The 57,671-nt window shown below is 33.6% G+C and carries 49 protein-coding genes (1 of these 49 running past the window's edge); 34 read left to right on the top strand and 15 right to left on the bottom strand.

Annotation, left to right across the window (positions count from 1 at the left end; genetic code table 11):
- Positions 1-81, top strand: partial view of a hypothetical protein gene (locus MK851_RS00245; RefSeq protein ID WP_303505643.1) — the 3' end only. The gene continues 1,248 nt to the left of window position 1, outside the view; only the last 81 of its 1,329 coding nucleotides appear in the window; the start codon falls outside the window, past its left edge; it ends in the stop codon at positions 79-81.
- On the opposite strand, the gene MK851_RS00240 is transcribed toward MK851_RS00245, so the two are convergent.
- From MK851_RS00240 to MK851_RS00230, 3 genes are read right to left on the bottom strand one after another with little or no spacing between them, the layout of a single operon-like run.
- The gene (locus MK851_RS00240; RefSeq protein WP_303505640.1) at positions 78-1,178 is read right to left on the bottom strand and encodes a DUF3667 domain-containing protein; all 1,101 of its coding nucleotides are present in this window, start codon (positions 1,176-1,178) and stop codon (positions 78-80) included. The two genes, MK851_RS00245 and MK851_RS00240, sit on opposite strands and share 4 nt — an antisense overlap.
- Positions 1,178-1,564: a Co2+/Mg2+ efflux protein ApaG gene (gene apaG / locus MK851_RS00235; RefSeq protein WP_303505638.1), complete on the bottom strand. Its 387-nt coding sequence runs from the start codon at positions 1,562-1,564 to the stop codon at positions 1,178-1,180. Before apaG ends, MK851_RS00240 begins: the two co-directional genes overlap by 1 nt.
- Positions 1,565-1,615: 51 nt before the next feature.
- Positions 1,616-2,848 carry a DUF5103 domain-containing protein gene (locus MK851_RS00230; protein WP_320240478.1) on the bottom strand — a complete coding sequence of 411 codons (1,233 nt, stop codon included), beginning with the start codon at positions 2,846-2,848 and terminating at the stop codon, positions 1,616-1,618.
- Between the two features lie 161 nt (positions 2,849-3,009).
- Between MK851_RS00230 and MK851_RS00225 the strand changes: the two genes are divergently transcribed.
- From MK851_RS00225 to nqrF, 6 genes are all read left to right on the top strand, one after another.
- Entirely contained in the window at positions 3,010-4,362 is a 1,353-nt protein-coding gene (locus tag MK851_RS00225) for a Na(+)-translocating NADH-quinone reductase subunit A (RefSeq protein ID WP_320240476.1), read from the top strand.
- Between the two features lie 3 nt (positions 4,363-4,365).
- Positions 4,366-5,571 carry an NADH:ubiquinone reductase (Na(+)-transporting) subunit B gene (locus tag MK851_RS00220; RefSeq protein ID WP_303505632.1) on the top strand — a complete coding sequence of 402 codons (1,206 nt, stop codon included), beginning with the start codon at positions 4,366-4,368 and terminating at the stop codon, positions 5,569-5,571.
- Positions 5,572-5,573: 2 nt separating this feature from the next.
- Positions 5,574-6,314: a Na(+)-translocating NADH-quinone reductase subunit C gene (locus MK851_RS00215; protein WP_303505630.1), complete on the top strand. Its 741-nt coding sequence runs from the start codon at positions 5,574-5,576 to the stop codon at positions 6,312-6,314.
- Between the two features lie 2 nt (positions 6,315-6,316).
- Positions 6,317-6,961 (top strand): NADH:ubiquinone reductase (Na(+)-transporting) subunit D, encoded by a 645-nt coding sequence (locus MK851_RS00210; RefSeq protein ID WP_047788329.1) that lies wholly within the window; start codon positions 6,317-6,319, stop codon positions 6,959-6,961.
- Positions 6,962-7,050: 89 nt separating this feature from the next.
- Positions 7,051-7,800, top strand: a complete 750-nt coding sequence (gene nqrE, locus MK851_RS00205) for an NADH:ubiquinone reductase (Na(+)-transporting) subunit E (protein ID WP_303505621.1) — start codon at positions 7,051-7,053, stop codon at positions 7,798-7,800.
- A complete protein-coding gene (nqrF, locus tag MK851_RS00200) occupies positions 7,800-9,116 on the top strand; it encodes an NADH:ubiquinone reductase (Na(+)-transporting) subunit F (protein WP_320240467.1) in 1,317 nt (438 codons plus the stop codon). Before nqrE ends, nqrF begins: the two co-directional genes overlap by 1 nt.
- Before the next feature lie 101 nt (positions 9,117-9,217).
- On the opposite strand, the gene MK851_RS00195 is transcribed toward nqrF, so the two are convergent.
- Positions 9,218-9,679, bottom strand: coding sequence for a Na(+)-translocating NADH-quinone reductase subunit F (locus tag MK851_RS00195; protein WP_320240465.1), 462 nt, complete (start codon positions 9,677-9,679; stop codon positions 9,218-9,220).
- Between the two features lie 68 nt (positions 9,680-9,747).
- On the opposite strand from MK851_RS00195, the gene MK851_RS00190 reads away from it, so the two are divergent.
- The 7 genes from MK851_RS00190 to MK851_RS00160 all read left to right on the top strand — a co-directional run bounded on the left by MK851_RS00190 (position 9,748) and on the right by MK851_RS00160 (position 18,402).
- On the top strand, positions 9,748-11,103 hold the full coding sequence (locus tag MK851_RS00190) for a DEAD/DEAH box helicase (RefSeq protein WP_303505613.1): 1,356 nt from the start codon (positions 9,748-9,750) through the stop codon (positions 11,101-11,103).
- Positions 11,103-11,462 (top strand): Na(+)-translocating NADH-quinone reductase subunit F, encoded by a 360-nt coding sequence (locus tag MK851_RS00185; RefSeq protein WP_303505610.1) that lies wholly within the window; start codon positions 11,103-11,105, stop codon positions 11,460-11,462. The genes MK851_RS00190 and MK851_RS00185 overlap by 1 nt, the downstream gene beginning before the upstream one ends.
- 427 nt (positions 11,463-11,889) lie before the next feature.
- Entirely contained in the window at positions 11,890-12,453 is a 564-nt protein-coding gene (locus tag MK851_RS00180; RefSeq protein WP_303505608.1) for a uracil-DNA glycosylase family protein, read from the top strand.
- Positions 12,454-12,515: 62 nt separating this feature from the next.
- Positions 12,516-13,715, top strand: a complete 1,200-nt coding sequence (gene hflX / locus MK851_RS00175; protein ID WP_303505606.1) for a GTPase HflX — start codon at positions 12,516-12,518, stop codon at positions 13,713-13,715.
- A gap of 367 nt (positions 13,716-14,082) precedes the next feature.
- Entirely contained in the window at positions 14,083-14,787 is a 705-nt protein-coding gene (locus tag MK851_RS00170) for an energy transducer TonB (protein ID WP_320240461.1), read from the top strand.
- A 111-nt stretch (positions 14,788-14,898) separates the two neighbouring features.
- Positions 14,899-15,630 (top strand): energy transducer TonB, encoded by a 732-nt coding sequence (locus MK851_RS00165; protein WP_320240459.1) that lies wholly within the window; start codon positions 14,899-14,901, stop codon positions 15,628-15,630.
- Between the two features lie 45 nt (positions 15,631-15,675).
- Positions 15,676-18,402 carry a TonB-dependent receptor domain-containing protein gene (locus MK851_RS00160; protein ID WP_320240457.1) on the top strand — a complete coding sequence of 909 codons (2,727 nt, stop codon included), beginning with the start codon at positions 15,676-15,678 and terminating at the stop codon, positions 18,400-18,402.
- A gap of 81 nt (positions 18,403-18,483) precedes the next feature.
- Here MK851_RS00160 and MK851_RS00155 read toward each other — a convergent pair whose 3' ends face one another.
- The 6 genes from MK851_RS00155 to MK851_RS00130 form a co-directional block, all read right to left on the bottom strand.
- A complete protein-coding gene (locus tag MK851_RS00155; protein WP_303505597.1) occupies positions 18,484-19,557 on the bottom strand; it encodes a CNNM domain-containing protein in 1,074 nt (357 codons plus the stop codon).
- Between the two features lie 83 nt (positions 19,558-19,640).
- On the bottom strand, positions 19,641-20,480 hold the full coding sequence (locus MK851_RS00150) for a DUF3078 domain-containing protein (RefSeq protein ID WP_320240454.1): 840 nt from the start codon (positions 20,478-20,480) through the stop codon (positions 19,641-19,643).
- Between the two features lie 80 nt (positions 20,481-20,560).
- The gene (locus tag MK851_RS00145) at positions 20,561-21,511 is read right to left on the bottom strand and encodes a DUF3078 domain-containing protein (RefSeq protein WP_320240452.1); all 951 of its coding nucleotides are present in this window, start codon (positions 21,509-21,511) and stop codon (positions 20,561-20,563) included.
- A gap of 29 nt (positions 21,512-21,540) precedes the next feature.
- Positions 21,541-22,053 (bottom strand): DUF2480 family protein, encoded by a 513-nt coding sequence (locus tag MK851_RS00140; RefSeq protein ID WP_303505590.1) that lies wholly within the window; start codon positions 22,051-22,053, stop codon positions 21,541-21,543.
- Between the two features lie 60 nt (positions 22,054-22,113).
- Positions 22,114-22,434 (bottom strand): DUF59 domain-containing protein, encoded by a 321-nt coding sequence (locus MK851_RS00135; protein WP_115899355.1) that lies wholly within the window; start codon positions 22,432-22,434, stop codon positions 22,114-22,116.
- A gap of 13 nt (positions 22,435-22,447) precedes the next feature.
- Entirely contained in the window at positions 22,448-22,873 is a 426-nt protein-coding gene (locus MK851_RS00130) for a SufE family protein (RefSeq protein WP_320240446.1), read from the bottom strand.
- 193 nt (positions 22,874-23,066) lie between these two features.
- On the opposite strand from MK851_RS00130, the gene MK851_RS00125 reads away from it, so the two are divergent.
- Together MK851_RS00125 and MK851_RS00120 are read left to right on the top strand one after the other, a co-directional pair.
- Entirely contained in the window at positions 23,067-23,993 is a 927-nt protein-coding gene (locus tag MK851_RS00125; protein WP_303505584.1) for a PfkB family carbohydrate kinase, read from the top strand.
- An 80-nt stretch (positions 23,994-24,073) separates the two neighbouring features.
- On the top strand, positions 24,074-25,972 hold the full coding sequence (locus MK851_RS00120; RefSeq protein ID WP_320240443.1) for an amidophosphoribosyltransferase: 1,899 nt from the start codon (positions 24,074-24,076) through the stop codon (positions 25,970-25,972).
- Positions 25,973-26,050: 78 nt separating this feature from the next.
- Here the strand turns inward: MK851_RS00120 and MK851_RS00115 are convergent, their stop codons facing one another.
- On the bottom strand, positions 26,051-26,413 hold the full coding sequence (locus MK851_RS00115; protein ID WP_320240441.1) for an SPOR domain-containing protein: 363 nt from the start codon (positions 26,411-26,413) through the stop codon (positions 26,051-26,053).
- Positions 26,414-26,629: 216 nt separating this feature from the next.
- Here MK851_RS00115 and MK851_RS00110 point away from each other — a divergent pair, with 216 nt between their 5' ends.
- From MK851_RS00110 to MK851_RS00055, 12 genes are all read left to right on the top strand, one after another.
- Positions 26,630-27,922 (top strand): c-type cytochrome, encoded by a 1,293-nt coding sequence (locus MK851_RS00110; RefSeq protein WP_303505581.1) that lies wholly within the window; start codon positions 26,630-26,632, stop codon positions 27,920-27,922.
- Between the two features lie 32 nt (positions 27,923-27,954).
- Entirely contained in the window at positions 27,955-31,119 is a 3,165-nt protein-coding gene (locus MK851_RS00105) for a TAT-variant-translocated molybdopterin oxidoreductase (protein WP_320240439.1), read from the top strand.
- 27 nt (positions 31,120-31,146) lie between these two features.
- Complete coding sequence (nrfD, locus tag MK851_RS00100) at positions 31,147-32,547, top strand: NrfD/PsrC family molybdoenzyme membrane anchor subunit (RefSeq protein ID WP_320240437.1); 1,401 nt, start codon at positions 31,147-31,149, stop codon at positions 32,545-32,547.
- A complete protein-coding gene (locus MK851_RS00095; RefSeq protein ID WP_115899347.1) occupies positions 32,537-33,064 on the top strand; it encodes a DUF3341 domain-containing protein in 528 nt (175 codons plus the stop codon). The genes nrfD and MK851_RS00095 overlap by 11 nt, the downstream gene beginning before the upstream one ends.
- A gap of 9 nt (positions 33,065-33,073) precedes the next feature.
- Complete coding sequence (locus MK851_RS00090; RefSeq protein WP_303505578.1) at positions 33,074-33,622, top strand: c-type cytochrome; 549 nt, start codon at positions 33,074-33,076, stop codon at positions 33,620-33,622.
- A 22-nt stretch (positions 33,623-33,644) separates the two neighbouring features.
- Positions 33,645-35,255, top strand: coding sequence for a quinol:cytochrome C oxidoreductase (locus MK851_RS00085; RefSeq protein WP_320240432.1), 1,611 nt, complete (start codon positions 33,645-33,647; stop codon positions 35,253-35,255).
- A 34-nt stretch (positions 35,256-35,289) separates the two neighbouring features.
- Positions 35,290-36,297, top strand: a complete 1,008-nt coding sequence (locus tag MK851_RS00080; RefSeq protein ID WP_303505566.1) for a cytochrome c oxidase subunit II — start codon at positions 35,290-35,292, stop codon at positions 36,295-36,297.
- A gap of 33 nt (positions 36,298-36,330) precedes the next feature.
- Positions 36,331-38,100 carry a cbb3-type cytochrome c oxidase subunit I gene (locus MK851_RS00075; protein ID WP_303505564.1) on the top strand — a complete coding sequence of 590 codons (1,770 nt, stop codon included), beginning with the start codon at positions 36,331-36,333 and terminating at the stop codon, positions 38,098-38,100.
- Positions 38,101-38,258: 158 nt separating this feature from the next.
- Complete coding sequence (gene ruvB / locus MK851_RS00070; protein ID WP_303505561.1) at positions 38,259-39,281, top strand: Holliday junction branch migration DNA helicase RuvB; 1,023 nt, start codon at positions 38,259-38,261, stop codon at positions 39,279-39,281.
- A gap of 5 nt (positions 39,282-39,286) precedes the next feature.
- Positions 39,287-41,017: a solute carrier family 26 protein gene (locus MK851_RS00065; RefSeq protein WP_320240429.1), complete on the top strand. Its 1,731-nt coding sequence runs from the start codon at positions 39,287-39,289 to the stop codon at positions 41,015-41,017.
- An 11-nt stretch (positions 41,018-41,028) separates the two neighbouring features.
- Positions 41,029-42,438, top strand: coding sequence for an MBL fold metallo-hydrolase (locus MK851_RS00060; protein WP_320240427.1), 1,410 nt, complete (start codon positions 41,029-41,031; stop codon positions 42,436-42,438).
- Between the two features lie 5 nt (positions 42,439-42,443).
- Entirely contained in the window at positions 42,444-42,824 is a 381-nt protein-coding gene (locus MK851_RS00055) for a rhodanese-like domain-containing protein (RefSeq protein ID WP_320240425.1), read from the top strand.
- 283 nt (positions 42,825-43,107) lie between these two features.
- Here MK851_RS00055 and MK851_RS00050 read toward each other — a convergent pair whose 3' ends face one another.
- Both MK851_RS00050 and MK851_RS00045 read right to left on the bottom strand, forming a co-directional pair.
- The gene (locus tag MK851_RS00050) at positions 43,108-44,115 is read right to left on the bottom strand and encodes a leucine-rich repeat domain-containing protein (RefSeq protein WP_320240423.1); all 1,008 of its coding nucleotides are present in this window, start codon (positions 44,113-44,115) and stop codon (positions 43,108-43,110) included.
- Between the two features lie 173 nt (positions 44,116-44,288).
- The gene (locus MK851_RS00045; protein WP_320240421.1) at positions 44,289-46,634 is read right to left on the bottom strand and encodes a TonB-dependent receptor; all 2,346 of its coding nucleotides are present in this window, start codon (positions 46,632-46,634) and stop codon (positions 44,289-44,291) included.
- Between the two features lie 499 nt (positions 46,635-47,133).
- Here MK851_RS00045 and MK851_RS00040 point away from each other — a divergent pair, with 499 nt between their 5' ends.
- The 4 genes from MK851_RS00040 to MK851_RS00025 all read left to right on the top strand — a co-directional run bounded on the left by MK851_RS00040 (position 47,134) and on the right by MK851_RS00025 (position 52,093).
- Positions 47,134-47,619 (top strand): acetyl-CoA carboxylase biotin carboxyl carrier protein subunit, encoded by a 486-nt coding sequence (locus MK851_RS00040; protein ID WP_320240419.1) that lies wholly within the window; start codon positions 47,134-47,136, stop codon positions 47,617-47,619.
- A 1-nt stretch (position 47,620) separates the two neighbouring features.
- Positions 47,621-49,057, top strand: a complete 1,437-nt coding sequence (accC, locus tag MK851_RS00035) for an acetyl-CoA carboxylase biotin carboxylase subunit (protein WP_303505547.1) — start codon at positions 47,621-47,623, stop codon at positions 49,055-49,057.
- Between the two features lie 180 nt (positions 49,058-49,237).
- Positions 49,238-50,779: an acyl-CoA carboxylase subunit beta gene (locus tag MK851_RS00030; RefSeq protein WP_320240415.1), complete on the top strand. Its 1,542-nt coding sequence runs from the start codon at positions 49,238-49,240 to the stop codon at positions 50,777-50,779.
- 300 nt (positions 50,780-51,079) lie between these two features.
- Complete coding sequence (locus MK851_RS00025; RefSeq protein WP_320240413.1) at positions 51,080-52,093, top strand: hypothetical protein; 1,014 nt, start codon at positions 51,080-51,082, stop codon at positions 52,091-52,093.
- A 296-nt stretch (positions 52,094-52,389) separates the two neighbouring features.
- Here MK851_RS00025 and MK851_RS00020 read toward each other — a convergent pair whose 3' ends face one another.
- Entirely contained in the window at positions 52,390-53,361 is a 972-nt protein-coding gene (locus tag MK851_RS00020; protein ID WP_320240411.1) for a hypothetical protein, read from the bottom strand.
- 1,126 nt (positions 53,362-54,487) lie between these two features.
- Between MK851_RS00020 and MK851_RS00015 the strand changes: the two genes are divergently transcribed.
- Both MK851_RS00015 and MK851_RS00010 read left to right on the top strand, forming a co-directional pair.
- The gene (locus tag MK851_RS00015; RefSeq protein ID WP_274639438.1) at positions 54,488-55,180 is read left to right on the top strand and encodes a hypothetical protein; all 693 of its coding nucleotides are present in this window, start codon (positions 54,488-54,490) and stop codon (positions 55,178-55,180) included.
- 7 nt (positions 55,181-55,187) lie between these two features.
- On the top strand, positions 55,188-56,213 hold the full coding sequence (locus tag MK851_RS00010; RefSeq protein ID WP_320240408.1) for an MBL fold metallo-hydrolase: 1,026 nt from the start codon (positions 55,188-55,190) through the stop codon (positions 56,211-56,213).
- A 90-nt stretch (positions 56,214-56,303) separates the two neighbouring features.
- Here MK851_RS00010 and arfB read toward each other — a convergent pair whose 3' ends face one another.
- The gene (gene arfB / locus MK851_RS00005; protein ID WP_047790342.1) at positions 56,304-56,705 is read right to left on the bottom strand and encodes an alternative ribosome rescue aminoacyl-tRNA hydrolase ArfB; all 402 of its coding nucleotides are present in this window, start codon (positions 56,703-56,705) and stop codon (positions 56,304-56,306) included.
- Positions 56,706-57,671 lie beyond the last annotated feature (966 nt).

The raw sequence follows: 57,671 nt of genomic DNA, 5'->3' as shown, positions 1-57,671 counted from the left end.
GTAACTAATAACAACCAGTTAGAAGCAGCTGTAGAGTTTAAAAACACTTCAAAAAACTTTTTTTTACAAGTATTAAATTAATACAAAGCAAATGCAGCAAACGATATAGCAACAGATCCAAGCATAGCTAAGATAAAAAACATTGTATTGGCTAGTATGTACTTTATAAACGTCTTAAAATACCCCTGATTGTAAAATCTTTTCATGGCTATAAATAAATAAATCATAAAGAGAAGTAAGAAAACAGGTAAAAAGCTGTTAGAATGCTTAAAAAAGTCTATGATATAAAAAATAGAAAAGAGAAGGAAGAGTACGGTTTGTACATGAAATACAAAGACTAGGTGTTCTACATAAGTATACTTCTTTCTCATGTAAATAAATTTTAAAAATAAAGTAAATAAAGGGAGTAGTATAAAAAGTGCAATAGAAGAGTACGATAACACTTGACGAAAAAACTTCTTAGCTTCATCTCTATCTAAAAAAATTGAATTAAAAACTTTTGCGCGGGAATACCAAAAACGATTACTAAAATTTCTCTTTACTTGTAAGCTATCCAAAGCAGCATCAATAGAGACTTTAGGATGTCCTTTTTGAAATTTCATAAATTTTACGATGTCAAAAGAATTACCGAGATCAGATTTAACTGTTTCTAGTTCTGTGTTATATGAAACCTTGGTGGAGTCAGTTTTAGCTTTTGTTTGTTCAGCTTTAATAGGATCCTGTTCTTCAAGTTGTTTAAAAACAACATTTTGTATAGAGTCCAAATCTACTTGAATAGCCTCAGTATCGTTGTTGTTTAGTTTGATTTTTGACGATCTACCAATTCTTAATTCTTCGAATTTTTTATAACTATCGGTTAAGCTAATAATTAAGAAAAAAATAATAGAAGTAGCTAAATAGAATCGAAATGGATTCGTGTATTTAATTCTTTTTCCTTCAATATAATCTTTTGAGACTTTTCCTGGGCTTATTAGTAAAGGGATAAGAGTTCGCCAAAACTTAGTGTCTAAAGAGAAAAAACCAGCAAAAAGTTCTCGAAGAAAAATACTTAAAGTGATTTTTTTACCTCTGTTTTTTTGCCCACATTCAGGGCAAAAATTTTCATTATTAGTAAAAGGGCATCCACAGTTTAAACAGTTGGTATCTCTAACAACTGGAACTTTGTTTTTTTTAATCATTAGTTTAAAATAGAAGTGGTAGTTAATTGAAAAGTAGGAATAATTACTAGGAATTCTTCAAGTGTTTCTGTGTTAATCATTTTGTAATTGCCTCCCATAGCACCCGTAGTAGAAAGTAAAAAGCAATTAGATCTGTAATTATAAATGTCGTTAGGTTTTAAGATGGGGGTTTCGCCAACAACACCTTCTCCCTCTACGTATTCAGTACTGTTAAGAGCATCAAAAATAACCCAAAAACGCTCAAGTAATTTTACAGTTTCTTTCGAGCTATTTTCTATAGAAACATAATAACTATAAGCATAATACTGCCGATGTCCTCTGTAAACAGAGCCTTTAAAAGATGTTTTTACAGAGATTTTAATGCCTTTTGTAACTTGCTGAAACATATGATAAAGATAGTTCTTTTTCAGTTTTTAGTCAATGTTTCTATAGATACCTTACTTATTTTGGTTAAAAAAGCCATAACCTACACCAATTACTCTGTCGTAAATTTCACCAAAAGGTTTGTAGTAAACAATCACGGTGTATTCATTTTCAGTTTGGTAAAAAGAACCATCAATCTCATGTAAGTCAATATTTTTGCTGTTGTCTAAGGTAGTATAACTGTAGTTGTAAAACCCCTGTTTAAAAGGAAGTGTGGCTGTGTAAATTTTTTTAGAGGTGTTATAAGTCATTTTATTTTCTTCAGACAATTCGTAATTGTTAAAAGCACCATAAACAAAAATTTCTTTGTTCTCGTAAGGTTCAAAAGTATCTAAAGAAAAATGAACTAAAGAATAATCAGCTTCAGTATTGTCTCTATTGTCAATAACATCACGTTCAGTGGTTCTTACAACAAATTGTCCGTTAATATCAGGGTTGTAAGTATATGTTTTATCAACTCTAGGTTCGTCTGTGTAAAGGTAGCTGTGATACAGGTTTTTACGTTCTACTCTGGCAACATTTAAACTTGAGTTTCGTATAAATTTAGTGTCAAAATTTAAAAATTCATTTCCTCCCCAAAAATTAGTTTTAACTGTATGGTTGTATAACAATTGCTGAGGTTTGATAAAAACAGGCTGAAGATTGGTGAGAGCAGTGTTCCAATTGTGATTCTGAAATAACGTAACATTAATTTCTTGAGAAGGAGTGTTTATTTGTAAACCAGGGTGGTTTACAGAGAATTGAACTGTTTGTTGTTGGTTAGTTGTTGTAGCATTTCTACTTCTAAAAACGGCAACACCTACTGTGGTAATGTCTTCGTAAAATACACAACGCCTTGTAAAAACAACTTCGTAGTTTTCATCAATAACAGAAATTAAATAATTACCGCTTTTGGTGATAATTGTGTTTTGATTTGGGATTTCTACTGAATAATGAGTGTAGGGTTGTAGTGTGTTAAAAGAATTGGTAAAATTAATGATTTCATTTTGTTCAAAACCTTCAATGTATTGGTTGCTAGTTATTGAACTAGGTTTCCAATCATGAGTCATGTGTTCAACTTTGTATTGGTACTGTTTGCTATCAGCATTTAAATCATCAAAAGATAATTTTAAAACATCACCTAAACGAACAATTGGAGCATAAAAATTGGGATTATTTTTAGGACGTAGTTGTACTGTTTTTACATTTTGAGCAAAGGTTGAAACAACTAGTAAAAAGGTAATTATAGAGAGTTTTGTTTTTATCATGATATAACAAAAGTATCAAAATATAAGCCAAAGACAAGGTTTTTATTTAGAATAAATATAAATAATGTTGTTTTTTAAAGATAAGAAAGGTTTTGTTCTGCAAAGGGGTGCAAAATTTTTAAATTTGCGTGTTTTTAAGAAAATCAAATTAATCAGTTCCTATGTCAAAAGACATCCGTATTAAGAAGGGCTTGGATATCAAGCTAGTTGGCGAGGCAGAACAGATAACTACCGAACTTCAATCAGGTAGTATGTTTGCAGTAAAGCCAGATGATTTTCACGGCGTTATTCCTAAAATTTTAGCAAGAGAAGGTACAGAAGTAAAAGCAGGTGAAGCACTTTTTTATTCAAAAAGTGATGAGCGTATTTTATTCCCAAGTCCTGTTAGTGGTAAAGTTACAGAAATCGTTCGTGGAGCACGAAGAAAAGTTTTAGCAATTAAAATCACTGCTGATGCACAGCAGGCATACAAAGATTTTGGTAAAAAAGATGTAGACGCAATGTCTGGAGAAGAGGTTAAAAACCACTTGTTTGCTTCAGGTTGTTGGCCGTTTGTAAAACAACGTCCGTACGACGTGGTTGCAAACCCTAATCAAACACCAAAAGCAATCTTTGTATCAGCCTACGCAAGTGCACCTTTAGCAGCAGATTATGATTATGCGTTAAAAGGCAAAGAAGCAGAATTACAAGCTGCTTTAACAGCATTAACCAAATTAACAGCAGGTAAAGTACATGTTTCTGTAGCTAAAAACTCAACATTATCACCATTTAAAGATGTGAAAGGAGTTGAGCTACATAAGGTTTCAGGGCCACATCCAGTAGGAAATGTAAGTACTCAAATAGCACAAATAGACCCTATTAACAAAGGAGAAGTTGTATGGGTGGTTACACCTCAAGACTTAGTTGTTATGGGGGAATTGCTATTAACAGGAAAGTTTAATATTACTCGTACGGTTGCTTTAGCAGGATCTAAATTTAACAAACCACAGTATGTAACTGCAAAAGCAGGAGCTCACATTGCTGATGTTGTTAAAGGAAATTTAGATGCTAAAAACGCTCGTGTAATTAGCGGAAACGTGTTAAGCGGTTCAGAAGTTGGTGAAGATGGTTTCTTAGGATACTATGATAACTTGATTACTGCTATTCCTGAAGGAGATGATTATGAATTATTTGGATGGAATAAACCAGTTTTTAATAAAATATCTACTTCTAGAGCATTAACATTTTCTTGGTTAAATCCAAAAAAATCATACGATTTAAATACCAATACTAACGGAGAGCATAGAGCATTTGTAGTAACAGGTTCGTATGAAGAGATTTTTCCATTAGATATCTATCCGATGCAATTATTAAAAGCTTGTATGTATAAAGATCTTGACGAAATGGAAGGATTAGGAGCTTATGAAATTGCACCAGAAGATTTTGCGTTAACAGAATTTATTTGTGTATCGAAACAACCTCACCAAAAAATAATTCGTGAAGGATTAGATTTAATGAGAGAAGAATTAGGATAAGATATGGGCTTAAAACAAAACTTACATAATTTAAAAAAGAAGTATGAAGGGACTAAAATGGCTCCGCTATTTAATGGTTTTCATACGTTCTTATATATGCCGAATGAGACTACTCATGGAGGAACTCACATTAAGTCGGCAGATGATCTTAAACGTACAATGAATACAGTAATCATGGCATTAGTGCCATGCTTAATATTTGGTATGTTTAATGCAGGATATCAGCATAATCTTCAAATAGAAGCTGTTTCAAACGCAACAGGTTTCTTTTCAGGAGAATTTTGGAATATGAGTAACTTCCTAATAGGTTTAGTTAAAATATTACCATTAGTAATTGTTTCATATGCCGTTGGTTTAGCAATAGAATTTGTTTTTTGTATAATCAAAGGACATGAGATAGAAGAAGGGTACTTAGTAACAGGAATGTTAGTTCCGTTAATTGTACCTGTAGATTTACCTTTATGGATGTTAGCAGTAGCAGTAGCATTTGGAGTTATAATTGGTAAAGAAGTATTTGGAGGAACTGGGATGAATATCTTAAACCCAGCCTTAACAATTCGTGCATTCTTATTCTTCGCATATCCAACTTGGATGTCTGGAGATAAAGTATGGGTTCAAGGAGCTGTAGAAGCTGCAGGAACTGCAGATGCTATTTCAGGTGAAACTATTTTAGGAAGTTTAGCACAATCACAACCGTTAAATCATTCAGTTTCTGATATGTTCTTCGGATTTATTCCAGGTTCAGTAGGAGAAACATCAACATTATTAATTTTATTAGGAGCTTTATTCTTAATCTTTACAAAGATCGGAAGCTGGAGAATTATGCTGTCTGCAGTTATTGGAGCCTTAGTAATGGGATTCATCTTTAACCAGGTAGTTGATATGGGATGGATTGGTGAAACAAGTAAGTTTTACGGATTAATGAGTTTAGATTTCTGGAAGCATTTATTAATTGGAGGTTTTGCATTTGGTGCAGTATACATGGCTACTGATCCAGTAACAGCATCACAAACCAACAAAGGAAAATGGATTTACGGATTCTTAATAGGGTTTATTTCAATTATGATTCGTGTATTTAACCCAGCATACCCAGAAGGAGTAATGTTAGCAATCTTATTAATGAATGTATTTGCTCCAACAATTGATCATTACGTAGTTCAAGGGAATGTTAAGAGAAGATTAAAACGTTTAAAAGCTAAAACTGCCTAATTATGAGTAAGAAGACAGATAGTAATTTATATACGGTACTTTTCGCCATAGGAATGGTGTTAGTAGTAGGTGCGTTGTTAGCTTTTACAGCGTCATCACTCCGCCCAACAATCGATGCTAATAAACGTATCGAGAAGCAACAAAACATTTTGTATGCTATGGGGGTAAACGAAAATGATGAAACAAGTGTTGAATTTGTTTCAAAAGATAAAGTAGCAGAAGAGTTTGGTAAGTACATCAAAAAGCAATTAGTAATTGAAGGAGCTAATGTTTCTGAAGATGCTAAAGCATATTTAATAGATGTAAAGAAACAACAAACAGCAGCTAAAGAAGGTAAAACAAGAAAATTACCATTATTTGTTGGAGAAAAAGAAGGTAAAACTTTCTATATCGCACCAATTAGAGGTAAAGGTCTTTGGGATGCTATTTGGGGTTATGTTGCAATGGATAAAAATATGGTAGTTCAAGGAGTTTTCTTTGATCATAAAGGAGAAACCCCAGGTTTAGGAGCTAACATTAAGCAACGTTATTTTATGGACGATTTTATTGGAGAAGATTTAATGAGTAACGGTTCTTTTAAAGGAATTACAGTTTCTAAATCGAACAATGATCCAAAGAATGAAGATAAAAATGATAACGAGGTAGATGCAATTGCAGGAGCAACTATTACAGGTGACGGAGTAGCTGCAATGATTAAATCTGAACTAGGTTTATACGTACCTTACTTTAAAACATTAAAATAAATATGGGACTTTTATCAAAAAAAGACGCAGCATTAATTACTGATCCATTAGCAGATAATAATCCAATTACAATTCAGGTATTAGGTATTTGTTCTGCATTAGCAATTACAGCAGAGTTAAAAGCTTCTATTGTAATGTCTATATCGGTGTTATTTGTATTAGGAGTAGGAAATGTAGTAATCTCGTTAATGAGAAATATTATTCCATCAAAAATTAGAATTATTGTACAGTTAATCGTAGTAGCTACCTTAGTAATTATTGTAGACCAAGTGTTAAAAGCATTTGCATACGATTTAAGTAAAACCTTATCAGTATTTATTGGGTTAATTATTACTAACTGTATTATTATGGGACGTTTTGAAGCATTTGCTTTAGGTAACGGGCCATGGAGGTCGTTCTTAGACGGAATAGGAAATGCTTTAGGATACGCAGTAATCTTAATTATTGTAGGATTCTTTAGAGAATTATTAGGTTCAGGTACTTTATTAGGATTTAAAGTATTAGGAGATCCTATTGAAAAAACAGGATTGTATGCTTTAGGATATGAAAATAACGGATTTATGTTATTATCACCAATGGCATTAATCGTTGTAGGTATTATTATTTGGGTACAACGTACAAGAAATAAAGCACTAGTAGAAGATTAAAATAGTAAAGAGACGTTAGATATGAGAATTGAGATGCTATCAATAAATAAACTCAATACTAACTACTCAATACTCAATACTATAAAAATATGGAACATATAGAATTATTTTTTAAATCGATATTTATAGATAACATGGTATTTGCTACCTTCTTAGGAATGTGTTCATACCTTGCAGTATCTAAAAAAGTATCAACAGCCGTAGGTTTAGGAGCTGCAGTAATCTTTGTATTAGCAGTAACAGTACCAGTAAACTGGTTGTTAGATCAATACTTATTACAACCTGGAGCTTTAAAATGGTTAGGAACTGAGTATGCAGACTATGATTTAAGTTTCTTATCATTCATCATGTTTATTGCAACGATTGCAACTATGGTACAATTGGTAGAGATTATTGTAGAAAAATTCGCACCAGCATTATATAACTCTTTAGGTATTTTTTTACCATTAATTGCAGTAAACTGTGCAATTTTAGGAGGGTCTTTATTTATGCAATCACGTGAAATTCCAACATTAGGATTATCATTTACGTATGGTGTTGGTTCGGGTATCGGATGGTTCTTGGCAATTTTAGCAATTGCAGCGATTCGTGAAAAAATCAGATATTCATCTGTGCCACCAGCATTAAGAGGATTGGGAATTACATTCATTATTACAGGTTTAATGGCTATCGGATTTATGAGTTTCGGTGGAATGTTAACAGGAGGTGATGATGCAGGTAAAAAAGAAGAAACTGCTGAAGTTAAGGTTGAAAAGAAAGAAGTAGAAGAAAAGGCTGTTGAGTCAACTCAAGAGAAAGCAGAAGAATTAGCTAATAACACTAAAGAAATTACACAATAATGGTATTTTTAGAAGTAAGCACAGGAGGAACAGTTGCTATTACAGTATTAGCGTTTTTAGCGGTACTTTTAGTTTTAGTAGCCTTATTATTATTTGTAAAACAAAAGTTAGCACCATCTGGACCTGTAAAAATTACAATCAATGGTGAAAAAACAATTGAAGTATCATCAGGAGGAACTTTATTATCTACCTTAGGTAATGAAAAAATCTTCTTACCATCAGCATGTGGTGGAGGTGGTTCTTGTGTACAGTGTGAGTGTCACGTAAACTCTGGTGGAGGTGAAGCTTTACCAACAGAAACGCCTCACTTTACACGTAAAGAATTACAACATGGGATTCGTTTAGCATGTCAAGTAAAGGTAAAGCAAGATATGGATATCTCTATTCCAGAAGAAATTTTTGGAATTAAGAAATGGGAAGCAACTGTAGTACGTAACTATAACGTAGCAACCTTTATTAAGGAATTTGTAGTTGAGATTCCAGAAGAAATGGATTATAAAGCAGGTGGGTATATTCAAATTGAAATACCACCATGTGAAGTAAAATATGCTGATATGGATATTTCTGCACATCCACAAGATCATCCTGGTGAACCAGATAAATTTGAGGCTGATTGGGATAAATTTAACCTAAGGCCATTAGTAATGAAGAATGAAGAAACTGTAGAAAGAGCATACTCTATGGCTTCTTACCCAGCAGAAGGAAGAGAAATCATGTTAAATGTTCGTGTAGCAACACCTCCTTTCGACCGTGCTAAAGGTGGATGGATGGATGTAAATCCAGGGGTAGCATCTTCGTATATTTTTAATCAAAAGCCAGGAGATAAAGTAACTATTTCTGGACCTTATGGTGAATTCTTTATTAACGAGTCTGATGCAGAGATGTTATATGTAGGTGGTGGAGCAGGTATGGCACCAATGCGTTCACATATTTATCATTTATTTAGAACTTTAAAGACTGGTAGAAAAGTAACATACTGGTATGGAGGTCGTTCTAAAGCAGAATTATTCTACATTCACTATTTTAGAGCGTTAGAAAAAGACTTTCCAAACTTTAAATTCTACTTGGCATTATCTGAGCCATTAGAAGAAGATAACTGGAAGGTTAAAAAAGATATTAATGATGAAAGCGGAGATGGTTTTGTTGGATTTATTCACCAAGTTGTAATAGACCAATATTTATCTAAACATGAAAGTCCTGAGGATTTAGAATTATATTTCTGTGGACCACCATTAATGAACAAAGCAGTACAAAAAATGGGTGAAGATTTTGGTCTAGATGACGAAAACATTCGTTTTGATGACTTTGGAGGATAGACACTTCGTGTTTAATACATTATATAAAAAACCGATACAAATTTGTATCGGTTTTTATATTTTGAAAAGAAAAGAATAATGTGCTAAGCCAGTTAAGAGTTCTATTGATAAATTACATCAAACGTATAAATAGGACTATTTTTTTCATATTCAAAAACTTTAGCATAGTCCATAACGTCAGGTATATCTTCAAGCTTAGATAAATGTGCTACAACAGCACATAAGCCATTAAACAGTCTTTCCTTATTGGTAGGGTTCTTAGGTTTTGGATTGTAGTAACATAATGGAACAGTAAAACCACATGTTTCTAAAAATACTTTCTCAATGTGTAGTAATTCAAGCGGAGTGTAACCATTAAACTTTCTGCCCAAATTTTGGTGTACCCTACCCACATAGCTTAACCTCAATGAACCATGACCATTTGTTAAATGTTTCCAGCTATCTCGGTTATCTAAAATATTACCAACTGCGCATGCCGAACAACATTCAGGATTCAATTCATCGTTATGAAAAGCATTATAAAGCTTAATAAACGCCTGTTCTAGTCGTTTTGGTATTTCCATAATCAAAAAGAATTAACTCCTTTAAATATACAAAATATTGGTTGTACCTTTGCATCAAATTATTGTTAATGACAACTTTTCAAGATTTAGACTTATCAAATCCACTACGAAATTCAATTGAAGAATTAGGTTTTGTACACCCAACACCTATTCAAGAACAAGCATTTCCTGTAATCCGATCAGGAAAAGACGTGGTTGGTATTGCGCAAACAGGTACTGGTAAAACCTTCGGGTACTTATTGCCAATATTACGCGATTTAAAGTTTTCTAAACAACAACATCCAAGAGTGTTAATTTTAGTACCTACTCGTGAGTTGGTAGTACAAGTTGTTGAAGAAATTGAAAAGCTATCAAAATATATAACACTACGAGCTATTGGAGTTTACGGAGGTGTAAACTTAAACCGTCATAAAGAAGCAGTAATGCAAGGTTCAGATATTATTGTTGCTACACCTGGGCGTTTATATGACTTAGCATTAAGTAAAGTATTGAAGCTAAAATCTATTCAGAAGTTGGTAATTGATGAAGTAGATGTGATGCTCGATTTAGGATTCCGTTTTCAATTATTAAACATTTTCGATTTATTACCACAACGACGTCAAAATATCATGTTTTCAGCAACGATGACAGAAGATGTAGAGGCATTAATTGATGATTTTTTTATTGCGCCGCATAAAATAGCGATAGCAGTGAGTGGAACACCATTAGATAACATTCAGCAAACAAGTTATGATGTTCCAAATTTTTATACAAAAGTTAACCTGTTAAACTATTTATTATTTGATAAATCTGAGTTTAGTAAGGTATTGGTGTTTGCGCCAAATAAACGAAATGCAGATAGGTTGTTTGATTGTGTTGCAGAAGAATATCCGTCTCAAGCTTGTGTTATTCACTCAAACAAAACGCAGAACTATCGTTTACGCTCTATTGAGCAGTTTAATCAAGGAGAAAAACGAATTTTAATTGCTACTGATGTTATAGCGCGTGGACTTGATTTAGAAGGGGTTACGCATGTGGTTAATTTTAATGCACCACATTTTCCTGAAAATTATATGCATAGAATAGGTCGTACTGGTCGTGCTGAGCGTGAAGGAAAAGCCATTTTATTTGCGACAGAAAAAGAACAGGAAGCTAAACAACGAATTGAGGAATTGATGGATTATGAGATTCCGAAGTTAGAAATTCCAGAGCAGGTTGAAATCTCAAAAGAGCTAACAGAAGAAGAGCGTCCAAAAGAAGGTGGAGAAGTTAATAAGAATAGAACGTCTCAAGAGTATATTCCAGGGCCCGCTTTTCACGAGAAAAAAGAAAAGAATAAAAAAACAAATCAAGGAGGTTCATACCGAAGAGAAATTGCGAAGAAGTATAAAAAGCCTAAAACAAGAGGTGATAAAAACTATAACAAACGCAATAAGAAAAAATAATGCAAGCACTTACAGAACAAGAACTTCATAATTTAGGGATGAATATCGTAGGTACAAAACTACAAGAAATGGGGTATGAGTTTATTGCTGTTAATAGTGAGTTGAAAAAGCATCCACAGTTCGTATTGTATAAAAAAGGAGAGCCTACCATTTTTGTATTGGTAAAAACGACAAATAATATACAATCGCCACAAGAATATGATGTGTTGTGGATGGAAACATTTAAAAAACATGCCGAAAAACAAAACGCTAATGTTTGGTATGCAGGTGTAGGAATAGCAAATGCTGAAAGTGTTGATTTACCTGTTTTTAAAGACAAACCTTACTACATTGCTTTCGATGATTTTATAAAGTTTTAAAAAGAGCTATTCTATATTCCTAAAAAAGGAATAGATCTACTTTGATTTTCTTCCAAATTAAAACACCTTTTATAGTAGTAGAGGTGGTTTTTTCTATAATTACTGAAATTTTAATTACCCTTTTCACTGATTGAAAAAGAGTGGTTTAAATAGACTGAAAAGGGTAAAAAACCTTTTAACTATCAAGTAGTTGTGTATTAATTTTACCACACGGAAATTAATAAAATAACTAGAAGAATGAAAAAAGAACTACTAATCAAAAAGGGAAAAAAATTAATGAAATCTTTTTTAATGTTTTTATCAGATTTAGGTAATGCCGCAAGCTATGCAATCAATAATTAAGATTTACAATAATTAAAGTTAAAAAAAACACTCGTTTTACAATGTAATCGAGTGTTTTTTTATACATAAATAGTAACTTTACGGTGTGGAGAATCTTTTACGAAAAATAAAGGAATGTAAAATTTGTGAGGAACACATAGAGCCCAACCCTGTAGCTTTTGCTAGTAAAAAGTCAAAAATTATTATTGTAGGTCAAGCACCAGGAACCAAAGTGCATCAATCAGGAATCCCTTGGGATGATGCCAGCGGTAAGCAGCTTAGAAAATGGTTAAATGTTACTGATGAGGAGTTCTATAATACAAATAACTTTGGAATAATTCCAATGGGTTTTTGTTACCCAGGAAAAGGGAAAACAGGAGACTTACCGCCAAGAAAAGAGTGTGCACCACAATGGCATCAGCCTCTATTAAAAGAAATATCAGAAGTTAAATTGATTATTTTAATAGGAATGTATGCACAAAACTATTACTTAAAAGAAAAAACAAAAAGAACACTCACAGAAACAGTGAACACTTTTGAAGAATACTTGCCTAACTATTTTGTATTACCGCATCCATCACCAAGAAACCGATTTTGGTTAACCAAAAACCGATGGTTTGAAAAAGATGTTTTACCAGTATTGAAAAGCACAGTAAAAAAGCTATTATAGCGATTTTAATACGATAAGAAAGTTAAACAACATACGTTGATAAATTTGTACTTTTGCAAGGTATGATAGAAACACGAGAAGCCATATCAGAAAAAACGGTTTTAATAGGTATTATAACCCAACATCAAGATGAAAAGCAATCAGAAGAATATTTGGATGAACTAGAGTTTTTGACACTTACAGCTGGAGGAGTAGCTGTGAAACGATTTGTTCAAAAACTAGATAAACCACATCCAAAAACGTTTATAGGAACAGGGAAGCTAGAAGATGTAAAAGCGTATATAGAGTCCAATGAAATAGGAACAGCCATTTTTGATGACGAACTATCGCCAGCACAACTTAGAAATATTGAACGTTATCTAGACTGTAAGATTTTAGATAGAACCAACTTAATTCTTGATATTTTTGCTAGTAGAGCGCAGACAAGTTCAGCAAAAGCACAGGTTGAGTTAGCACAATATCAATATTTATTACCTCGATTAACACGAATGTGGACACACCTTGATAAGCAAAAAGGAGGGATAGGTATGCGTGGTCCAGGGGAAACAGAAATAGAAACTGACCGTCGTATTATTCGTGATAAAATATCTTTGTTAAAAAAGAAATTAACAACTATTGACAAACAAATGTCAGTACAACGTAAAAACCGTGGAAAAATGGTGCGTGTTGCTTTAGTTGGGTATACCAATGTTGGAAAATCTACCTTGATGAATGTAGTTAGTAAAAGTGAGGTCTTTGCAGAAAACAAGTTATTTGCAACGCTTGATACTACAGTTAGAAAAGTAGTTATAAAGAATATTCCTTTTTTAATGACGGATACTGTTGGGTTTATTAGAAAATTACCAACTCAGCTGGTAGAGTCATTTAAATCTACCTTAGATGAAGTACGTGAAGCCGATTTATTACTACATGTAGTAGATATATCACACCCGAATTTTGAAGATCATATAGCTTCTGTAAATAAGATTTTGGATGAAATTGATAGTAAAGACAAGCCTACGGTTATGGTGTTTAATAAAATAGATGCGTATACCCATGAAACTATTGATGAAGATGATTTAATTACAGAAAAAACAAAAGAGCATTATACACTAGAAGATTGGAAAAGAACGTGGATGAATGACTTAGAAACTGAAAGCATTTTTATTTCAGCCTTGAATAAAGATAATTTAGAAAATTTTAAAGAGAAAGCGTATGAAGAAGTAAAGAAAATACATATTCAACGTTTTCCTTATAATGATTTCTTATATCAAGAGTATTAGTTTTTTACAGTATAAAAACACAACAATAACTTAAAAAGAGCTTAAAGAATTATAATTTTAAGTTCTTTTTTGTTATATTTATAATCCCTAACATAGTTTTTTCTATGTTTTATAAAGGATTGTAAATTAATATTTTTAACCATTTTATCCCCCTGAAAATGAAAAATAATAAAACTTCACAAACAAAATCTAGACGATTTTATTTAGATCAATCAGCTAATAAGAAAGTATAACTTTTACTCTAGTAATTCAATCTTATTTAACCAGCTAACTTACCAAGTATTCATAAAGTTTTAAGTGCAGAAATTTAAAGCTATATGAAATGACCACTTTTTTTTGAGTTACCATGTGTTAATCTGAATAGATCATGATGAAAAATATAATTATACTCTTGTTAATGTGTTGTGGTTTTCAATTTGCTACAGCACAAGAGAAGTGTACATCTGAAAATCCTCATTCAGTAGATGTAAACATTGTTGATAAATGTTTAATAGAAAAAAAAGTAGATAAGAATGATGAGGGAACTCCTGTTGTAACTACAATCTCTAGTAGAAGACACTTAAGAAAACGTGTTTACTTTGAAAAAGTTATTAGCTTAGCTAATGATATAAAAACAAATCAAGTTAAGTTGATGAAAATAACTAATGATTTAGCGATGTGCCGTTTGTACAATATTACTCCAATTACAAAAGTAATAAAGAAAAAAGCTGTTTCTTTTGATGTGGTTGATGAAATTCCTGTGTTTTTGTCGTGTACAAATCCTTTAATAGATAAGGTAGATTGTTTTAATTATGAAATGCAAAATCATATAATTAATACATTGGTATATCCAAATGAAGCCTTAGATAAGGGGATAGAGGGAGAGGTACTTGTAAGCTTTGTAATTGACGAAGCTGGTAAGGTAACAGATATTAAAACGGAAGGAGTAGATGTACATGAACTCTTAAAAGAAGAAGCTAAAAGAATTGTGTTATTACTACCTAATTTTACTCCAGGAAAACAGCAAGGTAAAAACACAAAAGTAGCGTATAGTTTTCCCATGAATTTTAGCTTAAATAGCTCTGAAGATTAGAGTGTTAAAATAATTTAATTTCTATAAAAAAAAGAATACCTTTGCGCGCCATATTTTTCACAAATAAAAACTTAGAATTAGTTTATTGGAAAAATGTTAAACCCCTTAGGTATGAGAAAAGTTATTTTAGTAATAACAATATTTTGTTTTTATGCTACGAATGTTGTATCACAACGTGAAGTATGTGAAACTCCAGAAGAGTCTTTAGACTTAAACAGTATTACAAAATGTACTATAGCCCCAAAAAGTAAAAAGAACAAAGGGACACGACAAATTTCTGTAAAAGTATCGGCTAATAGAAGGTATTTAAAAAAGAGAGAAATCTCAAAAAAGAAAGCGGTTTCAAATGCTGCTGAATTGTCAGGAGCTGGAACAGCAGCAGTAGAGGGTACAACTAACCAAACAGAATTAAACCAATCGTTAACTTTAAAGAACAATCTTGAAGATATAACAAGTAAACTATCAGCAGAAGAAGTAAGAAAAGCTGAAAAATTTACTACAGTTGATAGAATACCTTTGTTTTCTGCATGCAAAAAAGCAAAGAAAAATGAAAGGTTAGATTGTTTTAATGTTGAAATGGTAAAGCATATTCAAAAACATTTCAGATACCCTAGTCAAGCGGTAAAAGAATCTATTCAAGGAGAAGTTTGGGTACGCTTTATTATTGACAAGAATGGTCAGGTTAAGAATATTAAAACCTTAGGGCCTAAAAATGGTGGATTACTAAACAATGAAGCTGTTCGAGTAGTATCTCAACTACCACAGTTTATACCTGCTAAAAAGTCAGGAGATCAAACTTCAGTAAAATACGGATTTCCTATTATGTTTGCTCTTGATGAGTAAATAAATCACAAATAACTTAATACAAATCAATTAAAAATAAACATTATGTTTAAAAAACTACTATCCTTAGTTTTGGTAGTGTGTAGTATGTCTATTTATGCACAAACTACAGTAAATGGAAAAGTTTACGACGAATACTTGGAGCCTTTTCCAAATGCAGTAATTCTTTCTGGAGAAGCTAGGGCAACCTCTGATTTTGAAGGAAATTTCAGCTTACAAGTTAAGTCAACTTACCCTATAACTATGCAAGTTTCTGCTTTTGGGTATAAAACGGAAGTAATTGAGATTACTTCATTAGATCAAGAAGTGAATGTAATTTTAAAAGAAAGTGTAGCACTGGATGAAGTTGTAATTTCAGCATCTCGATCTCCTGAACGAGTTATTGAATCTCCAGTAACTATTGAAAGAATGGGAGTTATTGATGTTAAAAGAAATACATCAATTTCATTTTATGACGGATTAGCAAACTTAAAAGGAATTGAATCACGTGAAGCAAATTACGGATTTAAATCTGTAAACTCTCGTGGTTTTTCTACTTTCGATAATACTCGATTTGTACAGTTAGTTGATGGAGTAGAAACATCAATACCAGCGTTGAATTTCTCAGCAGGAAATATTATGGGGCTTTCAGATTTAGATGTTAAAAATGTTGAAATCCTTCCAGGAGCTTCTTCTGCTTTGTATGGAGCAAATGCGTTTAACGGTATTTTATTAATGAGTAGTAAAAATCCTTTTGATAATACAGGTATAAGTACTTATATCAAAACTGGTAATATGTCGCAAGAAGCAGCAGGAAACAATCCGTTTTATGATGCAGGAATTCGTATGGCATATAAGTTCAATGATTATGTTGCAGCAAAAGCTAATTTAACTTATTTTTCTGCTGAAGAATGGCATGCAGTTGATACCAGAAACACCACAGGAATTGGAGGAACAGCTATTGATGGAGATAGAGATGCAAACACTGATTATGATGGTGTAAATGTATATGGTGATGATTTTAATTTTAATTTAAATGATTTGGATCCAGCGTTACCTTCTATGAATGTTAGTAGAACAGGGTACGAAGAAAAAGATTTAACTAATTATAATGGTTATAACTTAAAATTTGATGGATCTATTCATATCAGACCGTGGGCAAATGATGCATTAGAAATTATAGTAAACTCTCGTTTTTCTCGTGGAGATAATACATATCAAGGAACAAATAGATTCTCTCAAAAAGGATATTTTATCGAGCAGTATAAGTTAGAGCTTAAAGGAAGAAACTTTTTTGTAAGAGGATATTATACAGGAAATGACTCAGGAAAAAGTCACGATTTACGATTCGCAGCTATTGCGTTAAATGAAAAATACAATCCAACCCAAAATTGGTATCAAGAATACGCTGGTATATATAGTGGAGCATTAACAGTTCCAGGATATACACCTCTTAACGATGCTGATGCAAGAAGATTTGCAAATAGAAATAGATTTGTACCAGGATCATCTGAATTCAAAACAGCTTTAGAAGAGGTAATTAATACTCCAATAAACAAGGGGGGAGCAGGATTAAAAGATGAGACTTCTTTTTACCATTTTGATGCTAATTATAACTTTAAAGATATTATCCGTTGGGGAGAGATTCAAATAGGAGGTTCTTACCGTAAATTTGATATTAATTCAAACGGAACTTTATTTACTGATGAAAATAGTAGTATAGAGTTTGATATGATAGGGGTTTATTCTCAAATTCAAAAGAAATTCTTAGATGATAGATTAAAGTTTACAGGATCTGTTCGTTATGATAAATCTAAAAACTTTGAAGGAAACTTCTCGCCAAGGGTAGCATTAAATTATTCTTTAGGAGAATCAAAAAACCATATTTTAAGAGCTTCTTATCAAACAGGATTTAGAAATCCAAGTACTTTAGAGCAATACTTTGGATTACGTTCAGGACCAAGTAAGTATATTTTAGGTACTTCAGAAGAAAACCTAGATCGTTTTTCTACTATTGTAGTTAATCAAGATGGTACTACTAGTGAAATTACTGGCAGACAGGCTTTTGGAAATGCATTAGTTGGAAGAAATAATAGAGTTAAACTTGATGTGAATCCAATTAAACCAGAAAAGGTTACTTCATATGAAGTTGGATATAGAAGTATTATCGATTTAAATAGTAGAAATATATTAGAATTAGATATTAATGGTTATTACAACCAGTATAATGATTTTGTAGCATTTAAAGATGTTATTGTGGCTAATTACGGAGGTTTAGAGGCTGATGGAACACCAGATGCACAAGCTGATGCAGCAATAGATAATGGAGATTATACTTCGTTTGTTCTTAATACAAATACATCAGCTAATGTAGATTCGTATGGTGTAGGTGTTGGGGTAAATACAAAAGTATTTAAGACATTTAACTTAGGAGCTAACTATACATATTCAAAATTAGTTTTTGATCAAAGAGATGATCCTACTTTTAAAGCAGGATTTAATACTCCAGAGCATCAAGTAAAAGTAATGTTTGGAAATCCAAACTTGTTTAAAAACTTTGGGTTTAATGTGAATTTAAGATGGCAAGATGAGTTCTATTGGCAGTCAAGCTTCTTAGATGATACAGTAGATGCAAGAACGGTATTAGATGCGCAAATAAACTATAGAGTACCTGCTATTAAATCAAGGTTTAAACTAGGAGGAACTAACTTAACAGGCAACGAGTATATGGTTGCGCCAGGATCTGGATTAATTGGTTCTATGTACTATGTTTCTTGGACAATTAATGACTAGAGATAGTTAAGATATATAATAAAAAAAGAGGTATGAATTTATTCATACCTCTTTTTTGTTTTACAAACTTTTTAAAATTTGCTATTCGTTTTCAGTATCATTAATAATTCCTAGTCGTTTAGCACGTTGTTCCCAGCTTTTTCTAGCTAAGCTTTGTAGGTTAGCTACATTATCACTCTCATCCATTATTTCGTAGCCTAAAAGAGTTTCTATAACGTCTTCTTGAGTCACCAAACCGCTAACAGCTCCATATTCATCTACAACTAAAGCCAAATGTTCTCTCTGTTCAATTAGTTTTTCAAATAGATTAGGAATAGATAATTCTCTACTTGCTATAATAATTTCTCTCTTAATTGTTTTTAAAGGCTCATTTCCTTTGTTATCAACCAAGGAAAGTAATAGTTGATCTTTTAAAACATAACCAGTTATATTGTCTGAGTTTTCAGCATATACAGGTATTCTGGAGAAACGTAAAGGTCTGTTTTCATTAAAAAAAGATTCAATACTTTGGTTTTCATCAGCGGTAGTAAGTACCGTACGAGGTGTCATAATGTGTTTGGCCTGAACTTCTTTAAAGTTTAGCATATTTCTAATTACTTTACCTTCACTTTCATGAAAAACACCTTCTTGTTCGGCAATATCGGTCATGGCAGAGAAGTCCTCTCTACTTAAAACACTTTCACCATGTGCTCCTTTCCCAAACATCTTAGTAAATAGCTGCAATAACCAAATAATACCGGTGTATTTACAAAAGAAAATAAGTATGTTTAAAGCTTTGGTTGTAAAACCAGCTAAAGATTTCCAGTAAGTAGCACCAATAGTTTTAGGAATAATTTCAGAAGCGACTAAAATTAAAATTGTCATTATAGCAGAAACAATAAAAACACCATTTCCTTCATCACTGAATATTTTCTTCGCTTGGGCACCAACTAAAATAGCTCCTACGGTGTGTGCTACAGTATTTACAGTTAAAATAGCAATAAGAGGCTTGTCCACATCTTTTTTTAATGTTTCAAGATCTTTTGCGTAAGCCTTCTCCTCTTTCTTTTTAAGGTTAACAAAAGTTGGGGTAACACTTAGCAGAACAGCTTCTAGTATAGAACATAAAAAAGAGAAAAATATAGATAATGTGGCGTAAACAATTAATAATGTCATTCGTTAAATTTTTAAGCTAAAATACATAAAAAGAAAACCTCAAGAACATGTTCTTGAGGTTTTACTATTGTGTTTTGTTTTTTTTAAAAACCGTAATTCACTCCTAAACCAAACACCTCTCTAGTTTGGAACCCTTTAAAGGCATTGTCGTCATAAATTGTCTGCATTGAAAGGTTCGCAGATAAATATTTGTTAACTTTCATTACTACGTTAAGAGTGTAATCGATATCAACGTTTTGAAAGTCTTCCAAATAATTACTGTAAAGGTTTAAGATGTTCTCTACAGATACATTTTTCATTACCTCTAATTTGTAATATACGTTAACTGCAGCACCTATTTCATAACGAGTGGTTTCATTTTGCTCTACTCCAAAAGCAGGTCCAAAATCGGTTAAATGTTTATGTACATAAATTAATTTAGAAGTTGCAGGAGCAATGTTTACTTTTAAATTATCATGCTTTTTCCATAACATACCTGGTCCAAATTGGAAGTAGGCAGGAGAAAAGAAATGAGATGTTTGCTCGCCAGAAACATAGGTAGAGGACATCTGAGTCTTAAAGTTAAAAAAAGCAGAGTAATACCAGTATCCACCCGCTTTTTTTCCTGCTAATGAGTTTAATTCTAAACGGTCATCTGTCTTTTGTAAAGATTCCCCTTTTAATTTTGTTACACCGTAAGAAGCAATCAATTTATTGTCCCATGTCCAATCACCTTTTGTGTAGTTAAAATCATAGTTTAAGCCAAGAGTGCCAGAAATATTGTTCGTACCCCCAGCTAACCAATTATTGAAAGCGGATTGATTGAATAGAAAAGAGATATTACCACTTTTTTTCCATCCTTCTTTAGGCTCTTCTTTTTTCTCTTCTTGAGCGTTAGCTGTTAATGTTCCAAACAAAACAGCAATAGCTAATAATTTTTTCATTTTAATAGTTTTAAATTAATTTTTTGAGGGCGTAAAAGTACGCTTAACTCAAAATTTAGACAATGTTGTTATGACAAAAGTCACGTTTTATGAAAAATATAATTCAAACCAAGACCAAAAACCTCTTTAAATTGAACTCTACTTGAAGCATCATCGTCAATAATGGTGTGCAAGCTGAGATTTGTAGATAGGTTTTTATTAATTTTAACAATGATGTTTAACTGATAATCAATGTCAATATTTTGAGGTTTGTTTAAATAATCTGAATATATAGCTACTATACTTTCCATGGTCACATCTTCCATTATTTCACTCTTAAAGTAAGCAGAAAGGTTAAAACCTAAACTAAAGTTAGTATTCTTACCTTCATCCACACCATATTTTCCAGAAAATTGATCAGAAACAAAAGTATAACGAGCAGTTGCTGGAGCTATGTTTATTCTAGCGTCATCATTTCGTTTCCACAACATACCAGGCCCGAAGCTCCAATATGCAGGAGAAAAGAAATCCGAAACAGCTACTTTAGGTTCTTGTTTATAATCATAACCTTTGGTGTACTGTGTTTTAAAGTTACTAAAAAAAGATAAAAACCACAATTTTGAAGTTTTCAAACCTAATAAGGAGTTGTATTCAAACTGATCTTCTGTTTTTCTTACTCCTTGACCATCTATATAACTCAACCCATAAGCGGAAATAATTTTATTATCCCAGTTCCATTTTTTTCTCTTATAGTTGAAATCATAACCAAGTGTCATATTTCCGGCAACAGTATTATTTCCACCTGCTGCCCAATTAGAAAAAGATGACTGATTGAAAAGAAAAGTATATTTTCCAGTAACAGTCCATTTTTTAGGTGGGTTTTTTTTTACTAAAGGTTCTGCAAATACTCTTTTGTTAAATATGTAGAAAGCAAAACTAGTATCTAAAGGTGAGTTTTCTAAACCAGCAGAAGAGACACTATCTTTTTTAGTTTCTTGAGAAACTACAGAAAAACAGAAACAAGAAAACAAGATTAAGAACAGTTTTTTCATTTGTAATTAAGTTGAGGAATCCTATAAGACTAATTATTTTTTCTCTTGTAAAGTGGTACAGTTGAACAAGCTTCGCCAAACATGATGGTTTTAGCTACGGGTTTAATTTTTTCAATCAAAAGAGTGTATGCAGAAGGTGGTATAGGTTTATTTGCACACCCTTTAATAATTACAGGCTTGTTTTTATATTCAGAAGTGTCTAACTGTTGAATTACCTCTTGAAAAATTACAGTTTCTAAGACTGTTAAATCACCGACAACAACCTTTTTGGCGAAGGGGATAAGCTCAGAGGTTAATAAAAGGTAAGCCCAAGAAGGAATAATAGCATCAGTAGAACATGTTAAAGAAACATAACTGTTTTGATATTGAGACCAATCGTGATTTTTTACAGACTCTCTAAAGTCCTTTTCACGAAGAATCAATTCTTCAAATAACCAATCCTTAATGTCAAACACTATACGCCTACCTTCAGGGTAAAAATCCTCAAGATCTACCGTTGTAAGCTTACTATTTGCAACTCTATTTATAATTTCGTCTGCCATGTTTTTGTTGAAAAGATTTAAAGTTGTGCGTTTTATGTTTTTGTAGTTTTACTAAGAGTTCTACAGCATCCCTAACTCTAATTTTGCTTCTTCGCTCATCATGTCTTGTGTCCAAGTAGGATCAAAAGTAATTTCAACCTCACAATTGTTAATTTCTTTTAAGGTTTTTACTTTTTCTTCTACTTCAACAGGTAATGTTTCAGCAACAGGACAATTTGGAGAAGTTAATGTCATTAATATTTTGGCATCATTCTCTTCTGATATAAAAACATCATAAATTAATCCAAGTTCATATATGTCAACAGGTATTTCAGGGTCGAAAATTGTTTTTAACACACGAACGATTTTATCTCCTAATTCTTCTAATTTATCTTCAGTCATAATTCTTGCTTCTTTAATTTGCTAACTTACTTTGTTGCGCAATCGCATACATTTTTATTTGCTTTACCATAGACACTAATCCGTTAGCACGAGTAGGGCTTAAGTGTTCTTTTAAACCAATCTCATCAATAAAGTTAGTATCGGCTTCTAAAATTGCTTTAGGTGTTTGGTCAGAAAAAATCCTCAATAATAACGCCACAATTCCTTTGGTTAATATAGCATCACTGTCGGCAGTAAACCCAATGATGTCACCTTTTAATTCAGAATGTAACCATACTTTCGATTGACAACCTTTAATCAGGTTTTCATCTAATTTGTAAGTTTCATCTATTAATGGCAGCGATTTACCTAGCTCAATAATGTACTCATAACGCTCCATCCAGTCTTCAAACATTGAAAACTCGTCAATAATTTCTTCTTGTATTTCTTTGATAGTCATTTTTTAAAACTATTTTTGCAGAGTCAAAAAGACCGTTTTTAATTAAAGACGCAAAATTACGATAAAAAAGGCAGTTGACATGAGAGTTTAAGCCTTAATGAGTAGAATTAGTAAATTTTTAAGTCTTAGGGATTTACAGAGGACTTAATGAAACAAATACATTTCCTTAGGTAAAGGAATATTAAGTAGAGTTATGAGTAAATTATTAGCAGTAGGAACTGTAGCATTTGATGCTATAGAAACACCATTTGGAAAAACTGATAAAATCTTAGGAGGGTCAGGAACGTTTGTTGGATTAGCAGCTTCACAATTTGGAGTGCAAACAGGAGTGGTTTCTGTAGTCGGAGGAGATTTTCCAGAATCATACTTAGATATGATGAACGAAAAAGGAATTAACACTGAAGGAGTTGAAATCGTAAAAGAAGGAAAGACATTCTTTTGGAGTGGAAAATATCATAACGATATGAACTCTCGTGATACTTTAGTAACTGAATTAAATGTATTAGAGCATTTTCAACCAGTAGTTCCAGAAGCATTTAAAGATGCATCTATTGTAATGTTAGGTAATTTGCATCCATTAACACAAGCATCGGTATTAGATCAAATGAATGAAAGACCTAAGTTAGTAGTGTTAGATACTATGAACTTTTGGATGGATATAGCATTAAACGATTTACACGAAGTGCTAAAGCGTGTAGATGTTATTACGATTAATGATGAAGAAGCACGTCAGTTAAGTGGAGAATATTCATTAGTAAATGCTGCTAAGAAGATTCATGAGATGGGACCGAAATATGTAGTGATTAAAAAAGGAGAACACGGAGCTTTATTATTTAATGAAGGGAACATGTTCTTTGCACCAGCGTTACCATTAGCAGAGGTGTTTGACCCAACAGGGGCAGGAGATACTTTTGCAGGAGGTTTCTGTGGGTATTTGGCTAAAACAGAAGATATTTCATTTGAAAACATGAAGAGCGCAATTATCTACGGATCCAACTTAGCATCGTTCTGTGTTGAGAAATTCGGAACACAACGAATGGAAGAACTAACGAGCGAAGAAGTACAAGCACGTTTACAAGCTTTTAAAGAATTAACACAATTTGATATAGCACTATCATAAAATACAAATCCGCGCTTTTTGCTGCGGATTTTTTTATACAACACACAAAAACTACAACACAACTAAATACTTGAAATTAAATGAGTGACGCTATTAAACACGAATGCGGAATTGCAATGGTTCGCTTAAAGAAACCATTACAGTACTATAAAGATAAATATGGTACCGCGTTTTATGGTGTAAATAAAATGTACCTGTTAATGGAGAAACAGCACAATAGAGGACAAGATGGTGCTGGATTAGCAAGTATAAAATTTAATGTAGAGCCTGGAACAAGATACATAAGTAGAATACGTTCCAACCAATCACAACCAATACAAGATATTTTCGGAAAAATTAACCATAGAATCAATGGAGTTTTTGAAGAGAACCCAGATAAGGTTGATGATGTAAAATGGCAAGAAGAAAACGTACCATATCTTGGGAACTTGTTTTTAGGACACGTTCGTTATGGTACATTCGGTAAAAACTCTATAGAGAGTGTGCATCCTTTTTTACGTCAAAACAACTGGAAACATCAAAGTTTAATTGTTGCAGGGAATTTTAATATGACAAATTCTAAACAATTATTAAATGATTTAATTGATTTAGGACAACACCCAAAAGAGTTTACTGATACAGTAACTGTGATGGAAAAAATAGGTCATTTTTTAGAATCTGAAGTGTCAGATTTATACTTAAAAGCAAAAGAAGCTGGTTTTAGTAAAAAAGATGCATCTCCTTTTATTGAAGAACATTTAGATATTCAACGTATTTTACAACGATCTGCTAAAAACTGGGATGGTGGTTATGCTATGGCAGGATTATTGGGTCATGGTGATGCGTTTGTGTTACGAGATCCTTCGGCGATTCGTCCAGCATTTTTTTACGAAGATGAAGAAGTAGTGGTGGTGGCTTCGGAACGTCCTGTAATTCAAACGGTATTTAATGTTCCGATTGATACAATTAAGGAAATAGATAGAGGTCATGCGTTGATTATTAAGAAAAATGGTCAAACAACAATGGCTCCTGTTTTAGATAAGAAACCTAAAAAAGCATGTTCTTTTGAACGTATTTATTTTTCAAGAGGAAGCGATGCATCAATTTATGAGGAGCGTAAAAATTTAGGAAAGTATGTTTTTCCTGAAGTTTTAAAATCTATTGATAGTGATATAGAAAATTCTGTGTTTTCTTACATACCTAATACTGCGGAAACATCATTTTTTGGAATGATGGAAGCTGCTGAAGATGTGTTAAATCAACAAAAAACAGATGCGATTTTAGCAGGAGAAGGAAAGCTTTCAAAAGAAAGAGTTATTGAAATTCTTTCAAAAAGACCACGTTTCGAAAAGATAGCTATAAAAGATGCTAAGTTACGTACGTTTATTACTGATGATAGTAGTCGTGATGATTTAGTAGCACATGTTTATGATGTAACTTATGGTGTGGTAAAGCCAACAGATAACTTGGTGATTATTGATGATAGTATTGTAAGAGGTACTACCTTAAAGAAAAGTATTATTAAGATTTTGGATAGATTAAATCCTAAGAAAATAGTAGTAGTTTCTTCTGCGCCTCAAATACGCTATCCAGATTGTTATGGTATTGATATGGCTAAGATAAACGATTTTATTGCGTTTAAAGCAGCTTTAGAATTGTTGAAAGAGACAGATCAATATCATATTATTGATGAAGTGTATCAAAAATGTAAAAAGCAAGAAAATAGCGAAGACAAAGATGTTGTAAACTATGTAAAAGAAATTTATGCACCTTTTACAGATGAACAAGTTTCAGCAAAGATTGCTCAGATGCTAAAAACAGCCGAAATTAAAGCTGAAGTAGAAGTGATTTTCCAACCAGTAAGTGGTTTGCATAAAGCATGTCCAGATAATTTAGGAGATTGGTATTTTACAGGAGATTATCCTACAGATGGAGGTCACAGAGTGGTGAATCAAGCATTCATAAACTTTTACGAAGGAAGTGATAAAAGAGCTTATTAATAATTAATTAGCCAGTAAATAAAAAAGAGTAATCGTTTGTTCGATTACTCTTTTTTATGTTGTAAAAATTATGTTTAATTACATAGGTACTACAATGGCACCAGAAAACTTTTCACGAATCTCATTCAGGGCTCTATCGGCATGCAAGCGTGTCTTATAATTTCCTACTTGTATTTTCCATTCAGGAGCTTTGTAGGTTAACTTTGTGTAAACATCAGGATATTCAATTCGAAATCTATTACGTAAGATTCTTGCGCGTCTTTCTAATCCGTTGTATAATTGGATTCTATACCCACTTCCATTTTGCTTATTATAAGCTCGTTTTTTTTCTATTAAGGAAATAATGTCTTTATTTTCAGTGTGTTTATCTTGGGCTTTAACATTAAGAATGCTACCAGAAATAATAAGTAAAAAAGTAATTAATATGCTGTGTTTTTTCATTTTTTTGAATCTTTTTACAAAAGTAATGACTTGTCAGTTAATACATTGTTAACGTGGTTTATTTAGAATTAGTATAAATTACAGATTAGGATTCTCTTAACATTTCACAATTTAGACAGAAGTAGTACTTTTGTGCAACTTTCTGTGTACTTATTTTTAAAATGATGTAACAGAAAAAATTGTACCAAAATAGATACAAAACTTATATTTTATAGTATGAAAAGTGTGAATCATCACAGTAGATTAACCAAAACTCTAGTAAGGAGTTTAGCTTTCTTTTTAGTTTTCTTAGTAAGTTTTTCGGCGTTTTCACAAGATATTGACGAAGCGCGTCAAAAAGAAGGGAAGAAATTATTTAAGTCTCTTTGTGCTTCGTGTCACAAGTTAGATAAAAAACTTGTAGGTCCTGCTTTAGCTGGGATTGAAGAAAAAAGAACTAACGAATGGTTGAAAGCTTGGATTAAAAACAATGCTGAACTTAGAGCTTCTGGAGATAAAGATGCAATAGCCATCTTTGAGGAGTATAATGGTTCTAACATGACTGCATTTCCGCAGTTAACAGATCAAAATATTGATGATATTCTTTATTATACAACTGTTGGTGAGGTAAAGAAAGCTGCAGTTGCTGGAGCTGAGGTTACAGGTGAAACTCAGGGAGATCAGGCACCAAAGTGGTTGTTGTATATTTTAGCAGCAGCAATTGTTGTAGCTTTTTTAATTATTGGTAGTTTATTAAAAACTATTAGTGAATTAAAAGGAGCTCCAAAAACCCCAGGTTTAATGGGGCAAACTGCTGAGCTGTGGGAAGGGATTAAGCAAAATACATTTTTAAAAGTATTAACAGTAATTTTCGGGGCTTTAATAGCAGCTTACTTTTTATTTGGTACGTTGTTTAAAATAGGTGTTGATGAAGGTTATCAGCCAATTCAGCCAATTGCATTTTCACATAAAATTCACGCAGGAGACAATAAGATAGATTGTCAATATTGTCACTCATCTGCTAAACATAGTAAAACATCTGGGATTCCTTCAGTAAGTGTTTGTATGAACTGTCATAAGAATATTTCAGAAGTTGCTGATGATACTAAAGTCGTAATGGATGATCATACGTTAGTAAAAGCGGATTTAGATAAAGAAATCGCTAAGATTTATGAAGCGGCAGGTTGGGATGCAGATAAATTAGAGTATACAGGTAATACTAAGCCAGTTAAATGGGTTAGAGTTCATAATTTGCCAGATTTTGCATATTTTAACCACTCACAACACGTAACGGTTGGAGGTGTAGCTTGTCAAAAATGTCACGGGCCTGTGGAGGAGATGGAAGAAGTGTATCAGTACTCTCCATTAACAATGGGTTGGTGTATTGATTGTCACAAGGCGACTAAGGTTGACTTAAAAGGTAATGAGTACTATGCTAAAATTCATAAAGAATTGGCAGAAAAGTACGGTGTTGAGCAAGTAACTATTGCGCAATTAGGAGGAAAAGAGTGTGGTAAGTGCCACTATTAATCAAATTAGAAAGTAGAAAAACACATATATAAATGGCTTCAAACAAAAAATACTGGCAAAGTGTTGAAGAACTAAAAGGTAGTTCTGTTGTTGAAACGCTACGTAATAATGAGTTTGTACAAGATATTCCTACAGATGAATTTTTAGGCGACAAAGAAACCTTAGAAACATCATCAACATCACGTAGAGATTTCTTGAAATATGTTGGATTTACCACTGCAGCAGCTTCTTTGGCAGCTTGTGAAGGTCCAGTAAGAAAATCAATTCCTTATGTAGTGCAACCAAATGATATCGTAGCAGGTGTTGCTGATTGGTACGCAACTACTATTGCAGATGGTTTTGATTTTGCAAACGTATTAGTAAAAACACGCGAAGGACGTCCAATTCAAATTATGCCAAACAAAGAGGCATGGGGAGAAACTAGCGCACGTACCCAAGCGTCAGTTTTATCATTATACGATGAGAAATTACGTTTAAAAGAACCTAGAAAAGGGAAAACTCAAATTTCTTGGGCAGATGCAGATAAAGAAATCATTGCTAAATTAAATGAGTTAAAAGATACTAACGAACCAGTAGTGTTTTTAACCGGTACTTTAGCAAGCCCTTCTACTGAAAAAGTAATTGCTGATTTTATCACTGCTTATCCAAATGTTAAGCATGTAGTTTACGATGCAATTTCAGAAAGTGCAGCTGCTGATGCTTTTGAAGCTATGTACGGTAAAAGAGCTTTACCAGATTACGATTTTACTAAAGCAGAGGTTATTGCATCTATTGGAGCAGATTTCTTAGGAGATTGGCAAGGAGGATATGAAAAATCTTATGTAGAAGGTCGTAGAGTAAAGACAGGTAAAATGTCTTACCATGTTCAAATAGAAGCTAACATGTCTTTAGCAGGAGCAAATGCTGATAAAAGAATTGTTGCTAAGCCATCTGAACAAGTTTACGCTTTAATAAACTTATACAACCAAGTAACAGGAAATAGCCTTCCTTCAAAAACAACAGCTTTTGATACTGAGGTTAAGCAATTAGCTAAAGACCTTAAAAAAGCAGGTTCAAAAGGAGTTGTGGTTACTGGTTTAAATGATAAAAATGCACAATTAATAGCACTAGCAATTAATAAAGCATTAAATAGTGAGGTAATCGATACAGAGATTTTGAACTTAAGACGTCAAGGTAACGATACTCAAGTAGCTCAATTAGTAGCAGATGTTAAAGGAGGTAAAGTAAAAGGTTTAATTACTTACAACGTAAACCCTTTATATGCATTAGCAAATGCAGCTGATTTAGCAGAAGGAATTAAGAACTTAAAATTATCTGTTGCATTATCTACTCAAGATGACGCTACAGCTAATGCTACACAATATACATTGCCAGCGCCTCATAACTTAGAAAGTTGGGGAGATGTTATGGCAAAACAAGGTGTTTATAGTTTAATGCAACCTACCATTCAACCATTATTTAATACACGTCAAGTTCAAGATGTGTTGTTAAAATGGTCAGGAAGTTCAGTAAACTATTACGATACTTTAAAAGAATTTTGGAGTACAAATGTATTAGGAGGAGCTTCATGGAATCAAGCATTACATGATGGATTCTTTAAAGCTGAAAACATTGCTACAGAAGAAGAAATAGCTTTTGAATCAACAGTAGATGTAAATGCAGCAGCAGTTCAATTAGTAAGAAATGCTAATAATGCTTCAGGATTCGAATTGAACCTATATTCATCAACAGCGTTAGGAGACGGTAAACAAGCCAACAACCCTTGGTTACAAGAGTTACCAGATCCAATTACACGTGCTTCTTGGGATAACTACTTAACTGTTTCTATGGCTGATGCTAAAGAATTAGGTTTTGAAAATCCAGTGAAAGATAACGGTGCTATTGATGGTAACTATGCTAATGTAACGGTTAATGGAGTTACAGTTAACAAGATTCCAGTGATTATACAACCAGGTCAAGCAAAAGGATCAGTTGGTTTAGCATTAGGTTACGGTAGAACTCAAGGGTTAAAGTCAGAAATGCAAGTAGGTGTTAATGCATATCCTTTCTACCAAAACGGAAACAATGTTCAATACAATGTTTCTATTGAAAAAGCTTCAGGATGGCACAAGTTTGCTTGTATGCAAGTACAAAGTACTTTAGCTGGTCGTCACGATATCTTAAGAGAAGCTTCATTAAAAGAAGTAAATAATAAAAAATTAGATCCTAAGCATACTTGGAATAAACCATTTATGGTTTCTTATGATCATCAAGAAGTTGAAGGAAGTAAAATCGACTTATGGGATGAACATGATAGAACTTTAGGACACCATTTTAACTTATCTATCGATTTAACATCTTGTACAGGTTGTGGAGCATGTGTTATTGCATGTCACGCTGAAAACAACGTTCCTGTTGTTGGTAAAGATGAAGTGAGAGTTGGTAGAGATATGGCTTGGTTACGTATTGATCGTTATTATTCTTCTACTGTTGAAGATAAACAATACGAGAAAAATGAAAATGGTGAACCTCACATAACTTTAGAGCAGTTCAAAAAAGAAAACCCAAACTTAGCGAATCAAGAAGTTGAAAGACGTTATACTGAAAAAGTATTAAAGTTAAGTAAAGGAGATTTATTTGATGCTTTAGAAAATCCAGCAGAAAACCCACAGGTTGCTTTCCAACCTATGATGTGTCAGCACTGTAATCACGCACCATGTGAAACAGTATGTCCGGTAGCAGCAACATCACATGGTCGTCAAGGTCAAAACCAAATGGCATATAACCGTTGTGTAGGTACCCGTTACTGTGCAAACAACTGTCCATATAGAGTTCGTCGTTTCAATTGGTTTAACTATGCTGAGAACAACGAGTTTGACTTTAACATGAATAACGAGTACGGAAAAATGGTGTTAAACCCAGACGTAGTAGTTCGTTCTCGTGGAGTTATGGAAAAATGTTCTATGTGTATCCAAATGACGCAAGCTACTATCTTAAAGGCTAAGAAAGAAGGTAGAGCTGTTAAGAAAGATGAGTTTGAAACAGCATGTTCATCTGCTTGTTCTACTGGAGCAATGGTGTTTGGAGATATAAACAACTCAGAAGATACAGTTGCAGCATTAAAAGAAGATAGAAGAGCTTTTCACGTGTTAGATTATATTGGTACAAAACCAAATGTAGTGTATCAAGTGAAAGTAAGAAATACAAACGAAGCCTAATAGTAAAATTAATAAGTATATAGATTTATGTCGTCTCATTACGAATCATCTTATAGAGAACCTTTAATACTTGGTGACAAGAGTTACCATGATATTACTGAAGATATTGCTAGACCTATTGAAGGGAAAGCAAATAAAAATTGGTATATAGCATTCTATATTTCTTTAGCAGCAATGTTATGGGGATTTGGATGTATCTTTTACACCGTAGGAACAGGAATCGGTGTTTGGGGATTAAATAAAAACATCGGTTGGGCATGGGATATTACCAACTTCGTATGGTGGGTAGGTATTGGTCACGCAGGAACGCTTATTTCTGCAGTACTTTTATTATTCCGTCAAAAATGGAGAATGGCAATTAACCGTTCTGCAGAAGCGATGACAATTTTTGCGGTATTTCAAGCAGGGTTATTCCCAATCATCCACATGGGACGTCCATGGAATGGATACTGGGTATTACCAATTCCTAACCAATTCGGATCACTATGGGTAAACTTTAATTCTCCATTATTATGGGATGTATTCGCAATTTCTACGTATTTATCGGTATCATTAGTTTTCTGGTGGACTGGTTTATTGCCTGATTTTGCAACGATTCGTGATAGAGCTGTAAAACCTTTTCAAAAGAAAATTTATGCTTTATTATCTTTTGGATGGTCAGGTAGAGCAAAAGATTGGCAACGTTTTGAAGAAGTATCATTAGTATTAGCAGGTTTAGCAACACCATTAGTACTTTCTGTACACACAATTGTATCGATGGACTTTGCTACTTCTATTAACCCAGGATGGCACTCAACAATCTTCCCTCCTTATTTCGTAGCAGGAGCGATTTTCTCAGGATTCGCAATGGTACAAACCTTATTAGGTATTATGCGTAAGGTTACGAATATGGAAGCATATATTACACGTTTACACGTTGAATATATGAACATCGTAATTATCTTAACAGGAGGTATTGTAGCAGTAGCTTATGCAACAGAATTCTTTATTGCATGGTATACAGGGTCTCCTTATGAAAATTATACATACTTATCATTTGGAGCAGAAGCAGGAGCTTATGGATGGGCATTCTGGTCATTATTAATCTGTAATATTTTCACTCCACAATTATTATGGTTCAAAAAAATCAGAAGAAGCTTTATTTGGTCTTTTATTATCTCTATTGTAATTAATATAGGTATGTGGTTTGAGCGTTTTGATATCATCGCAATTGTATTAAGTAAAGGACAGTTACCATCTACATGGTGGCGTTTTGAGCCAACGTTTGTAGACGTAGGTATCTTTGTAGGAACTATAGGATTCTTCTTTGTATTATTCTTATTATATGCAAGAACATTCCCAGTAATTCCTACGGCGGAGATTAAGACTATTTTGAAATCATCAGGTGAGAATTTTAAAAAATCAAGAGAAGAGAACAATGAGCACTAATAAAGTAATTCACGCATTATATAATGATGATGATATCTTAATGGATGCCGTTAAGAAAGTTAAAGCAGAGAATCATCACATTGAAGAAGTATTTTGTCCATTTCCAGTACACGGATTAGACAAAGCAATGGGCTTAGCACCAACACGTTTAGCGATTACTGCTTTTTTATATGGTATTACAGGTTTATCAGTAGCAGTTTGGTTAACATGGTATACTATGATTGCTGATTGGCCTCAAGATATTGGTGGAAAACCAAATTTTTCTTGGGCAGCTAATATGCCAGCTTTCGTGCCAATATTATTTGAATTAACAGTGTTTTTTGCAGCACACTTAATGGTAATTACTTTTTACTTAAGAAGTAAGATTTGGCCATTTAAAGAAGCTGAAAATCCTGACCCAAGAACTACAGATGATCACTTTTTAATGGAAATCCCTGTTAAAGGGAGTGAGGAAGAGTTAGTGTCATTGTTAGAAACAACAGGAGCTGTAGAAATTAACGTAGTAGAAACGCACTAATAAAGAGATATGAAGAATTTAAAAATAATTATCGCTTTAGCTGTAGCAGCAACAAGCTTAAGTTCTTGTAACGATAAACGAAAACCACAAGTACAATTTATGCCAGATATGTACGTATCTGTACCTTATGATGTAAATGGAGCTGAGGGGTTAAATAAAGAAATGGTAAATAAATTACCAGTAGCAGGTACTGTAAGTAGAAACGGGGTCGTAGCTTATGATATTCCAGATACTAATGAAGGATATGAAAAAGCAAAAGCTGAATTAAAAAACCCGTTACCTACAACTGAAGCAAACTTAGAAAAAGGTAAAGAGTTATACGGTATATACTGTGCGTCTTGTCATGGTACAAAAGGAGATGGAAACGGAGTATTATCTCAAAGAGATAAATTCAATGGTATTCCAAATTACGCAGATAGAGAATTAACTCCAGGTAACATTTATCATGTAATTATGTATGGTAAAAATTTAATGGGGTCTCATGCGTCACAGTTAAGATACGATGAGCGTTGGCAAGTTGTACAATACGTAGAAAAATTAAGAAGCGAATTAAAATAAGTCTATAATAGATAGTTAAGATATGTACCAGTTTTCAGGAAAATTAAAAATGCTTGCTATTGTTTTAATGGCTGTAGGACTTTTAGGAACAGGTTATAGTTTCTTATCAGCTCCTAAAACATTAGAAGAAGCAAAAGAAATTTTAGCAAAACAAGATGCACACCATGGAGGTCATGATGCGAAAGCAGATCATGCTGAAGAGGAACACGCAGAAGAAGCTAAAGTTGAAAAGCATGAAGAAGAGGTGACAACAGAGGAACATGTTGCAGATAGTATTGCGACACATACTGAAGAAGTAGCACACAATAGTGAGCAAGAGCACTCAGATGAAGTTACAGAAAATACACAAGCACAAGACAGTTCAGCTGTACACGTAGCCGAAGATACTCATGAAGAAGCTGCAGCTGATGAAGCAAATGAAACAACAACTGAAGCACATACTGAAGTAGCAGAAGCTCATGGTGAAGATCACGGAGATGCTCACGCAGAACATGCTTTACACCAAATGGAAAACAGACCTTGGTCTGCTTTATATGTTGCTTTATTATTTTCTTTAGGAATCACATTATTAGTATTAGCATTTTATGCTTCTCAAAGAGTAGCACAGTCTGGATGGTCTGTTGTGTTATTTAGAGTTATGGAAGCTATCACTTCAAACTTACACTATGTTAGTATACTAATGTTAGTATTCTTAATAGCAACGGCAATGCACATGAACCATTTATTTACGTGGATGGGAGAAGGAGTTGTAGACCCCACAAGTCCAAATTACGATGCTATTGTAGATGGTAAGAAATGGTATTTAAACACACCAGGTTGGTTAATGAGAAGTATTTTCTATCTAGTAGTATGGAACGCTTATACTTTTATTATTAGAAGAAATTCTATTAAACAAGACAATGGAGATTTAAAATTACATAAGAAGAACTATAATATTTCTGTAATTTTCTTATTCTTCTTTATGATTACTGAAAGTATGGCTTCTTGGGATTGGATTATGACAATAGATCCACACTGGTTCTCAACATTATTTGGATGGTATGTATTAGCTACTTTCTTAGTATCTGCCTTAACAGTAATAGCTATGGTAACTATTTACTTACGTTCAAAAGGTGTATTACCATTAGTAAATGATAGTCATATTCATGATTTAGCTAAGTTTATGTTTGGTTTCTCAGTATTCTGGACCTACTTATGGTTTGCTCAGTTTATGTTAATATGGTATGCTGATATGCCAGAAGAAACTACATACTTCTTATTACGTTTTAATGAATATAAAGTACCATTTTTAGCGATGGTAGTTATGAACTTCGTTTTTCCAATACTATTATTAATTAACAGTGATTTTAAGAGCATGCCTTGGTTTGTTATACTAGGAGGTGTTGTAATTTTAGCAGGTCACTATATAGATTTATTTGTAATGGTTATGCCTGGAACAGTTGGAGGTCAATGGGGATTCGGAATAGGTGAAGTTAGTGGATTGTTATTCTTTGTAGGGTTATTCATTTTCGCTACTTTCAGTGCATTTGCTAAGGCAAACCCAGTACCAAAAGGTAACCCATATTTACACGAGAGTGAAACATATCATTACTATAATATCGAACACAGAGGAGAAGATAGTAATCATCATTAATAAAAAGAATTAATAAACAAATAGTTTAGATAATATGCTCGCTTTATTTTATATTTTCATAGCAGTTGCAATTGGAGTAAGTTTTTGGCAAATTACTCGTATAATGAATTTCCGTGGTATAATTGCTACAGATGAAGACAACGAAAAACAAGGTAAATATGCTCTAGGATTTCTGGCTTTCCTATATGCAATGATGATTTACTGCTTAATTGCCATGAACGTAATCATGTTACCAGAAGCTGCTTCTATCGAAGGAGAGCATGATGACAACCTTTTCAATATTACTTTTTGGTTGATTGGAATCGTTCAGTTTGGAATGCAGTTCTTAATTTTCTTCTTTACATATAAGTATAGAGGAAACAAAAACAACAAGGCATTATTTTATGCAGATAGTCACAAGTTAGAATTAATTTGGACAACTATTCCAGCAGTAACAATTGTATTATTAATTGGATATGGTTTATGGGCTTGGAACAACATTATGTATGTTGGAGACGATGAAAACCCTATTGTAATTGAAGTATACTCTCAACAGTTCCGTTGGGATGCACGTTATGCAGGTGAAGACAACCAATTAGGTTTAGGTAATGTAAACTTTATCAAAGGTATTAACACAATGGGTGTTGATATGTCTGATCCAAGTGCACAGGATGATAAACAAGTAACAGAATTATACTTACCTAAAGGTAAGAAAGTGTTATTTAAATTCCGTTCGCAAGATGTATTACACTCCGCTTATATGCCTCACTTTAGAGCGCAAATGAACTGTGTTCCAGGTATGGTTACTCAATTCGCATTCACGCCAAAGTATACTACAGCTGAAATGCGCCAGAATTCTGAGGTAATTGCAAAAACAGAGGGAATTAACAAAATTAGAAAAGCTAATGGAGAAGATCCATACGAGTTTGATTACTTATTATTGTGTAACAAAATTTGTGGAGCATCTCACTACAATATGCAAATGAAAATTACTGTTGTTGAAGAAGAAGAATACAACAAGTGGTTGTCAGAACAAAAAACATTAGCTCAAGCAATTAAATAAGATATTTTTAAAAAGTATATAAAGATATAGATTATGTCAGATCATCATCACAAAGAAACATTTGTAACTAAATACATTTTTAGTCAAGATCATAAAATGATCTCGAAACAGTTCCTTGTTACAGGTATATTTATGGGTATCATAGGAGGTTTCATGTCTATGTTATTTCGTTTACAAATTGCATGGCCAGATACATCGTTTTCAATTGTTGAAGCATTCTTAGGAAACCATCAAACAGATGGAATTATGAATCCAGATATGTACTTAGCGTTAGTTACAATTCACGGTACAATTATGGTATTCTTTGTATTAACGGCAGGTTTAAGTGGTACATTCTCTAACCTATTAATTCCGTTACAAATTGGAGCTCGTGATATGGCTTCTGGATTCTTAAACATGGTATCTTATTGGTTGTTTTTCTTATCATCAGTAATAATGATTATTTCATTATTCGTAGAAGCAGGACCAGCATCAGCAGGATGGACAATTTACCCTCCATTATCTGCATTACCACAAGCAATTCCAGGTTCAGGTACAGGTATGACATTATGGTTAGTGTCTATGGCAATTTTCATTGCATCATCATTAATCGGGTCGTTAAACTATATCGTAACAGTTTTAAACTTACGTACAAAAGGATTGAAAATGACAAGATTGCCATTAACAATGTGGGCATTCTTTATTACAGCAATTATTGGTGTAATTTCATTCCCGGTATTATTATCAGCAGCATTATTATTAATCTTTGATAGAAGTTTTGGTACTTCTTTCTACTTATCAGATATCTTTATTTCTGGTGAAGTATTACATTATCAAGGAGGGTCGCCAGTATTATTCGAACACTTATTTTGGTTCTTAGGTCACCCAGAGGTATATATTATTTTATTACCAGCATTAGGTATTAGTTCAGAAGTAATTTCAACAAACGCACGTAAACCAATTTTTGGTTACCGCGCAATGGTTGGTTCTATCATGGCAATTGCATTCTTATCTACAATTGTATGGGGTCACCACATGTTCGTATCTGGAATGAATCCATTCTTAGGTTCAGTATTTACTTTTACAACAGTATTAATTGCAATTCCATCAGCGGTAAAAGCGTTTAACTATGTAACTACCTTATGGAAAGGTAACCTACAGTTAAATCCTGCAATGATGTTCTCTATCGGATTAGTTTCTACATTCGTAACAGGAGGTTTAACAGGATTAGTATTAGGAGATTCGGCATTAGATATTAATGTTCACGATACATATTTCGTAGTGGCACACTTCCACTTAGTAATGGGAGTATCAGCATTATTAGGAATGTTTGCTGGTGTTTATCACTGGTTCCCTAAAATGTATGGTAGAATGATGAATAAAACATTAGGATACTGGCACTTTTGGTTAACAATAATAAGTGCTTACGGAGTATTTTTCCCAATGCACTTTATAGGGTTAGCTGGTTTACCACGTCGTTATTATACAAATACAAACTTTCCAATGTTTGATGATTTAGCTGACATTAACGTGTTTATGACTATTATGGCTATTATTGGAGGTTTTGCACAGTTAATCTTTATAGCAAACTTCTTTATCTCTATGTACAGAGGTCAAAAAGCAACGCAAAACCCATGGAATGCAAATACACTTGAGTGGACTACTCCAGTTGAACACATTCACGGAAACTGGCCAGGAGCAATTCCTGAAGTTCACAGATGGGCTTACGATTACAGTAAAACAGATGAAAATGGTGAGTATGTACACGGAAAAGATTTCGTACCACAAAATGTACCATTATTAGATGGCGAAGAACCATCTTAAAATAAAAATATGCAAACTTAAAAAGCCTTCCAATTTGGAAGGCTTTTTAAGTTTCTATGGTTATTACAAGATTTTATAATATGTATTTTAGCATAGAAAAGAGCTAAGTAACATATATTACAAAACAAACATTTTATTTCAAGTATATTTGCAATAATATGAATGAAAACCTAAACCCTGATAATACTCATTTTTCAAGTGAAGAGTTAGATGTAGAAAAGAAACTACGTCCGCTTTCATTTGAAGATTTTACTGGTCAAGAGCAGGCAATTGATAATTTAAAAATTTTCGTTGAGGCTGCCAATCAACGAGATGAAGCACTTGATCATACCCTGTTTCATGGACCTCCTGGTTTAGGAAAAACCACCTTAGCACATATTTTAGCCAGTGAATTAGGAGTGGGGATTAAAGTTACCTCAGGACCAGTATTAGACAAGCCTGGAGATTTAGCAGGTCTACTAACCAATTTAGATGAACGAGATGTTCTGTTTATAGATGAAATTCATCGATTAAGTCCTATTGTAGAAGAATACTTGTATTCAGCAATGGAAGATTATAAAATCGATATTATGATCGAATCAGGGCCCAATGCACGTACAGTTCAGATTAATTTAGAACCGTTTACATTAATTGGAGCTACTACACGTTCAGGATTGCTTACAGCTCCTATGCGAGCACGTTTTGGAATCAGTAGTCGTTTACATTACTATTCAACAGAATTATTAACAACCATCGTACAGCGAAGTGCATTTATTTTAAAAATGCCTATTTCTATGGAAGCAGCAATAGAAATTGCTGGTAGAAGTAGAGGAACTCCACGTATTGCTAACGCATTATTACGTAGAGTACGTGATTTTGCACAAATTAAAGGTGATGGTACCATTACCATAGAAATAGCGAGATATGCCTTGAAAGCATTGAATGTAGACGCACATGGTTTAGATGAAATGGACAATAAAATTTTATCTACCATTATCGATAAATTTAAGGGAGGTCCAGTAGGAATAACAACTTTAGCGACAGCAGTAGCTGAAAACGCAGAAACAATTGAAGAAGTATATGAACCTTTTTTAATCCAACAAGGGTTTATTATGCGTACGCCAAGAGGAAGAGAAGTAACTGATTTGGCATATAAACATTTGGGAAAAATTAAAGGAACTAGTCAAGGAGAGCTCTTTTAAATAGAATGGAACTACTAAAAAAACTCATACCGATACTAGAATGGTTACCCAACTATAAAAAATCGCAGTTAAGAGGTGATGTAGTTGCAGGTGTAACCGTCGCTATTGTATTAATTCCACAAGGTATTGCCTACGCATTGATTGCAGGATTACCACCTATTTATGGATTGTATGCAGCTTTAATGCCTCAGTTGATGTATGCTATATTTGGAACATCACGTCAGGTAGCAATTGGACCAGTAGCTATGGATTCATTAATCGTAGCAACAGGAGTTTCTACCTTAGCGTTAACAGGTTCTGAAAGTTATATTGCTATAGCAATACTCCTCGCATTAGTTGTAGGAACCATTCAGTTTTTAATGGGAATTTTCCGATTAGGATTCATTGTTAATTTTTTATCAAGACCTGTAATAACCGGATTTACATCTGCAGTAGCTTTAATTATTGGGTTAAATCAATTTAGAAACTTATTTGGAGTAGAGTTTGTACAGAGCGATCAAATTCATGTACTGTTGGAAGATATTCTTTTCAGACTTCAATATTTTAAAACAAACACCACAATTATTGGCTTAATAGCATGCGCTATTATTATAGTTTTTAGGAGAGTAAATAAAAAAATACCAAATGCCTTAATAGTTGTTATACTAGGAATAGTAACCATACGTTTTTTTGGAACACAACTTTCCGATGTAGCCATCGTAAAAGATATTCCTTCAGGGTTACCAAAATTTTCAATGCCAGTAATTGATGTAGCTCTAATACGTGAATTAATGCCAATAGCCGCAACACTAGTTATGGTAGGGTATTTAGAAACGATTTCAATTGGAAAAACGCTGGAAGCCAAACAAGATGAGTATAGAGTAAGGCCAAACCAAGAGTTAGTAGCCTTAGGGTTAAGTAATATGGTAGGGTCATTATTTCAATCGTATCCGTCAGCGTCAAGTTTTTCTCGTTCTGCTATCAATGGGGAATCAGGAGGTACTACAGGAATTTCAGCAATTGTTTCAGCAATTTTAGTAGTGTTTACCTTACTTTTTTTAACTCCCGTTTTTTATCATTTACCAAAAACTATTTTATCAGCAATAATTATAGTCGCAGTTTTTAACTTAATAAATATAAAGGAAGCTAGAAGGCTGTGGAGAGCTAATAATTTAGATTTCTGGCTACTCCTAGCTACTTTTTTGGCTACCATTTTCTTTGGAATTGAATACGGAATTTTAATTGGAGTAGTGCTGTCATTAATCGTTTTAATTTTTAGAACCTCTAGACCCTATGTAGTTGAGTTAGGTAAAGTACCAAATTCAGACTTTTATCGTAATAAAAATAGGTTTAAGGAAGTTATTTTAGACGAAGAAATCTTAGTATTTCGTTTTGATGCACAGTTATTTTATGCAAACTCAAACTATTTTCGAGATAAGTTGGACGAAATGGCAGAAGAAAAAAGGGAGGCATTAAAATTGATTGTGTTAGATGCAGAAAGTATTAATAGAGTAGATAGTACAGGAATAGAGATATTAAAAGAACGTATTATTTATTTCAATAAACACAATATTCAATTTTATTTCGCAGGAGTGAAAGGGCCGGTAAGAGATGCTTTTTTTAGGGGAGGTTTATTAGACGTAGTAAGTCTAGATCACTTTTTTATGCGTGCCAACGGTGCCGTAAAATTCTATAAAACAGGAGATAACCAAAATCAGAAGAAATACGCACAATATATACATCAAGCGTATAAATAATATATAATATCATGAGAATAGAGCAAATTTATACAGGCTGTTTAGCACAAGGAGCCTATTATATAGAAAGTAATGGAGAAGTGGCAATAATAGATCCGTTACGAGAAGTAGATCCTTATATAGATAGGGCTAAGAAAGATGGCGCTAAAATCAAATATATTTTTGAAACTCACTTTCATGCAGATTTTGTAAGTGGTCATGTTACCCTTGCAGAAAAAACAGGAGCAACAATTGTATACGGACCAACAGCGAAAACGAACTATGAGGCTCATATAGCAATAGACGGTGAAGTGTTCACGTTAGGAGATATTACTATTACCGTATTGCATACTCCAGGACATACTATGGAAAGCACTTCATATTTATTGAAAGATGCAAACGGTAAGAATCATGCTGTTTTTAGTGGAGATACTTTATTTTTAGGTGATGTAGGTCGTCCAGACTTAGCACAGAAAGCTGCAAATTTAACACAAGAAGAGTTAGCAGGACTGTTATACGATAGTTTACGTACAAAGATTATGACGCTGGAAGATGATGTAATTGTATATCCAGCACACGGAGCAGGTTCAGCTTGTGGTAAAAACTTGAGCAAAGAAACAATTGGTACTATTGGCGATCAAAAGAAAACCAATTATGCACTTCGTGCAGATATGACGAAAGAAGAATTTGTGAAGGAAGTTACAGACGGATTACTACCTCCACCTGAGTATTTTCCTTTAAATGTAAAAATGAATAAGGAGGGATATCAATCTATCGATGAAGTTATCAAAAGTGGAGCAAGAGCATTATCGGTAGAAGATTTTGAAAAAACAGCAAATGAAACCGATGCGTTAATTTTAGATGTACGTCATCAATCAGAGTTTATTAAAGGATTTATACCACAATCAATTTTTATTGGTTTAGGAGGAACATTTGCTCCATGGGTAGGTGCATTGATTAAAGATGTTACACAACCAATTTTATTAGTGACTCCAGAAGGAGAAGAAGAAACAACTATAACACGCTTATCTCGCGTTGGTTTTGATAATGTACTAGGATATTTAGAAGGAAGCTTTGATTCATGGAAAGAAGCAGAAAAAGAAGTAGATACATTGCGTTCTGTTTCTGCAGCTATTTTAGCAGAAGCGGTTACGAAAAAAGCTCCTGTTTTTGATGTTAGAAAACCAGGAGAATATGCAAATGAACATATTGTAGATGTACCAAGTACACCGTTAGATTTCTTAAACGAACATGTGGAAGAGTTTCCTACAAAAGAAGATTTTTACGTACACTGTGCTGGAGGATACCGTTCAGTAATTGCAGCATCTATTTTAAAAGCAAGAGGATTCCATAACATCATTGATGTTGCTGGAGGGTATAAAGCGATTAAAGAAACTGATATTCCAAGAACAGCAACGGTATGTCCATCAACCTTAAAATAAGTAAAATGAATAAAGGTATTTTTTTAGTAGGTTTGTTTTTAACGGTGGTATTGTCGTGTAAACCACAAAACACAGAGGTAAATAACATTACTATAGATAACTTACAAGTAGTTTTACAGAATGAAGACAACGTACAGTTATTAGACGTTAGAACTCCAAAAGAGTGGGCTGGAGGAGTTATCGAAACCCCAATTAAAATAGACGTTACTGGTAACGATTTTGAAGGAAAAGCTTTAGAAAAATTAGATAAAACAAAACCAGTATATCTTTATTGTCGTTCAGGGGGAAGAAGTTTAAAGGCAAGTGAGTTACTTGCTCAAAAAGGCTTTAAAGTATACAATGTTTTAGGAGGGTACCTAGAATGGACAGAGAAAAATAAAGAATAAAGAAAATCCCGAGTAGTATACTCGGGATTTTTTGTGTTTCGCTATCGGTTGGGCTATGAGTAGTTGCGGAATTTTTGTAGGAATTTCCCTAGTAAGCGAGTAGCAGCAATTGCTTATAGCCATTGTTATACAGCGTTATTTCATTTTTAAATACCAATAACCATGGAAGTTAATGAAAAAATGAGAAATACTTTTTTTGATTTATTAATATTCGCTTTGCTATAAGGGTGTCTTTCATCATGAATTTTATCATTAGCGAATGGGTTTTAATTCACTAAATATTTCAATATGGTTTAACGCTTAAAAATACCTTTTTTCGTAAGGTAGTTATATTAGGCTCAGGTACTTTTGCTGATACATTTAACAAGGCAGTACAGCCATAAAAGGCATCACTTTCAATACGAGGTAAGCTACTTGAAAAACGAACAGAAGTTAAAGCGAGGCAACTTTCGAAAGCAAGACGTCCAATATTAGTTAAACTACTCGGAAAAGTAACCGAAGTTAAGGCGGAGTATCGAAAAGCACCTCTTCCAATACTGGCTACCTTTGTAAGAGACAAGTCAGCTGAAGTTAAGGAAGAACAGTTCTGAAAAGCAGAGCGCCCAATGCTAGTTAAAACATTCGGAAAAGTAACTGAAGTTAAAGAGGAACAATTCATAAAAGCAACACTGCCAATATTGGTTAAACTATTTGGGAAAATAACCGAAGTCAAGGAGGAGCAACCAGAAAAAGTATTTTGCCCAATATTGGTTACTTTTGTATGGGAAATATCTGCTGAAATTAAGGAAGTACAGTACTGAAAAGCACCATTTCCAATACGGGTTAAACTGTTTGGAAAAGAAATAGAAGTTAAAGATGAGCAGTCTCGAAAAGTATTAACTCCAATACTAGTTAAATTATTAGGAAAGTGAATAGAAGTAATCTTTATACATTTTTCAAATGCTTTACTTCCAATACTAGTTAAGTTAGTAGCCCTCGATAAATCAACATGAGTTAATACATTATTACCGCTTCCACTAAAACTTTCTTTAAAAGCATTTTTTCCAATATGGGTTACAGCATAGGTAATACCATCACTGATAACGGTAGCAGGTAGGCTTAGTTTAGGGTTCCCAGCATAAGCGTAATTTTCATAATCACCAGCTACTTCTACAGTGCCAATATTGGTGGTATTATTCTGTGTTAAAACTTTATATTTAATATTACTAACTGTAAATAGATTACCAATTTGAGCATTAGTGTTGTTTAATCCTATCATCCATAGTAAAAAGTAAAATAGTTTTGGCTTCATTGTTTTGTTATGTTTTTTCAAAATTAATAATGTCAATGTAATTAAGAATATAAGCTTGTTTTAATGACTTATATCTACCGATAACGAAGTTAGTCTTTATAAGTTAATTTTCAAGAGCATAAAAAAACCGAGACAATTGTTTCGGTTTTACTTTTTCTTAACTCTTTTACCTTTTAAAACTTTAACGTTGCACCTACTAAAAAGTTTCTAGTAGCTTGCGGAAAGTATCCTTGGACCTCAAAAGAAGTTCCAGGAGTATCCCAAGTATTTAAATAGGTATATCCTCTATCAACATATTCTTTATTAAAAAGATTGTTTACCAATCCTGTAAACACAATAGATTTAAAAATTTTATTCATTTTAAGCTCATAACTAACATTAAAATCACTCACGTAATAGCTATCTAATTTAGAAGCTTCAGTATCGGTATTACTCAAATATTGCTCGCCAACAAATTTAGATAATAAAGAAAGCTGTAACCCTCGTGTAGGTTTGTAAACCAATGCATTTCCAGCAATAATATTTGGAGAAAAAGCAATATTTGTAGTCTCAATATTGCGTTGAACACCATCACGGTCTAACATAAAATTGTTAATTTTATTACTACTTACTGTAAGATTTTGGTTAATGCTAAATTTGTCTGAAACGTTAATATTAGCATCAATTTCTACCCCTAAACGATAACTATCTTTCACATTTTTACGTAAATATTCACCTACATCATTTAATCCGCCAGTTTGAATTAATTGATTGTCGTACGACATGTAATAGATGTTTGTATTTAATTGAATCGTTTTATTGTGTAAACGCCATCCAAATTCAAAATCATCTAAGGTTTCATGTTGTACATTCGGGCCATTTTGAAAATCATCACGATTAGGTTCTCTGTTCGCACGAGCATACGATGCATAAATACTGTTTTCTTTATTAATACTATAAGTAAAACCTAACTTAGGGTTGAAAAAACTGTATGAAGTATCAATATTTAAAGGATGCAAATCAGAAGTAAATCCACCAGTTGTATAATCAATAAATCTACCTTGTACATCAACAAAAGCTTTTAAGTTATCAAAAACATTAAAAGTAGCTTTAGAAAAAACGCTAATATCATTTTTCTTAGCATCACTAAAATAGTAATGATCTCTAATGCTAGCACCATCTGCAAATTGTGTAGCCCAAATAACTTCACCAAAATGATCTCCTTTATAATTACTATAAGAAGCACCAGAAATTAACTCGAAATTTTCAGTTTTATAAGTAACATTAGCATTAGCTACGTAAAAATCATTATCCAACCAACGACGAACAATAACATCGCTTCCGTCAACAATTACATTACCATAATCAACAGCATCTTTATCTTCTTTAAACTGTTCAAAATACCCTTCTCCTTTGGTATAATTTAATCCAATATTGGTAGACCAGTTATCAGAGAGTTTCTCATTCCAATGTAATTGGTAATGATCTTGCCAATAATTATCGGTTTCATTATCGTAGGTATACGGATTCTGGCGACGATTTTCTTGTAATTGCTCAGCACTTAAGCCATACCAAGCTTGATAAGTTTGTTGTTTACCTCCAAAAGCTAAGGCTTTAATCAACGTATTGTCATCTGTATAGCTACCTTGTAAGAAATATGATTTTAAATCGGTGAAAGCTCGGTCAACATAGCCATCAGAATAAATGTTAGACAAACGACCCGCAAACTCAAATCCATTATTTAATTTTCCAGTGGTAAACTTTACGGTGTGTTTTCTTGTTCCGTACGAACCAAAAGCATTTGAAATTTCTCCACTAGCTTCTTCCGAAATAGCATCGGTTAAAATATTTAAACTAGCTCCAAATGCTCCAGAACCGTTCGTAGACGTTCCTACACCACGTTGTAACTGTAAACTTTGGGTAGACGAAGCAAAATCTCCCATATTTACCCAAAAAGTACCCTGACTCTCGGCATCGTTATACGGAATTCCGTTAATCGTAACGTTCACACGAGAAGCATCCGAACCACGTACACGAATATAAGTGTAACCAACACCAGCACCAGCGTCTGACGAGGATGTTACAGAAGGTAAATAGTTTAGTAACACAGGAATATCCTGCCCTAAGTTACGTTTTTCAATTTCTTGTTTGCCAAGGTTTGAGTGTGTTACGGGTGCATCTGCTTTTACACGAACAGCAGATACTAAGACTTCATCTAACACAGTTTCATTAGAAATTAATTGAAACGTAATCTGTTGGTTGTTGGTAATTTCAACCTCTTGAGAAGTGCTTTTAAAACCAACATAAGAAACCTCAATAATATGCGTTCCTTTTGGTAGGTTTAACTTGAATTTACCTTCAAAGTCGGTAGAAGTCCCTTTGTTTTGAGTTCTAACTGCTACGGTGGCACCTACTAAAGGTTCTTGATTACCATTAATCACGTTACCTGATAAAGTAACCATTTGTTGTGCACTGGTAGTTAACGTTGTAAATAATACGGTTAAAAAAGCTACTATTTTCACTTTCTTGATAAAAGACATCGGTCTCATTTTATAAAAACAAAATCGAATAAAAAGAGGTAATTATTCTTTAGTTAAACATTGAATAATTAAAATTTGTCATTACAAGTAGTTTACAACAAAGTATTCTTTGGTTTATAAACAAATTTCTCGTAACAATTGTTTTCCAAATGGCGATTATCGCCTCCCTAAACAGCATTACCTGTTCCAGGTTCGTTGGGTATGATCTCAGCCTGAATTTAATTATGAATTATAAATGATTAATTACGAATTATTTTAATAATCAAAACTCGTAATTCCACAATTCTTAATTCAAATAAGGCACCCCTTTATGAGAACGGTGCAAAGGTAAATATGAAATATGAATAAAGAGCGATAAATAGCGGGTTTTTCTGAGGTTGTTAGTAAATGGATAGAAAGTAATCAAGGAAGTAAAAAAACATTCTAGCCAATTTATAGATTTAACTCAATGCATTCCGTTGTAATTTTAATATTTTAGTGGTGAAAATATCAGATATTTATGAGTAAATCTTTTAAAACGAGCGTTAATAAAACGCATGATTTTGATTTTACTGAAGCGCAAATTGAGGCGCTAGATATAGTAGAAAAATCAAAAAACAACTACCATGTACTTGAGGGGAACCAATCGTATCAAGCTACCATACTTCAAACAAATTTCAATCAAAAAACATACACCATTCAAATCAACGGAAACACCTATGAGGTGAATATTTCTAATGAATTAGATGTGTTAATTGATGAATTAGGATTAGAAGTAGCTGCAGAGAAAAAAGAAAACGATATCAAGGCACCAATGCCTGGGTTAATTGTTTCTGTTGATGTTGAAATTGGTCAAGAAGTAAAAGAAGGTGACGGAATTTTGGTGTTAGAAGCCATGAAAATGGAAAATACCTTACAAGCACCAAGAGACGGAGTTGTAAAATCGGTTGCTATACAAGTAGGTGATAAAGTAGAAAAGAATACGGTTTTAATAGAAATGGAATAATATGAAAAAGATATTAGTAGCAAATAGAGGAGAAATTGCGTTGCGTGTAATGCGTACTGCAAAAAAAATGGGGATTAAAACGGTAGCAGTTTTTTCTGAAGCAGACAGAAATTCACCACACGTAACTTTTGCAGACGAAGCGGTATGTATTGGTCCTGCACCTTCGAATCAATCCTATTTATTAGGAGATAAAATTATTGAAGTAGCGAAGGAGTTAGGTGTAGATGGAATTCACCCAGGATACGGATTTTTAAGTGAAAATGCAGCCTTTGGAGAAGCCGTAGCAAAATCAGGAATTGTATTTATAGGGCCAAAAACCCACGCTATTGAAGTGATGGGGAGCAAATTGGCTGCAAAAGATGCAGTAAAAGCCTATGATATTCCAATGGTTCCGGGGATTGATGAAGCAGTAACTGATGTAGAATATGCATCGAAAGTAGCAAATGAAATTGGGTATCCGATTTTAATCAAAGCCTCAGCAGGTGGTGGTGGAAAAGGAATGCGTGTTGTTGAAAAAGAAGCCGATATTAAAGAACAAATGCAGCGTGCAATTTCAGAAGCAGAATCAGCTTTTGGAGATGGTTCTGTATTTATAGAAAAATATGTAGGGTCACCACGTCATATCGAAATCCAAGTGTTGGCAGATGCTCACGGAAACGTAGTACACTTATTTGAACGCGAATGTTCGGTACAGCGTCGCCACCAAAAAGTAGTAGAAGAAGCACCATCGAGTGTGTTGACTCCAGAAATTAGAGAAGCTATGGGTGCTGCAGCTGTAAGAGTTGCGAAAGCATGTGATTATTTAGGAGCAGGAACGGTTGAGTTTTTATTAGATGAAAATAAAAACTTCTACTTCCTAGAAATGAATACACGTTTACAAGTAGAGCACCCAGTTACGGAACTTATTACGGGAGTAGACTTGGTAGAGCAGCAAATAAAAATAGCAAGAGGAGAGGAGCTATCATTCACGCAAGATGATTTAGAAATTAACGGACACGCATTAGAATTACGTGTATACGCCGAAGATCCGTTAGATAATTTTGCACCGAGTATTGGAGTGTTGGAAACCTATCAACATCCGAAAGGAGAAAATATTCGTGTAGATGATGGTTTTGAAGAAGGAATGGAGATTCCTATTTATTACGATCCGATGATTTCTAAATTGATTACCTATGGGAATACGCGCGAAGAAGCTATTGAGTTAATGAAACAAGCCATTAGCAATTATAAGGTAAAAGGAATAGAAACTACGTTGCCGTTCGGAAAGTTCGTATGCGAACACGAAGCTTTCACCTCAGGGAATTTCGATACTCATTTTGTAAAGAAGTATTACACACCTGAGTTGTTAGAAGCAGGATACGAAAAAGAAGCGAAGATTGCTGCACAAGTTGCCTTACAGCAGTATTTAAAAGAGCAACGTATTTTAAAAACTTGTTAATACATAATGTGCGTTAGGGATTAACTCAATAATTTGTATTTTACGTGTTTCGTTGAATGCAAAGCATTTGCAGCGGCATCCTTTTGTTGTCAGTTCGAGTTTGCGGAGCAAGTATCGAGAACCAACAAAAGATATAGCGGAAAGCCCGACCCTTGGGGAACGCCCAAAAAAAGAATATAGATGAAATCTAAAATAGAAGAATTACAACATAAACTTACCGAAGCAAAGTTAGGAGGCGGACAACAACGCATCGACCGTCATCATCAAAAAGGAAAATTAACCGCCCGCGAGCGTATTAATTATTTCTTAGATGAAGGTTCTTTTGAAGAAGTAGGCATTTTAGTAACGCATAGAACGACCGATTTTGGAATGGAAAATCAGCAATTTTATGGTGACGGAGTGGTAACTGGATATGGAACTGTAAACGGACGCTTAGTGTACGTGTTTGCACAAGACTTTACGGTATTTGGAGGTTCGTTATCGGAAACACATGCCGAAAAAATCTGTAAGATTATGGATTTAGCGGTAAAAGTAGGAGCACCATTAATCGGATTGAACGATTCTGGTGGAGCACGTATTCAAGAAGGCGTACGTTCGTTAGGTGGTTATGCCGATATTTTTTACAGAAACGTACAAGCATCAGGAGTCATCCCACAAATCTCAGCAATTATGGGACCTTGTGCAGGGGGAGCAGTGTATTCTCCAGCCATGACCGATTTTACCGTTATGGTAGAAAATTCAAGTTATATGTTTGTTACGGGACCTAACGTAGTAAAAACAGTAACCAATGAAGAAGTAACTTCGGAAGAGTTAGGAGGCGCAAGTACGCATGCAACCAAATCGGGAGTAACGCATTTAACGGCAGCGAACGATGTACAATGTTTAGAAGACATTAAAACATTGTTGAGTTATATGCCACAGAACAATCAAGAAACTACAGCGAAATTACCGTTTGAATTAGGCGATGAAATTAGAGAAGAATTAGCCAACATTGTTCCAGATAATGCCAACAAGCCGTACGATATGCGTGCCGTAATTGATGGTATTGCTGATGCAGATTCGTTTTTTGAAATCCATAAAGAGTATGCCGATAATATCGTCGTTGGATTTGCGCGTTTAGGAGGAAGAAGTGTGGGGGTTGTTGCCAATCAACCGATGAGTTTAGCAGGATGTTTGGATGTAAACAGTTCTAAAAAAGCAGCACGTTTTACCCGTTTTTGCGATTGCTTTAATATTCCGTTATTGGTGTTGGTAGATGTACCAGGATTCTTACCAGGAACCGATCAAGAATGGAACGCTATTATTACCAACGGAGCAAAATTATTGTATGCGCTAAGTGAAGCTACCGTGCCAAGAGTAAGTGTAATTACCCGTAAAGCCTATGGTGGAGCGTATGACGTAATGAACTCAAAACACATTGGAGCCGATATGAACTTTGCGTGGCCTAGTGCAGAAATTGCGGTAATGGGAGCAAAAGGAGCGAGTGAAATTATCTTTAAAAAGGAAATTGCCGAAGCTGACGATCACGAAGCAAAATTAGCGGAGAAAGAAGCGGAGTATGCCGATAAATTTGCGAATCCGTACCGTGCAGCAGAACGTGGATTTGTGGATGAGGTTATTTTACCACAAGACACCCGTAGAAAACTGATTAAAGCTTTTGCGATGTTAGAAGGTAAAAAGGTAGAAAGACCGAATAGAAAACACGGGAACATACCGTTGTAAAAGATAATTAAATATCAATATTTTTAAGAGGCGCTTCTTTTTAGGAGTGTCTTTTTTGTTTTATAAGGTTTTGCTTTTGCTTTATTTGTCACATTAATGATGAAAAAACTAACTTTTATTGCTTAAATGTTTGGTTTTAAGGGTTTTTATGGTTGTTTGTAAGGATGTTTTTTTAGTTTTATAATTAGTAAAAGAGATAGTTGTTTACATATAAAAATATGGATGTAATTTGAAGGTATCTAAAAAGTATTTTTCAATCTCGAAATATAGTCGAAACTAAGAATCTAAAACTATAACCAAATGAAAAAAATAATACTAATTGTAATTACAATATTAATTGCCAGTTGCGGAGCGCTAAATAAAAACTCTGATTTAGAAGAGTTAAACAAGAGAGCTAATAGAGTAACAACTGTTATGAAAGGTTATCAACCTATTGATCCTATTCAGCTAACAGTAGAAAAAGAAAATGACACATTGAGTTTTAAAGATATTATATCTGAATTTCCAAACGAGGCAACAAGAGTTGCTGTAGGTAGAGTTAATCAGAGCGGCTCATTAACTTTTGGTACATTTAATGTTGCTAGAAATGGTGAAAGTTATTCTGTAATCATCGATTATATAAAATATATTACTACTGCAATTCCAGCAAGATATTCTGAAAATTATACAACAAAAAAGTATGCTGATTATGTGAGGAATAATTATAATTTTTTAGGAGAAAGATTAGATACTTTAAAAATTCCAGATAATTTAAAATCTAAAAACGTTTTATTATCAGAACAAATACTATCCACTAATTATGGTTCTGTAAATGAGTTTAATGCAGAGTTACAGGTTCAAAACCAAAATTTAAGATTAGATAAATCTCAAAACCATAATATTAAAATACCTGTTTATGTTGGTATAGGATTGAGAATTCAGGCATCAGTAACAGTGCTAAAAGATTCTGTGAATTTAGGGAGTTTATATGGTTTAGGGGTTGCTGCTTCTCAAAATAGATTAAGCGGAACGTTAATTATACAGTCATTAGGTATTAGTGGGGAAAATGTATCTCCTATAATTCCTATTCCAGATAGAATAAATGAGAGTACCATTCAAACAGCGATGCAATCTTTGGCAACAATTAAAAGTAAAATCTATGATACAAAAACTAAAATAACACCTCAAGTAGTCGCTTTTGGGCTTCCTTATAGTATTAATGGAGCTAAAGATTTAATTGAATCTTCATTACATACCTCGCCACCTAAATTAGGAATAAAAAATACTGGAGAAATAACTTTATTTCAGGAAACCTTAAAAGAGAAAAAAGAATAAAAAAAGAGATTTAAAAAACAAAGTTTTTCAAAACCCTTTTACGTAGAATAGTTTGAAAAAGTGATGAGATTCAGGAGCTTTGCCTCGCACCGTCTTTCAGACGATTTTAAACAAGGTTAAAAAAAATCCTCGTAAAAGACTTTTTTCTTTTGGTTCGTTTTCTTTGGACAAGCAAAGAAATCGAAGATTCATGAACTCCTATTAAAAATAAATAAAAAGTGCGTGAACTAAAATGGATATACATAAAAAAAGCAATTCTCAACAGAGAATTGCTTTTAACATTTATAAACTAGGTACTACACATCCGTACTAACCCAATAACTTCCCGTTGAGGTAGTAGACGGATTGTACGCCAAAATATTCACTTTGGTGCCGTTGGCAACATCCGCTAGTAACCATTCCATTGGCTGATTATTAATAGCACCACTTTCCAGCTCAACCATATTGCCGTTTAGGGTAACCTCGTCGGTACTAATGTCGAACTGTAGTGTGGTTTCCCCTCTGTTTTCAAAACTAATAAAACTCTCTTTGTCATACGATACCTGAGTAATTACCTTGGTTTCATTAGGCGCTACCTGTCCCACAAAATCAGTAATTGAGCTGCTTCCAGTAGTTGGACGATAGCTATACTGTGCTCTTTTTGCAGGTTCATTGGCAAATACTAACTGAGCCGTATTTATAATTTGAACAAGCGTTGTATAACAATCGTTCAATGCCGAAATACGATCTTGAGTAATTACCAAACGCTGTTTTTTATACACCTCTTGTTGCGTGTTCGCGCTCTTTAATTCGTCTTTAATTGTTGCCAACTCTTCCACAATAGATGCAGGCATTCCGCCTTTCGTTACATCGGTCAAATCATCTAAATAGTTGGTAACTACCTTTTCTAACGTTTCTAAAAACACCAACATTTTAGGCTGATTCTTGCTCGCATCTCTATAACCAGTTGTAAACTCCTTTAATACCGCAGGATTATCAGGAAAAGCCCACATAGCATGACTCTTTATACGATTATACACACGACTAGCATTTTGCATTTCTATCAACACCTTTTGCGTTTCCACTCCTTGTTTCGCCAAGGTACTAATATCGGTAACTACCGTATCTGCCGCATCAATCTGATGTAAAAAAGCCGCCGCGTATTCGCTTGTAAATCGGGCATTGAAAGCGGTAAAACGCTCCAAATCTTGCGTAAATAGGTTGTAAATTGTACGTGCGCTTTCAGCTAAAAAAGCATCTGATCCTTTGAATTTTCTTCTGGTTTCCATATTAATATTTAATTTAAGTTACATGTGTGTTTTTAGGGAAGCGTAAAACACGCTACCCATAGGTAATAAGTAGAAACAACAAGATTATAATAGCAGGAGAGCCCCTTGCCACTAGTTAAAAATCCATAAAAAATTAGATGGTTTTAGCAATACAATCATAGCATTTTGTTAGTTTCTTTTTCTTAACCGCTTCTAAATTATAGTGTTGGGGTATAAAAAACAAATGCGAAGGTCAATTTTTGCTTTTTTTTAACATTCAGACAATCAGAAGTATATCTTTTACACTGGTTGCGAATACTTTTTTTGTGTATTGTCAGTTCGAGTGATTTTTAAGAATGATAATGAGTTAAAAATTGTATCGAGAACTAGGCTATTACTTCTCGATACAAAATTATTTTCATTTCAAATAATTTTACTCGAAGTGATAATCCGTTACTACGTAGACCGAGAGCGTTGGATTGAATCCATACAGATTTAAGAGTGGGAGGATAGCCGTAGTATCAGCGACCCGTGCCGTGGAGTTAACGGAGCGTGCCGTAATATCAGCGACCCATGCCGTGGTGTTAACGGAGCGTGCCGTAGTATCAGCGACCTGTGCCGTGGTGTTAACGGAGCGTGCCGTAGTATCAGCGACCTGTGCCGTGGTGTTAACGGAGCGTGCCGTGATATCAGCGACCCATGCCGTGGAGTTAACGGAGCATGCCGTAATATCAACGACCTGTGCCGTGGTGTTAACGGAGCATGCCGTGATATCAGCGACCCGTGCCGTGGTGTTAACGGAGCATGCCGTACTATTAGCGACCCAAAACTGTGATATAAAGAACCGTTACTACTCTAAAAAACAACTTTTATTACCTAAATAGCTGCGATTATGGGATTCCGTAAGAATGTGTAGATACTTTGTATTAGGTTCGCAAGAACTGTAAGAGCAATTAGCTTTTTTATAATTAATTAACAAATAATAGTAACTCGTTAATAACTTTACTTTTAACAAAGTATTGGATTTGATATATTTGATAGCGTAAAAAATTGCTAAACCTTATGATATTCCATGTTTTTATCGGGATAAAAGAACTAAAGTTTGGTATATAACGAGTTACCTGCAAGTTGAGAAAAGAGACGATAAATGAAAATAAACGAATATTACATAAAAGCTAGGTTGTTTTCGACAATTTTAACTTCGATTCCAATACTTAGTTTGTATTATTTTGGCTTTAGCGATAAACTAATAGAGTTTATGATCTTTTTAGAGGGGTATAAGTGGGCTAGTGACATAACTCTTTCGATTGCAATAATCTATTTCCTTGTGCAAATCAATCGATTAATTTCAAAAGAACTATTCCAAAATTTATTCTTTAAAGAAGAATTAAATATGCCAACTACTAATTTTCTTCTTAATTCAGATACCACTTTGGCGAAATCAATAAAATCTCAAATAGTGCAAAAGATTGCTGCTGACTTTAATATTCACTTACTAGATTCAAATTCTGAAAATGAGAACGAAGAAGAAGCCAGAAAAACTATTGCAAGTGCTGTGGCTCAAGTTAGAAATGTGACTAGAGATAATACAATGCTACTTCAGCATAATATTGAATATGGCTTTGTGAGAAATCTGATTGGAGGTAGTGTTTTAGCTTCTGTAATTTCAATAATTAATATCTTTTTGTTTCAATATACTTTTCCAAATCCATTTGCATTCAAACTTAATTTAGTATTTCTAAGTGTCTACATTTTGCCAATTATTTTGAGTAAGTTTTTGATTAAAAGATATGGTAAATACTACGCAAAGATTTTATTCGAACAATATTTAAAAAAATAAAGGAAAAATGGATTTTAGTATAGATATGCTATCGCTTGGAAATGCAGATTGCAATATAATATGGACAAAAGAAGAAAACGCTGACTATGTAACAATAATTGATGGAGGCAATCCAAAAGATGCAAAAACAATAATTGAGCATTATGAAACCTATATAATGCCTAACATCTCGTCAGACAGTCCAATATTGATTATCAACACTCACCCTCATTCTGACCATATTGGAGGATTAATAGATTTAGTTCATTACTTCAAAAACAAGATTGCACGGTTCTATTATAATGACCCAACCGACTACATAGAAGAAGCGAAAAGGAATGAGATTAGAACATTAAATGAATCTTATAGGTATTCTAATAAAAGAGTCCAAAAGCTTTTCGAATCATTAAAACAATCTGATGATTTAAGTAATGTTCTTGACCAATATGGTATATCGAAACTTTCAGCGTTTTCTGACAGCGAATTAGACCACAGTTTATTTGAATTTGTCGGACCTTCAAAAGCATTTTATTTAGAACAACTTGGTTATTTTACAAACATTGATAACCTAAAAACATCAGGTTCTAATATTCAACCCGAAAGTGAAATCAATGAAGTTCAAGAAGGTTTAAATTCTTGCAATATAGTTGACGAGAAAAATGATGCTTCTGCAGAAAACTTGACATCTGTTTTAACAAAATTTGTTGATTCGAGTAAACGTAAATACTTGTTTACCGCAGATGCAGGAATTGATTCTTTTGAATCAGCAGAAAGTAATGGTTATGATATAAGAGACCTACATATTTGCCAATTACCGCATCATGGGAGTAGAAGAAATGTTAGTACAAATTGGATTGGTAATTTTAACCCTAATCAATTCTGGGTTTCTGCAAATGGAAGTAAAAAACATCCTAGAAAGGCAGTTATTAGTTGTATAAAGAAAAACTTACCAAATTGTAAGACATATAGTACTTATAAATCAGGAACGCTAAATATTAAATCTAAACCAGATCTTTTTCCTTTTAGAAATTGGATTTCAGCAGATGCTTTATAAGAAATCCTTGATATTAACAACAATTTAGAGGATAAAATAAAAGCAACTTTGCATTGAAAAAATAATGTATAAATAAAAGTTAAATAGAAACTAAAACCGAAACTTTTTTCGGTTTTCTTTTTTTTCAGCCTGTTGTTTTTTGGCATCCAATCGTTTGGCAATCGCTGCTTTTTTAGGTTTGGTAGCTTTACGTACTTTAGGTACTACCAAGGCTTGTGCTAAAAGGTTAAAAAAGCGTTCGGTAACCAATTCTTTGTTACGGTGTTGTGAGCGGCTTTCTTGTGAGCTTAGTATAAGTGTATGTTCTTTAGAGAGTCTGTTAGCTAAATTTTTAAGGAGCAGTGCTTTTTCTTTGTCCGAGAGCCCTAACGAGTCTTCAATAGTAAAACTTAATTCCACTTTAGAGGATACTTTGTTTACATGCTGTCCGCCCGCACCAGAGCTTCGTACGGCTTTAAAGTTGAGTTCTTTTAATAGTTGTTCTTTGTTCATAGTGTTTGTGAATGCATTAACGGAATTAACTTCCAATGTCAGTTCGAGTGGTTTTTATCAAGTGCTAACGAGATAAAAATTTTACTTCGGCTACGCTCAGTAGAGCTATCGAGAACTATTCCAGCGTCTAAGTCCTAAATTCTCGATACAAATTATGCTCTTTTCAATCGCAAAATTCACTCGAATTGACAGCTTTAAAATTTTAGTCAACCTACTTTAATAGGTGTTACTGTATTCCTGTAAAACAGGAGTTCCAAATATAAATAATCTATTGTTGTTTGTAAAGGAGGCTTACTAATCGAAGTGACTCTTATTGGTGAGAGTTGGGAATTTTAAAGGGTATTCGTAACTAGAATTAAGCAGATTTCTCGCTATCGCTCGAAATGACAAAACGTACGTCATTTCGAACTGTAGAGGAACGTAAGTGAGAAACCGTAAGGTTCAGCGGAGCTAAATCTTTTCGTTGAGAGTTGGGGGTTTTAAAGGATAGTAGTTACTCTTATTGATGAGATTCCTCCTCCTTTGTCGTTCGGAATGACGTTCAGGTTGTTTATATCATGTTATAAATTAATAGTTGTCATTTCGAACTGTAGTGGAACGGAGGTGAGAAATCTTTTAGTTGAGAGTTGGGAACTTTAAAGGGTAGTAGTTACTCTTATTGATGAGATTCCTCCTCCTTTGTCGTTCGGAATGACGTTCAGGTTGTTTATTTCATGTTATAAATTAATAGTTGTCATTTCGAACTGTAGAGGAACGGAGGTGAGAAATCTTTTAGTTGAGAGTTGGGAACTTTAAAGGGTAGTAGTTACTCCTATTAGTGAGATTCCTCCTCCTTTGTCGTTCGGAATGACGTTCAGGTTGTTTATTTCATATCATAACAATTAATAGCTGTCATTTCGAACTGTAGTGGAACGGAGGTGAGAAATCTTTTAGTTGAGAGTTGGGAACTTTAAAGGGTAGTAGTTA

The organism is Tenacibaculum sp. 1B UA (assembly GCF_033978845.1).
In the GTDB taxonomy this organism is placed as follows: Bacteria; Bacteroidota; Bacteroidia; order Flavobacteriales; family Flavobacteriaceae; genus Polaribacter.
This window is presented reverse-complemented; position numbering and strand designations above follow the sequence as displayed.

What these genes read in the sequence shown, in the direction of transcription:
- MK851_RS00240 (WP_303505640.1), bottom strand. Translation starts at nt 1,178, where the DNA reads ATGATTAAAAAAAACAAAGTTCCAGTTGTTAGAGATACCAACTGTTTA.
- apaG (WP_303505638.1), bottom strand. Translation starts at nt 1,564, where the DNA reads ATGTTTCAGCAAGTTACAAAAGGCATTAAAATCTCTGTAAAAACATCT.
- MK851_RS00230 (WP_320240478.1), bottom strand. Translation starts at nt 2,848, where the DNA reads ATGATAAAAACAAAACTCTCTATAATTACCTTTTTACTAGTTGTTTCA.
- MK851_RS00225 (WP_320240476.1), top strand. Translation starts at nt 3,010, where the DNA reads ATGTCAAAAGACATCCGTATTAAGAAGGGCTTGGATATCAAGCTAGTT.
- MK851_RS00220 (WP_303505632.1), top strand. Translation starts at nt 4,366, where the DNA reads ATGGGCTTAAAACAAAACTTACATAATTTAAAAAAGAAGTATGAAGGG.
- MK851_RS00215 (WP_303505630.1), top strand. Translation starts at nt 5,574, where the DNA reads ATGAGTAAGAAGACAGATAGTAATTTATATACGGTACTTTTCGCCATA.
- MK851_RS00210 (WP_047788329.1), top strand. Translation starts at nt 6,317, where the DNA reads ATGGGACTTTTATCAAAAAAAGACGCAGCATTAATTACTGATCCATTA.
- nqrE (WP_303505621.1), top strand. Translation starts at nt 7,051, where the DNA reads ATGGAACATATAGAATTATTTTTTAAATCGATATTTATAGATAACATG.
- nqrF (WP_320240467.1), top strand. Translation starts at nt 7,800, where the DNA reads ATGGTATTTTTAGAAGTAAGCACAGGAGGAACAGTTGCTATTACAGTA.
- MK851_RS00195 (WP_320240465.1), bottom strand. Translation starts at nt 9,679, where the DNA reads ATGGAAATACCAAAACGACTAGAACAGGCGTTTATTAAGCTTTATAAT.
- MK851_RS00190 (WP_303505613.1), top strand. Translation starts at nt 9,748, where the DNA reads ATGACAACTTTTCAAGATTTAGACTTATCAAATCCACTACGAAATTCA.
- MK851_RS00185 (WP_303505610.1), top strand. Translation starts at nt 11,103, where the DNA reads ATGCAAGCACTTACAGAACAAGAACTTCATAATTTAGGGATGAATATC.
- hflX (WP_303505606.1), top strand. Translation starts at nt 12,516, where the DNA reads ATGATAGAAACACGAGAAGCCATATCAGAAAAAACGGTTTTAATAGGT.
- MK851_RS00170 (WP_320240461.1), top strand. Translation starts at nt 14,083, where the DNA reads ATGATGAAAAATATAATTATACTCTTGTTAATGTGTTGTGGTTTTCAA.
- MK851_RS00165 (WP_320240459.1), top strand. Translation starts at nt 14,899, where the DNA reads ATGAGAAAAGTTATTTTAGTAATAACAATATTTTGTTTTTATGCTACG.
- MK851_RS00160 (WP_320240457.1), top strand. Translation starts at nt 15,676, where the DNA reads ATGTTTAAAAAACTACTATCCTTAGTTTTGGTAGTGTGTAGTATGTCT.
- MK851_RS00155 (WP_303505597.1), bottom strand. Translation starts at nt 19,557, where the DNA reads ATGACATTATTAATTGTTTACGCCACATTATCTATATTTTTCTCTTTT.
- MK851_RS00150 (WP_320240454.1), bottom strand. Translation starts at nt 20,480, where the DNA reads ATGAAAAAATTATTAGCTATTGCTGTTTTGTTTGGAACATTAACAGCT.
- MK851_RS00145 (WP_320240452.1), bottom strand. Translation starts at nt 21,511, where the DNA reads ATGAAAAAACTGTTCTTAATCTTGTTTTCTTGTTTCTGTTTTTCTGTA.
- MK851_RS00140 (WP_303505590.1), bottom strand. Translation starts at nt 22,053, where the DNA reads ATGGCAGACGAAATTATAAATAGAGTTGCAAATAGTAAGCTTACAACG.
- MK851_RS00135 (WP_115899355.1), bottom strand. Translation starts at nt 22,434, where the DNA reads ATGACTGAAGATAAATTAGAAGAATTAGGAGATAAAATCGTTCGTGTG.
- MK851_RS00130 (WP_320240446.1), bottom strand. Translation starts at nt 22,873, where the DNA reads ATGACTATCAAAGAAATACAAGAAGAAATTATTGACGAGTTTTCAATG.
- MK851_RS00125 (WP_303505584.1), top strand. Translation starts at nt 23,067, where the DNA reads ATGAGTAAATTATTAGCAGTAGGAACTGTAGCATTTGATGCTATAGAA.
- MK851_RS00120 (WP_320240443.1), top strand. Translation starts at nt 24,074, where the DNA reads ATGAGTGACGCTATTAAACACGAATGCGGAATTGCAATGGTTCGCTTA.
- MK851_RS00115 (WP_320240441.1), bottom strand. Translation starts at nt 26,413, where the DNA reads ATGAAAAAACACAGCATATTAATTACTTTTTTACTTATTATTTCTGGT.
- MK851_RS00110 (WP_303505581.1), top strand. Translation starts at nt 26,630, where the DNA reads ATGAAAAGTGTGAATCATCACAGTAGATTAACCAAAACTCTAGTAAGG.
- MK851_RS00105 (WP_320240439.1), top strand. Translation starts at nt 27,955, where the DNA reads ATGGCTTCAAACAAAAAATACTGGCAAAGTGTTGAAGAACTAAAAGGT.
- nrfD (WP_320240437.1), top strand. Translation starts at nt 31,147, where the DNA reads ATGTCGTCTCATTACGAATCATCTTATAGAGAACCTTTAATACTTGGT.
- MK851_RS00095 (WP_115899347.1), top strand. Translation starts at nt 32,537, where the DNA reads ATGAGCACTAATAAAGTAATTCACGCATTATATAATGATGATGATATC.
- MK851_RS00090 (WP_303505578.1), top strand. Translation starts at nt 33,074, where the DNA reads ATGAAGAATTTAAAAATAATTATCGCTTTAGCTGTAGCAGCAACAAGC.
- MK851_RS00085 (WP_320240432.1), top strand. Translation starts at nt 33,645, where the DNA reads ATGTACCAGTTTTCAGGAAAATTAAAAATGCTTGCTATTGTTTTAATG.
- MK851_RS00080 (WP_303505566.1), top strand. Translation starts at nt 35,290, where the DNA reads ATGCTCGCTTTATTTTATATTTTCATAGCAGTTGCAATTGGAGTAAGT.
- MK851_RS00075 (WP_303505564.1), top strand. Translation starts at nt 36,331, where the DNA reads ATGTCAGATCATCATCACAAAGAAACATTTGTAACTAAATACATTTTT.
- ruvB (WP_303505561.1), top strand. Translation starts at nt 38,259, where the DNA reads ATGAATGAAAACCTAAACCCTGATAATACTCATTTTTCAAGTGAAGAG.
- MK851_RS00065 (WP_320240429.1), top strand. Translation starts at nt 39,287, where the DNA reads ATGGAACTACTAAAAAAACTCATACCGATACTAGAATGGTTACCCAAC.
- MK851_RS00060 (WP_320240427.1), top strand. Translation starts at nt 41,029, where the DNA reads ATGAGAATAGAGCAAATTTATACAGGCTGTTTAGCACAAGGAGCCTAT.
- MK851_RS00055 (WP_320240425.1), top strand. Translation starts at nt 42,444, where the DNA reads ATGAATAAAGGTATTTTTTTAGTAGGTTTGTTTTTAACGGTGGTATTG.
- MK851_RS00050 (WP_320240423.1), bottom strand. Translation starts at nt 44,115, where the DNA reads ATGAAGCCAAAACTATTTTACTTTTTACTATGGATGATAGGATTAAAC.
- MK851_RS00045 (WP_320240421.1), bottom strand. Translation starts at nt 46,634, where the DNA reads ATGTCTTTTATCAAGAAAGTGAAAATAGTAGCTTTTTTAACCGTATTA.
- MK851_RS00040 (WP_320240419.1), top strand. Translation starts at nt 47,134, where the DNA reads ATGAGTAAATCTTTTAAAACGAGCGTTAATAAAACGCATGATTTTGAT.
- accC (WP_303505547.1), top strand. Translation starts at nt 47,621, where the DNA reads ATGAAAAAGATATTAGTAGCAAATAGAGGAGAAATTGCGTTGCGTGTA.
- MK851_RS00030 (WP_320240415.1), top strand. Translation starts at nt 49,238, where the DNA reads ATGAAATCTAAAATAGAAGAATTACAACATAAACTTACCGAAGCAAAG.
- MK851_RS00025 (WP_320240413.1), top strand. Translation starts at nt 51,080, where the DNA reads ATGAAAAAAATAATACTAATTGTAATTACAATATTAATTGCCAGTTGC.
- MK851_RS00020 (WP_320240411.1), bottom strand. Translation starts at nt 53,361, where the DNA reads ATGGAAACCAGAAGAAAATTCAAAGGATCAGATGCTTTTTTAGCTGAA.
- MK851_RS00015 (WP_274639438.1), top strand. Translation starts at nt 54,488, where the DNA reads ATGAAAATAAACGAATATTACATAAAAGCTAGGTTGTTTTCGACAATT.
- MK851_RS00010 (WP_320240408.1), top strand. Translation starts at nt 55,188, where the DNA reads ATGGATTTTAGTATAGATATGCTATCGCTTGGAAATGCAGATTGCAAT.
- arfB (WP_047790342.1), bottom strand. Translation starts at nt 56,705, where the DNA reads ATGAACAAAGAACAACTATTAAAAGAACTCAACTTTAAAGCCGTACGA.